At 65.7% G+C, this 57,671-nt stretch carries 51 protein-coding genes and 2 tRNA genes (2 of these 53 only partly in view); 26 read left to right on the plus strand and 27 right to left on the minus strand.

The window, feature by feature from the left end; genetic code table 11:
• From hflD to F816_RS0101050, 5 genes are all read left to right on the plus strand, one after another.
• Positions 1-554 carry the 3' portion of a high frequency lysogenization protein HflD gene (gene hflD, locus F816_RS0101030; protein WP_019593158.1) on the plus strand. Its footprint begins 76 nt before the window's first position, so only the last 554 of its 630 coding nucleotides appear in the window; its start codon lies beyond the left edge, outside the window; it ends in the stop codon at positions 552-554.
• A 15-nt stretch (positions 555-569) separates the two neighbouring features.
• On the plus strand, positions 570-3,323 hold the full coding sequence (gene acnA / locus F816_RS0101035; RefSeq protein WP_019593159.1) for an aconitate hydratase AcnA: 2,754 nt from the start codon (positions 570-572) through the stop codon (positions 3,321-3,323).
• Between the two features lie 66 nt (positions 3,324-3,389).
• Positions 3,390-3,722, plus strand: a complete 333-nt coding sequence (locus F816_RS0101040; protein ID WP_019593160.1) for a hypothetical protein — start codon at positions 3,390-3,392, stop codon at positions 3,720-3,722.
• On the plus strand, positions 3,722-4,561 hold the full coding sequence (locus F816_RS0101045; protein ID WP_019593161.1) for an HDOD domain-containing protein: 840 nt from the start codon (positions 3,722-3,724) through the stop codon (positions 4,559-4,561). Before F816_RS0101040 ends, F816_RS0101045 begins: the two co-directional genes overlap by 1 nt.
• A 30-nt stretch (positions 4,562-4,591) precedes the next feature.
• Positions 4,592-6,544, plus strand: a complete 1,953-nt coding sequence (locus F816_RS0101050; RefSeq protein WP_019593162.1) for a bifunctional diguanylate cyclase/phosphodiesterase — start codon at positions 4,592-4,594, stop codon at positions 6,542-6,544.
• A 43-nt stretch (positions 6,545-6,587) separates the two neighbouring features.
• Here F816_RS0101050 and F816_RS0101055 read toward each other — a convergent pair whose 3' ends face one another.
• Entirely contained in the window at positions 6,588-7,970 is a 1,383-nt protein-coding gene (locus F816_RS0101055; RefSeq protein ID WP_019593163.1) for a lyase family protein, read from the minus strand.
• A gap of 96 nt (positions 7,971-8,066) precedes the next feature.
• Here F816_RS0101055 and purB point away from each other — a divergent pair, with 96 nt between their 5' ends.
• Both purB and F816_RS0101065 read left to right on the plus strand, forming a co-directional pair.
• Positions 8,067-9,434, plus strand: coding sequence for an adenylosuccinate lyase (purB, locus tag F816_RS0101060; RefSeq protein ID WP_019593164.1), 1,368 nt, complete (start codon positions 8,067-8,069; stop codon positions 9,432-9,434).
• 13 nt (positions 9,435-9,447) lie between these two features.
• Positions 9,448-10,620, plus strand: coding sequence for a cupin domain-containing protein (locus F816_RS0101065; protein ID WP_019593165.1), 1,173 nt, complete (start codon positions 9,448-9,450; stop codon positions 10,618-10,620).
• Positions 10,621-10,644: 24 nt separating this feature from the next.
• On the opposite strand, the gene dusA is transcribed toward F816_RS0101065, so the two are convergent.
• Positions 10,645-11,634, minus strand: coding sequence for a tRNA dihydrouridine(20/20a) synthase DusA (gene dusA, locus F816_RS0101070; RefSeq protein WP_019593166.1), 990 nt, complete (start codon positions 11,632-11,634; stop codon positions 10,645-10,647).
• Positions 11,635-11,690: 56 nt separating this feature from the next.
• Here dusA and F816_RS0101075 point away from each other — a divergent pair, with 56 nt between their 5' ends.
• Entirely contained in the window at positions 11,691-13,118 is a 1,428-nt protein-coding gene (locus F816_RS0101075) for a Glu/Leu/Phe/Val dehydrogenase (RefSeq protein ID WP_019593167.1), read from the plus strand.
• Between the two features lie 36 nt (positions 13,119-13,154).
• Here the strand turns inward: F816_RS0101075 and F816_RS0101080 are convergent, their stop codons facing one another.
• Positions 13,155-14,540: a M17 family metallopeptidase gene (locus tag F816_RS0101080; RefSeq protein WP_019593168.1), complete on the minus strand. Its 1,386-nt coding sequence runs from the start codon at positions 14,538-14,540 to the stop codon at positions 13,155-13,157.
• Positions 14,541-14,632: 92 nt separating this feature from the next.
• Here F816_RS0101080 and F816_RS0101085 point away from each other — a divergent pair, with 92 nt between their 5' ends.
• Both F816_RS0101085 and F816_RS0101090 read left to right on the plus strand, forming a co-directional pair.
• Complete coding sequence (locus tag F816_RS0101085) at positions 14,633-15,610, plus strand: ABC transporter ATP-binding protein (protein ID WP_018937562.1); 978 nt, start codon at positions 14,633-14,635, stop codon at positions 15,608-15,610.
• Positions 15,607-16,389: an ABC transporter permease gene (locus F816_RS0101090; RefSeq protein WP_019593169.1), complete on the plus strand. Its 783-nt coding sequence runs from the start codon at positions 15,607-15,609 to the stop codon at positions 16,387-16,389. The genes F816_RS0101085 and F816_RS0101090 overlap by 4 nt, the downstream gene beginning before the upstream one ends.
• A gap of 45 nt (positions 16,390-16,434) precedes the next feature.
• Here F816_RS0101090 and F816_RS15030 read toward each other — a convergent pair whose 3' ends face one another.
• A complete protein-coding gene (locus tag F816_RS15030) occupies positions 16,435-16,656 on the minus strand; it encodes a hypothetical protein (protein WP_231363378.1) in 222 nt (73 codons plus the stop codon).
• Here F816_RS15030 and F816_RS0101095 point away from each other — a divergent pair.
• Both F816_RS0101095 and mnmD read left to right on the plus strand, forming a co-directional pair.
• A complete protein-coding gene (locus F816_RS0101095) occupies positions 16,552-18,009 on the plus strand; it encodes a peptidoglycan DD-metalloendopeptidase family protein (RefSeq protein ID WP_231363373.1) in 1,458 nt (485 codons plus the stop codon). The genes F816_RS15030 and F816_RS0101095 overlap by 105 nt on opposite strands.
• A gap of 85 nt (positions 18,010-18,094) precedes the next feature.
• On the plus strand, positions 18,095-19,939 hold the full coding sequence (gene mnmD / locus F816_RS0101100; RefSeq protein WP_019593171.1) for a tRNA (5-methylaminomethyl-2-thiouridine)(34)-methyltransferase MnmD: 1,845 nt from the start codon (positions 18,095-18,097) through the stop codon (positions 19,937-19,939).
• Here mnmD and F816_RS0101105 read toward each other — a convergent pair.
• The 5 genes from F816_RS0101105 to F816_RS0101125 all read right to left on the minus strand — a co-directional run bounded on the left by F816_RS0101105 (position 19,900) and on the right by F816_RS0101125 (position 25,293).
• The gene (locus tag F816_RS0101105; RefSeq protein WP_019593172.1) at positions 19,900-22,155 is read right to left on the minus strand and encodes a diguanylate cyclase domain-containing protein; all 2,256 of its coding nucleotides are present in this window, start codon (positions 22,153-22,155) and stop codon (positions 19,900-19,902) included. The genes mnmD and F816_RS0101105 overlap by 40 nt on opposite strands.
• A 93-nt stretch (positions 22,156-22,248) precedes the next feature.
• Positions 22,249-22,557, minus strand: coding sequence for a GIY-YIG nuclease family protein (locus F816_RS0101110; protein WP_019593173.1), 309 nt, complete (start codon positions 22,555-22,557; stop codon positions 22,249-22,251).
• A 19-nt stretch (positions 22,558-22,576) separates the two neighbouring features.
• A tRNA-Leu gene (locus F816_RS0101115) sits at positions 22,577-22,663 on the minus strand.
• 58 nt (positions 22,664-22,721) lie between these two features.
• Positions 22,722-24,689 (minus strand): M48 family metallopeptidase, encoded by a 1,968-nt coding sequence (locus F816_RS0101120; protein WP_019593174.1) that lies wholly within the window; start codon positions 24,687-24,689, stop codon positions 22,722-22,724.
• A 13-nt stretch (positions 24,690-24,702) separates the two neighbouring features.
• The gene (locus F816_RS0101125; RefSeq protein WP_018145650.1) at positions 24,703-25,293 is read right to left on the minus strand and encodes a LemA family protein; all 591 of its coding nucleotides are present in this window, start codon (positions 25,291-25,293) and stop codon (positions 24,703-24,705) included.
• Positions 25,294-25,414: 121 nt separating this feature from the next.
• Between F816_RS0101125 and F816_RS0101130 the strand changes: the two genes are divergently transcribed.
• From F816_RS0101130 to F816_RS0101150, 5 genes are all read left to right on the plus strand, one after another.
• Positions 25,415-26,254, plus strand: a complete 840-nt coding sequence (locus F816_RS0101130; protein ID WP_019593175.1) for a motility protein A — start codon at positions 25,415-25,417, stop codon at positions 26,252-26,254.
• A gap of 4 nt (positions 26,255-26,258) precedes the next feature.
• Positions 26,259-27,092, plus strand: coding sequence for a flagellar motor protein MotB (locus F816_RS0101135; protein WP_019593176.1), 834 nt, complete (start codon positions 26,259-26,261; stop codon positions 27,090-27,092).
• Between the two features lie 128 nt (positions 27,093-27,220).
• Positions 27,221-28,138 (plus strand): HPP family protein, encoded by a 918-nt coding sequence (locus F816_RS0101140; protein ID WP_026333076.1) that lies wholly within the window; start codon positions 27,221-27,223, stop codon positions 28,136-28,138.
• Positions 28,139-28,497: 359 nt separating this feature from the next.
• Positions 28,498-28,574, plus strand: a tRNA-Arg gene (locus F816_RS0101145).
• A gap of 65 nt (positions 28,575-28,639) precedes the next feature.
• On the plus strand, positions 28,640-28,966 hold the full coding sequence (locus F816_RS0101150; protein ID WP_019593178.1) for a hypothetical protein: 327 nt from the start codon (positions 28,640-28,642) through the stop codon (positions 28,964-28,966).
• Positions 28,967-28,970: 4 nt separating this feature from the next.
• Here the strand turns inward: F816_RS0101150 and F816_RS0101155 are convergent, their stop codons facing one another.
• On the minus strand, positions 28,971-29,657 hold the full coding sequence (locus F816_RS0101155) for an arylesterase (protein WP_019593179.1): 687 nt from the start codon (positions 29,655-29,657) through the stop codon (positions 28,971-28,973).
• On the opposite strand from F816_RS0101155, the gene F816_RS0101160 reads away from it, so the two are divergent.
• On the plus strand, positions 29,656-30,366 hold the full coding sequence (locus F816_RS0101160) for an ABC transporter ATP-binding protein (protein ID WP_019593180.1): 711 nt from the start codon (positions 29,656-29,658) through the stop codon (positions 30,364-30,366). The genes F816_RS0101155 and F816_RS0101160 overlap by 2 nt on opposite strands.
• Positions 30,363-32,885 carry an ABC transporter permease gene (locus F816_RS0101165; protein WP_019593181.1) on the plus strand — a complete coding sequence of 841 codons (2,523 nt, stop codon included), beginning with the start codon at positions 30,363-30,365 and terminating at the stop codon, positions 32,883-32,885. Before F816_RS0101160 ends, F816_RS0101165 begins: the two co-directional genes overlap by 4 nt.
• 183 nt (positions 32,886-33,068) lie before the next feature.
• Here the strand turns inward: F816_RS0101165 and F816_RS0101170 are convergent, their stop codons facing one another.
• The gene (locus tag F816_RS0101170; RefSeq protein ID WP_019593182.1) at positions 33,069-33,947 is read right to left on the minus strand and encodes an undecaprenyl-diphosphate phosphatase; all 879 of its coding nucleotides are present in this window, start codon (positions 33,945-33,947) and stop codon (positions 33,069-33,071) included.
• A 96-nt stretch (positions 33,948-34,043) separates the two neighbouring features.
• On the minus strand, positions 34,044-35,348 hold the full coding sequence (locus tag F816_RS0101175) for a methyl-accepting chemotaxis protein (protein ID WP_019593183.1): 1,305 nt from the start codon (positions 35,346-35,348) through the stop codon (positions 34,044-34,046).
• Positions 35,349-35,554: 206 nt separating this feature from the next.
• Here F816_RS0101175 and F816_RS0101180 point away from each other — a divergent pair, with 206 nt between their 5' ends.
• Both F816_RS0101180 and F816_RS0101185 read left to right on the plus strand, forming a co-directional pair.
• Positions 35,555-35,992, plus strand: coding sequence for an Rrf2 family transcriptional regulator (locus tag F816_RS0101180; RefSeq protein WP_018145638.1), 438 nt, complete (start codon positions 35,555-35,557; stop codon positions 35,990-35,992).
• Positions 35,993-36,008: 16 nt separating this feature from the next.
• Complete coding sequence (locus tag F816_RS0101185) at positions 36,009-37,709, plus strand: ExeM/NucH family extracellular endonuclease (protein ID WP_019593184.1); 1,701 nt, start codon at positions 36,009-36,011, stop codon at positions 37,707-37,709.
• Positions 37,710-37,748: 39 nt separating this feature from the next.
• Here F816_RS0101185 and F816_RS0101190 read toward each other — a convergent pair whose 3' ends face one another.
• The 4 genes from F816_RS0101190 to F816_RS0101205 form a co-directional block, all read right to left on the minus strand.
• Complete coding sequence (locus F816_RS0101190; protein WP_019593185.1) at positions 37,749-38,627, minus strand: mechanosensitive ion channel family protein; 879 nt, start codon at positions 38,625-38,627, stop codon at positions 37,749-37,751.
• 15 nt (positions 38,628-38,642) lie between these two features.
• Positions 38,643-39,452 carry a hypothetical protein gene (locus F816_RS0101195; protein ID WP_026333077.1) on the minus strand — a complete coding sequence of 270 codons (810 nt, stop codon included), beginning with the start codon at positions 39,450-39,452 and terminating at the stop codon, positions 38,643-38,645.
• Positions 39,453-39,558: 106 nt separating this feature from the next.
• On the minus strand, positions 39,559-40,647 hold the full coding sequence (locus tag F816_RS0101200) for a PA0069 family radical SAM protein (protein ID WP_019593187.1): 1,089 nt from the start codon (positions 40,645-40,647) through the stop codon (positions 39,559-39,561).
• Positions 40,644-41,018, minus strand: coding sequence for a DUF1992 domain-containing protein (locus F816_RS0101205; RefSeq protein ID WP_019593188.1), 375 nt, complete (start codon positions 41,016-41,018; stop codon positions 40,644-40,646). Before F816_RS0101205 ends, F816_RS0101200 begins: the two co-directional genes overlap by 4 nt.
• Positions 41,019-41,119: 101 nt before the next feature.
• On the opposite strand from F816_RS0101205, the gene F816_RS0101210 reads away from it, so the two are divergent.
• Positions 41,120-43,090, plus strand: coding sequence for a bifunctional diguanylate cyclase/phosphodiesterase (locus F816_RS0101210; protein ID WP_026333078.1), 1,971 nt, complete (start codon positions 41,120-41,122; stop codon positions 43,088-43,090).
• A gap of 10 nt (positions 43,091-43,100) precedes the next feature.
• Here the strand turns inward: F816_RS0101210 and F816_RS0101215 are convergent, their stop codons facing one another.
• From F816_RS0101215 to F816_RS0101240, 6 genes are all read right to left on the minus strand, one after another.
• On the minus strand, positions 43,101-43,580 hold the full coding sequence (locus F816_RS0101215; RefSeq protein ID WP_018169820.1) for a hypothetical protein: 480 nt from the start codon (positions 43,578-43,580) through the stop codon (positions 43,101-43,103).
• Positions 43,581-43,658: 78 nt separating this feature from the next.
• Positions 43,659-44,693, minus strand: a complete 1,035-nt coding sequence (gene pyrC / locus F816_RS0101220) for a dihydroorotase (protein WP_019593190.1) — start codon at positions 44,691-44,693, stop codon at positions 43,659-43,661.
• 57 nt (positions 44,694-44,750) lie between these two features.
• Positions 44,751-45,008, minus strand: coding sequence for a DUF167 domain-containing protein (locus F816_RS0101225; RefSeq protein ID WP_019593191.1), 258 nt, complete (start codon positions 45,006-45,008; stop codon positions 44,751-44,753).
• Positions 45,009-45,016: 8 nt separating this feature from the next.
• The gene (locus F816_RS0101230) at positions 45,017-45,763 is read right to left on the minus strand and encodes a class I SAM-dependent methyltransferase (protein ID WP_019593192.1); all 747 of its coding nucleotides are present in this window, start codon (positions 45,761-45,763) and stop codon (positions 45,017-45,019) included.
• 71 nt (positions 45,764-45,834) lie between these two features.
• Complete coding sequence (locus F816_RS0101235; protein ID WP_019593193.1) at positions 45,835-46,863, minus strand: hypothetical protein; 1,029 nt, start codon at positions 46,861-46,863, stop codon at positions 45,835-45,837.
• Between the two features lie 116 nt (positions 46,864-46,979).
• Positions 46,980-47,813, minus strand: coding sequence for an alpha/beta hydrolase (locus tag F816_RS0101240; RefSeq protein ID WP_019593194.1), 834 nt, complete (start codon positions 47,811-47,813; stop codon positions 46,980-46,982).
• Positions 47,814-47,912: 99 nt separating this feature from the next.
• Between F816_RS0101240 and F816_RS0101245 the strand changes: the two genes are divergently transcribed.
• The gene (locus F816_RS0101245; RefSeq protein WP_019593195.1) at positions 47,913-50,105 is read left to right on the plus strand and encodes a bifunctional (p)ppGpp synthetase/guanosine-3',5'-bis(diphosphate) 3'-pyrophosphohydrolase; all 2,193 of its coding nucleotides are present in this window, start codon (positions 47,913-47,915) and stop codon (positions 50,103-50,105) included.
• A 632-nt stretch (positions 50,106-50,737) separates the two neighbouring features.
• Entirely contained in the window at positions 50,738-51,028 is a 291-nt protein-coding gene (locus F816_RS0101250) for a GIY-YIG nuclease family protein (RefSeq protein ID WP_019593196.1), read from the plus strand.
• Between the two features lie 317 nt (positions 51,029-51,345).
• Here the strand turns inward: F816_RS0101250 and fliT are convergent, their stop codons facing one another.
• The 5 genes from fliT to F816_RS0101275 form a co-directional block, all read right to left on the minus strand.
• Entirely contained in the window at positions 51,346-51,732 is a 387-nt protein-coding gene (gene fliT, locus F816_RS0101255) for a flagellar protein FliT (protein ID WP_019593197.1), read from the minus strand.
• 50 nt (positions 51,733-51,782) lie between these two features.
• Positions 51,783-52,196 carry a flagellar export chaperone FliS gene (gene fliS / locus F816_RS0101260; RefSeq protein ID WP_019593198.1) on the minus strand — a complete coding sequence of 138 codons (414 nt, stop codon included), beginning with the start codon at positions 52,194-52,196 and terminating at the stop codon, positions 51,783-51,785.
• 39 nt (positions 52,197-52,235) lie between these two features.
• Positions 52,236-53,603: a flagellar filament capping protein FliD gene (fliD, locus tag F816_RS0101265; protein ID WP_019593199.1), complete on the minus strand. Its 1,368-nt coding sequence runs from the start codon at positions 53,601-53,603 to the stop codon at positions 52,236-52,238.
• A 755-nt stretch (positions 53,604-54,358) separates the two neighbouring features.
• A complete protein-coding gene (locus F816_RS15095) occupies positions 54,359-54,784 on the minus strand; it encodes a flagellar protein FlaG (RefSeq protein WP_255349499.1) in 426 nt (141 codons plus the stop codon).
• A gap of 73 nt (positions 54,785-54,857) precedes the next feature.
• Positions 54,858-56,294, minus strand: a complete 1,437-nt coding sequence (locus tag F816_RS0101275) for a flagellin (RefSeq protein ID WP_019593200.1) — start codon at positions 56,292-56,294, stop codon at positions 54,858-54,860.
• A 666-nt stretch (positions 56,295-56,960) separates the two neighbouring features.
• Here F816_RS0101275 and F816_RS0101280 point away from each other — a divergent pair.
• Together F816_RS0101280 and F816_RS0101285 are read left to right on the plus strand one after the other, a co-directional pair.
• A complete protein-coding gene (locus F816_RS0101280) occupies positions 56,961-57,260 on the plus strand; it encodes a nucleotidyltransferase domain-containing protein (protein ID WP_019593201.1) in 300 nt (99 codons plus the stop codon).
• A protein-coding gene (locus tag F816_RS0101285; RefSeq protein WP_019593202.1) for a hypothetical protein crosses the window boundary here: on the plus strand, positions 57,257-57,671 show its 5' portion. Its footprint extends 83 nt past the window's final position; the window shows 415 of its 498 coding nt (coding positions 1-415); it begins with the start codon at positions 57,257-57,259; the stop codon falls past the right edge of the window. The genes F816_RS0101280 and F816_RS0101285 overlap by 4 nt, the downstream gene beginning before the upstream one ends.

The raw sequence follows: 57,671 nt of genomic DNA on the forward strand, positions 1-57,671 counted from the left end.
CCTGGCGTGGGAGCTGCGACGACTACGAATTCGAGGTCCTGGTCGGGAGCCTGTTCGCCTTCGACGCGGACACCCCGGAAGCGGTCTATCGCGAGGCGGTCAGCCTGCGCAGTGGCCTGGAGCGCATCGAGAGCCAGCTGCAAAACGGCAGCAAGCCGCCGGACATGGAGATCACCCGCTACGCCATCGGGCTGATCTTCCTCGAGCGCAAGCTGCAAAAGCGCGACGACATGCTGCAGAAGCTGACCGACGGCCTGCAGGGCGCGCAGCGCCAGATCGACTACTTCCACATCGCCCACGAAAGCGTGATTGCCCGGCTGGCCGAGATCTACAAGGAGACCATCTCCGAGCTCGGCCCGCGCATCATCGTGCAGGGCGAACAGAACAACCTCTCCAATCCCGACACCGCCGCGCGCATCCGTGCGTTGCTGCTGGCCGGGATCCGCGCGGCGGTCCTCTGGCGCCAGGCCGGTGGATCGCGCTGGAAATTGCTTTTCGGCCGCAAGCGGCTGATTCGCGAAGCGCATGACATCCTCAATCGACTCAATACCTGAACGCGGAAGACGCACATGAGCCACGCTGACCCCAAGAACACCCGGACCCTCACCGCTGGCGGCCGCGAATGCCGCTACGTGCCGATCACCGACGACGCCCGGGCGACCGACCTGCCGTTTGCGCTGAAGGTGCTGCTGGAAAACCTGCTGCGCTTCGAGGACGAACGCACGGTGCGCCGTGCCGACATCGAGGCCTTGCTGGACTGGGATCCGAAGGCCGAACCGACCCAGGAGATCGCGTTCCGTCCGGCGCGCGTGCTGCTGCAGGACTTCACCGGCGTGCCGGCGGTCGTCGACCTCGCCGCGATGCGCGATGCGATGGAGGCGCTGGGGGGCGATCCGAAGAAGATTACCCCGTTGCAGCCGGCCGAGCTGGTCATCGACCACTCGGTGCAGGTGGATGCCCACGGCAACGCCAACGCGATGAACCTGAACGCGGAGCTCGAATACTCGCGTAACCGCGAGCGCTACAGCTTCCTCAAGTGGGGCCAGCAGGCGTTCGATACCTTCAAGGTGGTGCCGCCGGATACCGGCATCGTCCACCAGGTGAACCTCGAATACCTGGCGCGCACGGTGTTCGTGGACGACCAGGCCGAGGGCGGCTGCATGGCCTACCCGGACACCCTGGTCGGGACCGACTCCCACACCACCATGATCAACGGCCTGGGCGTGCTCGGCTGGGGCGTGGGCGGCATCGAGGCCGAGGCCGCGATGCTCGGCCAGCCGATCTCCATGCTGATCCCGCAGGTCGTGGGCTTCCGCCTGACCGGCAAGCTGGCCGAGGGCGCGACCGCGACCGACCTGGTGCTGGTGATTGTCGAGACGCTGCGCAAGAAGGGCGTGGTCGGCAAGTTCGTCGAGTTCTTCGGCGACGGCCTAGCCGACCTGCCACTGGCCGATCGCGCCACCATCGCCAACATGGCCCCGGAATACGGCGCCACCTGCGGCATCTTCCCTATCGATGACGAGACCCTGACCTACCTGCGCCTGACCGGGCGCGACGCCCAGCACATCGAGTTCATCGAGGCCTACGCGAAGGCCCAGGGCCTGTGGCGTAACGACAACGCCCCGATCGCGCGGTACACGGATATGCTGGAGCTGGACCTGTCTACGGTCGAGCCAAGCCTGGCCGGCCCCAAGCGCCCGCAGGACCGCATCCCGCTGAGCCAGGCCGGCGCCACCATCAGCCGCCACCTCGACACCATGCTGAAAGAGCGCGAGAGTGGCGCTGATGAACCGGACGACGCCGAGCGTTTCGCGGCCGAGGGCGGGCATACCGCCGTGGGTGTGGAGCATCAGGCGGAAGAGCCCCACCACACCGCCATCGAGATGGACGGCGAGACCTTCACCCTGGATCACGGCGACATCGTGATCGCGGCAATCACCTCCTGCACCAACACCTCCAACCCCTCGGTGATGCTGGGTGCCGGCCTGGTAGCCCGCAAGGCACGCGAGGCCGGACTGCAGGTGAAGCCCTGGGTGAAGACATCGCTGGCTCCAGGCTCCCGCGTGGTGACCGATTACCTCGAGAAATCCGGCCTGTTGCCGGACCTCGAGGCCCTCGGTTTCCACGTGGTGGGCTATGGCTGCACCACCTGCATCGGCAACTCCGGTCCGCTGCCGGAACCGATCTCCGAGGCCATCATCAAGGACGACCTGATCGTCAGCTCGGTGCTCTCTGGCAACCGCAACTTCGAGGGGCGGATCCACTCCGAGGTGCAGATGAACTTCCTGGCCTCACCGCCGCTGGTGGTCGCCTACGCCCTAGCCGGACGCAGCAACATCGACCTGTACAGCGACCCGATCGGGGAGAATCAACAGGGCGAGCCGGTCTACCTGAAGGATATCTGGCCGACCACGCAAGAAGTGCGCGAGGCGGTGGCCAGCCACGTCGGCGCCAGCAGCTTTACCAGCGCCTATGGTGACCTCTATTCCGGCGAGGAACGCTGGCGCAACCTGGAGGCTCCACGGGGTCAGCGCTTCGACTGGCAGGAGGATTCCACCTATGTGCGCAACCCGCCCTACTTCGAGGGCATGAGCATGACGCCTACGCCCTGGAACGATGTCCAGGGCGCGCGCGTCCTCGCGCTGCTGGGTGATTCGGTGACCACGGACCACATCTCCCCGGCCGGCTCTATCGCCAAGGACAGCCCGGCGGGTCGCTACCTGGAATCCAAGGGCGTAAAGCCGGCCGACTTCAACTCCTATGGCTCCCGCCGCGGCAACCATGAAGTGATGATGCGCGGGACCTTCGCCAACGTGCGCCTGCGCAATCTGCTGGCGCCCGGGACCCAGGGGGGCGTGACCCAGCACCTGCCGGATGGCGAACAGATGTCCATTTATGACGCGGCCATGCAGTACCAGGCAGAGGACACCCCGCTGATCGTCATCGCCGGACAGGAATATGGCACCGGCTCTTCGCGCGACTGGGCCGCCAAGGGCACCCTGCTGCTGGGCGTCAAGGCGGTCATCGTAGAGACCTTCGAGCGTATCCACCGCTCCAACCTGGTGGGTATGGGCATACTACCGCTGCAGTTCTTGCCCGGTGAGAACGCGGCCAGCCACGAACTGACCGGGCGCGAGACCTACAGCATTACCGGCGTGGAGAACGGCGAGTCGCGCGAGGCCACGGTCACGGCCGTGGCCGATGATGGCCACCGCAAGACCTTTGCCGTGCGTGTGCGGCTGGATACCCCGCAGGAGGTGGATTACTTCCGCCACGGCGGCATCCTGCCCTACGTGTTGCGCCAGCTCGCCGCTTCCGCATAAGGTTTGGCCATGGGACGGCGGGTATCCACGGAGGTGATTCAGTCCGGTCAGACGCTGGCAACAGCCGTGCATGACCGTTCCGGCCGTCTCCTGATCCCCGCCGGCATGGTGCTCCAGGACAAGCAGATCCGCGTGCTCCTGTCCTGGGGCATCAGCACTGTCGAGATCGTCGAGGACGAACATGCCGCGGCCAACGATTCCCGGGACGACGCGGTCCCGGACCTGCCCGCGGACGCCCGGCCCACCCCGGAGATGGAGGAACAGGCCGATGCCATCCTGGCCGAGCGCTTCCGTCACTGTGACTTGACCGGCCATCCCATGGACGGCATCTACTCCTTCGCGCGGGCCCAGCTGATCGACGAGCTCATGCGCCGCGGCCACAAGGCCCGGAGCGCATGATGACCGTTGCCGAGTTCCTCGAGCAGGATGACTCGTTGTGCAGCTTTTCCGGGAGTTACAACACGATCTTCACGCGCCTTAGCGACCCGACCGCGAACGTGGCCGGGATTACCGAGGCGGTGGAACTGGACCCGGCCATTGCGGCGAAGACGCTGCGCATGGCGAACTCTTCGCTGTACGGTTTCCCCGAACCGATCGACACCCTGCACCGGGCAGTCTCCATTATCGGCCTGCAGCAGATGCGGCAGATCGTGCTGTCCACCATCGTGATCGAGCACTTCCGCGGCCTGCCGGTCATCGGCGTCGACATGGAATCGTTCTGGCGCCACAGCATTGCCGTCGGCGTGCTCAGCCGCTCGATCGCCCGCTTTCGGCGCGAAGCGAACATCGAGCGCCTGTACCTCTATGGGATCATGCACGACCTCGGGCGGCTGCTGCTGTTTCTCCGGCTCGGCAGCCGCACCGAGGAACTGATCAACATCCGCGAGCGCGAGCAGTGCCTGTTGTACGAGGCGGAACGCGAGCTGCTGGGTTTTGACCACGCCGCCATCGGGTCCGCCCTGCTCGAGGAATGGGGGATGGCCCCGGCCCAGGTGGAAGCCACGCGCTACCACCATGCCCCGGAAGAGGCCCGCGCGTTTCCCGTGGAGACGGCCATCGTGCACGTCGCCGACAGCATCGCCAATTCCTTGCGGCTGGGATCCTCCGGGGAACGTTTCGTGCCCCCGGTTGCCCCGGAGACTTTCGACCGCATTGGCCTGGAGATGGCGGTCTACGAGGACATCATCGGCCACGCGCGGAAGCATCTGGACCAGATGCAGACGATCCTCCTCGACTGAGGCCTGTATGCAAGCAAAGGACGCTGTTGCATGAGCCCATCGTACCGCACGCCCGAGGAGGTCAATGCCCTCCATGAGCGCATCCGCTTCCTCGAGGAAGCGCTGGAAGCCAACGCCTATGCGATGGATGTGCTCGCCTCGACGACGGCGATCTTTGGTGACACCGACCGGAACCGCAGTCCCCAACTGATCATCCAGAACACCATCGAGTCCATCCGGCGCCTGCTGCCGACGCAGGACATGGCGGTGTACGTCCTGGACCACGACTGCTCGTTCAACCTCGACTATCAGGAACGCCCCGGGGAGCTGACGCCGGACCTGTCGGAGACCGTCGAACAACTGATCCAGGACGGCCAGTTCTCTTGGGCGTTGCACCAGAACCATCCGGTCTGCCTGCCCTCCCCGGTCGAGGGCGAGAGTGTGATGCTGCACGTGATCTCGACGCGCACCCGGATTCGCGGGATGTTCGTCGCCCGCTTCCGGCAGGCGGAGCTGCAACGCTACGAGATGATCCTGTCGACACTGACCATGGTGCTGTTCAACACGGCCTATGCCTTGGAGAGTGCCGACCTGTTCCAGATGATGGACCGGCGCCAGAAGGCGCTGCAGCGCATCACCGAGCGCCAGTCACGCGAGCTGCTGCACCACATGTCCCACGACTCGCTGACCAACCTGCCCAACCGCATGCTGTTCAGCGACCGGCTGTCACAGGCGATGGAGCGCCACGCGGGTGCCGCGGCGGGTCATGTGGCCTTGATCCTGCTGGATCTGGACAACTTCAAGCGCACCAACGATTCGCTGGGTCACCGCGCCGGCGACGAGCTGATCCGCAAGGTCGCCCAGGACCTGTCCGCTCTGCTGGACCATGCCCGGGAACGCTCGGGACGCCACCTGCGAACCACCCTGTCGCGCCTTGGCGGCGACGAATTCGGCATCCTCGTCGAGGACACCCATGGCCTGGAGGGCGTGGTCCGGCTGGTCACCGATGTCGTGCGCAAAACGGCGACCGAGCGGCAGATCTTCGATCAGCCCGTGGTCAGCAGTGTCTCCTGCGGGATTGCCGTCTACCCCTATGACGGCGAGGATGCGGACACCCTGCTCGGCAATGCCGATGCGGCGATGTACGAGGCCAAGCAGCGCGGTCGTAACGGGTTCCGGTTCTACACCCAGGATCTCAACGCCCGCACCTTCCGCCACTTCGAGCTGGAGAACGAACTGGGGCAGGCAATTGCCAATGCCCAGCTGAGACTGCATTACCAGCCCAAGATCGACCTGGACAGCGGCCGAATCATCGGCGCGGAGGCGTTGATTCGCTGGCAGCATCCCACGCTCGGTCTGCTGCCTCCCAGCCACTTCATCGAACTGGCCGAGGACATGACCCTGATCGAGGAGATCGGGGAATGGGTGTTGCGCCAGGTCTGTCGGGACTTGCAATCCCTGCGACTGGGCGAAGACGAGCTCCCGCGCATTGCCATCAATGTCTCCGCGCGCCAACTGCGCCAGCCGGATCTTGCGGGGAACTTCCACCGCATTATCCGCGAGAGCGGTGTTCCGCCCCGCTGTATCGAGCTGGAACTCACCGAGACCGCGATCATGGACGACCCCCAAGGGGCGGCGCGGGTCTTCCAGCGACTGCGTCACGCCGGCATGTCCCTGGCGGTCGATGATTTCGGAACCGGTCATGCGTCCCTCGTGCAGCTCAAGCAGATACCGGCCGACACCCTGAAGATCGACCGCTCCTTCGTGAAGGATCTCGACCAGGGCGAGGAACATTCGCAGATCGTCCGCGCGATCATTCTGATGGCCCATACCCTGGGGCTGGACGTGATTGCGGAGGGCGTGGAGACCAAACGCCAGGCGGAGATCCTGCAACAGCTGGATTGCCATACGGCCCAGGGCTTCTACTTCTCGCACCCGGTGGCGTTCGACGCGCTGCAGGGCCTGCTCCGCGACCGGGTCCAGCTCCCAGCCGCGACCGCCTGACCCCGTTCGTCACCCCGAACCCATGGGCCCGGGCGGCCTCGGCCTAGTCCGTCTGGGGCTCGGTCAGGGTCGCTGGGTTCAGCAAGGCCTGCAGGCGTTCACGCGGGATGTCCGTATGTTCCGCCGCGACATCAACGATCGGCCGGCCACTAGCGTACGCCTCCTTGGCAATCCGGGCGCCGGCCTCGTAGCCGATCTCTGCATTCAGCGCCGTCACCAGGATCGGGTTGCGGTCCAGGGCCGCGCGCAAGACCTCCTCGTTGACAGTAAAGCCGGCGATGGCCCGATCGGCAAGATGTTCAGCCGCGCGCGCCAGCAGGCCCATCTGGTTGAGCAAGTTGTCGGCGATCAGCGGCAGGCCGACGTTGAGCTGGAAATTGCCCCCCTGTCCCGCGGCGGCGACCGCGGCGTCCAGGCCCACTACCTGCTGCGCGGCCATGATCACCGCCTCGGGGATCACCGGATTGACCTTGCCCGGCATAATCGAACTGCCCGGTTGCAAAGCCGGCAGGGCGATCTCACCCAGTCCGGCCAGCGGGCCCGAATTCATCCAGCGCAGGTCGTTGGCGATCTTGATCAGGCTGGTGGCCGTGGTACGTAGCTGGCCGGAGAGCTCCACTGCGGTGTCCTGGCTGGCCAGCCCCGCAAAGCCGTTGGGTTCGCGCTCGAAGGCGATCCCGGTGCGCTCCGCCAGGCGGTGGGTGACCCGATCCCCGAATTGGGCCGGGGCATTGATGCCGGTGCCCACCGCCGTGCCACCAATCGCCAGTCGGTTGACCCGTGCGCGCGTGTCGCGAAGGCGTTCGACGTCCAGTTCCAGTTGCCGGCGCCAGCCGGACAGCTCCTGACTCATCCGCACCGGCATCGCGTCCATCAGATGGGTGCGTCCGGTCTTCACGATTGCGGTCAGTTCGCCCTCCCGCCGGGCGATGGTCGCGATGAGATGACGCAAGGCCGGCATCAGCTGCTTTTCCATCTGAACGGACGCAGCCACATGCAGGGCGGTGGGTATCACGTCATTGGAGCTTTGGGAACGGTTTACGTGATCGTTCGGATGGACCGTCAAGGCATCACTCGAGGCCAGTGTTGCGATCACCTCGTTCATGTTCATGTTGCTGCTGGTCCCTGAACCCGTCTGATAGACATCCACCGGGAAGGCATCGGCATGCTCGCCGCTGGCGATGGTCTCGGCGGCCGCGACGATCGCACCGGCCACCTCGTCCGGGAGCTGGTCGAGCCCCTGGTTGGCCTCGGCGCAGGCGGCCTTCGTCTGGGCCAGGGCGCGAATGAAGGCCTGCGGCAGCGGCCGCCCGCTGATGTGGAAGTTGTCCACAGCGCGCTGGGTCTGGGCGCCCCACAGGGCTTGCTCCGGGACCTCCACCGTCCCGAGACTGTCCTGTTCCTGACGCATTGCGGGCTTCGACATGCCTTCCTCCTGGTTTGCGCGTGGCGCGATGCTGTATTGCAGTTGAGCACCTTAGTATACTGCGCCGCCTGTCCCGAACCCGACCCCGGAATCCCCATGTCCCTGAGCCCGTTGTCCGCGATCAGCCCCGTCGATGGCCGCTATGCCCGGCACACCCGCGACCTGGCCCCCTACTTCTCCGAACAAGGTCTGATGCAGGCCCGCGTGCGGGTGGAGATCGCCTGGCTCAAGGCCCTGGCCGCCGAGCCCGCGATCCCCGAGGTCCCGGCGCTGACCGATACGGCCGGCGCCTTCCTCGACGAGATCGCGTTCAGCTTCGACGAAGTGGCCGGGGCGCGCGTGAAGGAGATCGAGGCCACGACGAATCACGACGTGAAGGCGATCGAGTACTACATCAAGGAACAAATGGCGGACCGCTCCGACCTGCAGAGCCAGATCGAGTTTGTCCACTTTGCCTGCACCTCCGAGGACATCAACAACCTGGCCTATGGCGTGATGGTCCGCGAGGCGCGCGACATGGTGATGCTCCCGGCCCTGGACGCCGTGCTCGCGCCGCTGCGCGAACTGTCCGGCCGCTTCGCCGAACAGCCGATGCTCGCACGGACCCACGGCCAGCCCGCCTCCCCCACCACTATGGGCAAGGAACTGGCCAACGTGGTCGCGCGACTGGAGCGGCAACGCGCCGAGATCGCCGGGGTGGCCTGCCTCGGCAAGATCAATGGCGCGGTGGGCAACTTCAACGCCCATTCCGTGGCCTACCCCGAGGTCGACTGGCCGTCCCTGTCGCGCCGGATGATCGAGAGCCTGGGTCTGGAGCCGAATACCCACACCACCCAAATCGAACCGCACGACTTCCTGGCGGAGTTGTTCCACGCCTTCATGCGCGCGAACACGATCCTGCTGGATGCGTCACGCGACATCTGGGGCTACATCTCGCTGGGCTACTTCAAGCAGAAGGTGGTCGCCGGCGAAGTCGGCTCCTCGACGATGCCGCACAAGGTCAACCCGATCGACTTCGAGAACGCCGAGGGCAACCTGGGTCTGGCCAACGCCCTGTTCGACCACCTGGCGAGCAAGCTGCCCGTTTCGCGTTTCCAGCGCGACCTGACCGACTCGACCGTGCTGCGCAACATCGGCCTGGCATTCGCCTGGTCGCTGATCGCCTACAAGGCGTTCGGCCGCGGCCTGGGCAAGCTGGAGATCGAACCGGGACGCCTGGCAGAGGACCTGGACCAGAACTGGGAGGTCCTCGGCGAGGCCGTGCAGACCGTGATGCGCCGCTACGGCATCGAGTCGCCCTACGAGAAGCTCAAGGAATTGACCCGGGGGCAGCGCATCACCCCCGAGGGCCTGGCGGCGTTCATCGACGGCCTCGACATCCCGGAAGAGGCCCGTGCCCGCCTGCGCGAGCTGACGCCGGGCCGCTACACCGGGATCGCCGACCGACTCGCGCGCGAACTCTGATCCCGCGCGCGGCATGGGTGCCCCGGACCCGAACCAACCGCTCGCGCTACTCGGCGGCCTGACGCCCGCCGAATTCCTGCGCGACTACTGGCAACAGCGCCCGCTACTGGTGCGCGACGCGATGGCGGGTTTCGAGAATCCGATCGAGCCCGATGACCTCGCCGGCCTGGCCACCGATCCGGACGCGGCGAGCCGGATCGTCAGCGGGCATGTCGACCGCCAGGACTGGGATGTCGAATACGGCCCCTTCGATGCCGAGCGGCTGGGCCAGCTTCCCGAACGCGACTGGACCCTGCTGGTCACTGACGTGGAACGCTTCTGGCCCGGTGGCCGGGATTTCCTGTCGCGCTTTGATTTCATCCCGCGCTGGCGCCGGGACGACCTGATGATCTCCTACGCCCCACCCGGTGGTTCGGTCGGGCCGCATGTGGATCAGTACGACGTCTTCCTGTTCCAGGCCGCGGGGCGGCGCCGCTGGCAGATCCAGGACCCGCCGGGATCGCTGGATTGCCACGACGATCTGCCACTCGCCATCCTGCGGGCATTCGATCCCACCGAGACCTGGGAGCTGGGTCCCGGCGACCTGCTCTACCTGCCCCCCAACCTGCCGCATTACGGACTGTCGCTGGACGACCAGTGCATGACCTGGTCGGTGGGATTTCGCGCCCCGACCATCCTCGATGTCCTGACTGGTTTCCTCGAGGAACGCGCCAACGTGATCGGCGATCAGGCGCGCTTCGAGGACCCGGGCCGGCATCCAGCCTCGCATGCCGCCGAGATCCCGGCGGCAGACCGTGACGAACTGCGCGCGGCCCTGCGAGCCCTGCTGGCGGCGGAAGACTACGACCTGGACGCCTATCTGGGGCGTTTCCTGACCCGCCCCGCCGGCAATGTCGAGCTCGCCCCGGGAGACCCGCGGCTGGCGGCCACTGCCGGCCCGGCCGATCGCTTTGCGATTCACCCCGGCGTCCGGCGGGCGTGGTTCCAGGGCCCCGATGGCCCGATCCTGTGCATCGCCGGAAACGACTATCCCGCACAGGCGGTCGCGACGGACGTTCTCGAAGCCTTCTGTAGCGCGGAGACGCTCAGCATCGCGGAATGGGAGGAGGCAATCCCCATGATCCGGCAGATCCTCGAGGATGGGCTCGAGGCCGGCTGGCTGGCACCGGACGACCCGGGCGAATAGCAACGCTGGAACGACTTCGGGCGCTCAGGCTGCCCGGGGGAGACAGGCCTGCGCGGCGCGCTCGATCAGTGCCGGCCCGGCATCTGGGTGGTGGGCCCCTTCGGTCAGGATCCGCCGCCACTGGCGCGCGCCCGGCGCGCCGTGGAACAGGCCCAGGATATGCCGGGTCAGCCGCGCCAGCGGCACGCCATCACGGTGCATCCCCTCCGCGATCGTCAGGATGCCGTCCAGGACCTCTTCGCGCGTCGGATCGTCCCCACCCCCGAAATACAGACGGTCCACCACCGACAGGCTCCAGGGCTGGTGGTAGGCCAGCCGACCGAACATCACCCCGTCCACATGCTCCAAGTGCGCGCGCGCGGCGCCGACGTCGTCCAATCCGCCGTTCAGGACAATCGTCAGGTCGGGAAACTCGGCCTTTAGCCGATAGACGCGTTGATAGTCCAGCGGCGGAACGTCGCGATTGTCCTTGGGACTGAGGCCCTGGAGCCAGGCCTTGCGCGCGTGCACCACGAAGTGGCGGCACCCGGCGGTGGCCACGCGTTCGACAAAGGCGTGCAGGTCCGCCTCCGAGTCCTGGTCGTCAATGCCAATGCGGTGCTTGACGGTGACGGGGACGCCAACGGACTGCTGCATGGCTGCGACGCACTCGGCCACCACTCCCGGTTGTGCCATCAGGCATGCGCCGAACGCGCCCGACTGCACACGGTCGGAGGGGCAACCCACGTTCAGGTTGATCTCGTCGTAGCCGCGATCCGCCGCGATGCGGGCGGCCTGCGCCAGGGTGGCCGGATCGGAGCCGCCCAGCTGCAGCGCGATCGGGTGTTCCACCGGGGAGAACCCCAGCAGCCGGTCGCGATCCCCATGGATGACCGCGTTGGCATGCACCATCTCGGTGTACAACAATGCCCGTCGTGTCAGCAGCCGATGGAACCGGCGACACCAGGTGTCCGTCCAGTCCATCATCGGCGCAACCGAAAACCGCGGGTCGGGAGCGTGGCCCGCGTTACCCATTCACCGAATCTCCATGCCGCGCAGGCGGCGCCCAAAAATCAGAAAGGATTGCCATCATGTCGGAAAGCGAAGTGCCTGAAACCTTTCGCGATAGTGTCTCACACATGGTCGACCGGGCCATGGGCTACCTCGATCTTCCCGAGGGGGCCCGGGAGGCCGTCAAGACCTGCGACTCGGTCATTCAGGTGAGCTTTCCGATCCGCTTTCGCGACCGCATCGAGGTGTTCAAGGGCTGGCGCGCGGTGCATTCCGCCCACCGCCTGCCGGCCAAGGGCGGCCTGCGGTTCTCCCCGACCATGGACCAGGACCACGCCGAGGCCCTGGCGGCCCTGATGACCTACAAATGCGCCATCGTGGATATCCCCTTCGGAGGGTCCAAGGGCGGTCTGCGCATCGATCCGCAGAAGTACAACGAATGGGAGATGGAGCGCATTACCCGGCGGTTCGCCCACGAACTGATTCAACGCGACTACATCAGCCCGGCCCAGAATGTCCCGGCACCGGATGTGGGGACGTCCCAGCGCGAGATGGCCTGGATCATGGAGACCTATCGCGATCGCCACCCGGAGGATCTCGACCATGCCGCATCGGTGACCGGCAAGCCGGTCGAGCTGGGCGGCATACGCGGGCGCCTGGAGGCCACCGGTCGCGGTGTCCAGTACGCGTTGCAGTCCTTCTTCCGCGAAGGCTCGGCGGCCCGCGAGGCCGGGTTCGAGGGCGGTCTGGGCGACCAGCGCATCATCATCCAGGGCTTCGGCAACGTGGGCTATTACGCCGCGCGCTTCCTGCAGGAGGACGATCACGCGAAGATTGTCGGTGTCATCAAGAGCGATGGCGGGGTGTATTCCGAGGACGGGATCGATATCGAGGCCCTGCACGACTACGTTCGCCGCAGCGGCACCATGGAGGGCTTCGCAGGGGTCGAGTTCGTGCGCGATGGCAACCGCATCATGGAACGCGAGTGCGACATCCTGATTCCGGCCGCCCTGGAAGGCGCGATCCATCGGGACAACGTCGACCAAATCCAGGCGCGCCTAATCGCCGAGGCGGCCAACGGTCCCTGCACCTGGGAGGCCGACCAGGCCCTGCGTGATCGCGGGGTCACGATCCTTCCGGATGTGTACGTCAACGCCGGCGGCGTCATCGTCTCCTACTTCGAGTGGGTGCGGAATCTGTCGCACATGCGCTTCGGGCGCCTGGAGCGCCGCTACGACCAGGCCCAGGGCCAGCACATCGTTAGTGCCATCGAGATGATGACCAACGAGAGCGTCCCCGAATGGATTCGCGATGCCGTGGTGCGCGGGGCCGATGAGATCGACCTGGTCCGCTCCGGCCTGGACGACGCCATGCGCGAGGCCTTCCGCGAGATGCACGAGGTCCGCGAGATGGAAAGCAATGGCGAGGTGCTCGACTACCGCACCGCCGCCTATCTGATCGCGCTGCGCAAGATCATTCGTGCACGCAGCGACCTGAAACTGATCTGATGCCGCCGCGCCGCGTCCGGGACGGGGGTATCCAGCCTATCCCGGCTTCCGGTAGCGCGATTCGAGCGCCGCAAACAGGGCCCGCAGACCCATCGCCTCGCCGCCCTTGGGCCGCCCGGGGCGCGCGCGGTTGTTGAAGGCCATGATGTCGAAATGCATCCAGGTCGTGTTCTCCGGGACAAATTCCTTGAGAAACAGACCGGCCGTAATCGCACCGCCGTGCCCCCCGGGGGTGCTGTTCACGATGTCCGCCACGTCACTGTCCAGCATGTACCGATAAGGCGTGTGCAGGGGGAGCTGGCAGACCGGATCGTCCCATTCGCGCGCCGGCTCGACCAGTGCTCGCGCCCAGCCCTCGTCCTGGGTGAAACAGGCGCTGATCTCGGTCCCCACGGCCACGCGCGCCGCCCCGGTGAGCGTCGCAAAGTCCACCAGCAGGTCCGGATGGAACGACCCCGCTCGATCCAGCAGATCCGCCAGCACGAGGCGCCCCTCGGCGTCCGTGTTGTCGATCTCGATCCGCTTGCCGTTGCGTGCGGTCAGCACATCGCCCGGGCGGAAGGCCCCGGCGCCGATGGCATTCTCCACGGCCCCGATCAGCACCGTCAGCCGCACAGGGAGCGCTTGCGCCATGATCAGACGCGCCAGCCCCAGCACGATCGCCGCTCCGCCCATGTCCTTCTTCATCTGGCGCATGGAATTGCCGGGCTTCAGGTTCAGACCACCGGAATCGAAGCACACGCCCTTGCCCACCAGCACCAACGACGGCGCGTCGGGCGCCCCCCAGGTCAGTTCGATCACCCGGGCCCCGTGGTCGCTGGCAGCCCCCACGGCGTGGATACAGGGGAAATCCTGCTCCAGCTTGTCGCTGTCGCTGACCAGATGCAGGCTGCTGCCGAATTCCTCGGCCAGCTCCCGAGCCTTCAACGCCAGATTGGCCGGCATCATGTCGGCGGCCGGGGTGTTGATCAGGTCGCGGGTCAGCCCGATGGACTCCACAAACGCGAGCACCCGCGCCTGATCCGCGTCTTCCGGCCACACCAGCCGCGGCGAGCGATCCTGGACCTCGCGGTAACGCTCGAAACGATAACGGCCCAGGCCCCAGCCTATGGCCGCCAGGTTCTGGATCTCGGGGTTCAGGAAATCGGTTTCCAGACGGTAATCCCCCGTTCCCAGGGTCTCGGCCGCTGCGGCCACCATCCAGATCGGAGTTTCCGCATCAAAACCGGCCAGCACCGCCGCCAGCTCACCCTCGGTATCCGGGATGCGCAGGGTTGCGCCCGGCTCCGCCTCGAACCCAGAGGCTTCCACCCATTTGCGCCAGCTCTCCGGCGCACTCTCCAGGCGGACCGGCAGCGACTCGCGGCTGACCGGGATCAGGGGAACGGCGGTGTCGGACGACGCAACAAAAACAGAATCCACGCGGCTTTCCTCGAAAATGATTCAAAGCCTTCATAATACCTGCCTTGTCGACCCTCCGGGGTCGTATCCCCCTAGCCTTACAGGATGTGACGATGACGCCAGCGCTGGAGATTCGCGGGCTTAAGAAGACCTACAAGAACGGATTCGAGGCCCTCAAGGGCATCGACCTCGAGGTGGCCCCGGGCAGCTTCTTCGCCCTGCTGGGCCCCAACGGGGCCGGCAAGTCGACGACCATCGGGATCATTACCTCGCTGATCAACAAGACCGCCGGCACGGTCAAGGTCTTCGGCCATGACGTGGATACCGACCTGCAGGCAGTGAAGCGCTCCATCGGGCTGGTCCCGCAGGAGTTCAACTTCAACAATTTCGAGCCAATTGGCGAGATCGTGGTCAATCAGGCCGGGTACTACGGCATCCCCCGGCGCGAGGCCTGGAAGCGCTGCGAGCACTACCTGAAGGAGCTGGGGCTCTGGGAAAAGCGCAAGGACATGGCGCGCACGCTCTCCGGCGGCATGAAACGCCGCCTGATGATCGCCCGCGCCCTGGTCCACGAACCGCGCCTGCTAATTCTCGACGAACCGACCGCCGGGGTCGATATCGAGCTGCGGCGTTCGATGTGGGACTTTCTTACCCGTATCAACACCGACGGGCGCAGCATCATCCTGACCACGCACTACCTGGAAGAGGCGGAGACGTTGTGCCGCAACATCGCGATCATCGATGACGGTGCGATCATCGAGAACACCACGATGAAGCAGCTGCTGGCCAAGCTCGAGACCGAGACCATGGTGCTGGATCTAAGCGAGCCGCCACCCGGCATCCCGCTGGATTCCCCGATTGCCCTGCGCCAGGTGGACGAGATGACGCTGGAGGCGGATATCCGCAGCGGTCAGCACCTGAACGACCTGTTCCGGGTGCTGGATCAGGCCGGCATTCGGGTACAGAGCATGCGCAACAAGGCCAATCGGCTGGAGGAACTCTTCATCCGCATGACCCGCCCCGGCCAGGACCCCAGCCATCTGACCCCCGGCGCCAGCGGGACCACCGAGCAGCCGGAGAATCAGGCATGAGCGACTCCCATCTGCGCGATTACTGGACCGCCTTCCGGACCATCGTCAGCAAGGAAGTGCTGCGCTTTGCCCGGATCTGGGTGCAGACGGTCCTGCCCCCGGTCATTACCACGGCGCTGTACTTCATCATCTTCGGGGGGCTGATCGGCGAGCGCATCGGTGACATGGAAGGCTACCGTTACATGGACTTCATCGTCCCGGGGCTGATCATGCTGGCGGTGATCACCAACAGCTATTCCAATGTGGTGTCCTCGTTCTTCGGCTCCAAGTTCCAGCGCCACATCGAGGAACTGCTGGTCTCGCCCATCCCCAACAGCGTGATCATCCTCGGGTTCGTCTTTGGCGGCGTGGCGCGGGGCCTGGCGGTCGGCGTGGCCGTCCTGCTGGTCTCGCTGTTCTTCAGCCCGCTCAGTATCCACAACCCCGGCGTGATGCTGATCATCGTGCTGATGACGTCCATCCTGTTTGCCCTCGCCGGGCTGATCAACGGTGTCTTCGCGCGCACCTTCGACGACATCGCCATCGTCCCAACCTTCATCCTGACGCCGCTGACCTATCTGGGCGGCGTGTTCTACTCAATCAGCCTGTTGCCGGAGTTCTGGCAGGGCGTGTCCATGCTGAACCCGATCCTCTACATGGTCGACGCCTTCCGTTACGGCAGCCTGGGCCATAGTGACTTCCCGATCGCCATGTCCTTTGCCATCATTGCCGGCTTCATTGCAGTCATGTACGGGGTTGCGTTGGTCCTGCTCAATCGGGGCGTAGGGATTCGATCCTGAGACACGCAAGCCGCGAAACTCCGGGAGACCGCCTTCCGACGCTGTTTATTGCCCGAAAAAACGTGGTATAAAGCGGAAACTCTGCAGGGCAACAGCCATATGGGTAACAACAGAAAGACTTTGCATTTCTTTCTGGCGGGCACCGCCGGACTCACCATTCTGGTGGGCACCAGCCTGCTTCTTGCCTCCCAGCCCTCCGAGACGTCCCAACCGCTGCAAATCGGCGCCGGCAACCCGCTCCCCGCATCCCAGCTCGCGCTCGCGCATACGGACCATCCGGCTGGCGGCGCGTCGATACGGACGGCGCATAGTGCCGCATTCGAGGGTGGCGCCCAGACTGTGGCTTTTGCCTCCGACCTGCCGGGCGAGCCCGCCGCGGATTACGACGACGCCGCAATCGACCCGGACGCCGAGGCCCCGACCTCCTACGAGACCTTCGATCTCGACGGCGATTCCGATGCCGTCGCTGACTCTGACGTGGACGCCGAAGCCACGGACACCGATTGGTACACCCACACCCTGCAGAAAGGCGAGCGCCTGACGGGTCTCTGGGAACGCGAATGGGAACTCCCCCTGGCGACCCTCTACCGCCTTCTGGAAGACGACGACAACGCCTCGATCCTGAACCGTGTGCGCCCCGGTCAGGAGATCGAATGGCAGGTCGACGATGAGGGCTACCTGACTCGCCTGCGCCTGTGGACCGACCGGGCCCGCGGGCATGAGTGGGTCCGCGAGGCCGATGGCTGGGAGTTCGAACTCGGCGAAGTCGAGAACGGCCGCGAAGTCAGCCACCTGATCATTACGGCCGAAATCGACGGCAACATCGCCAGCGCCTTGACCGAACGGGCGGATATCTCCGCGCGTGCGGCCAACGCCCTGGCCGTACTGCTGGACCGCTACCTGCCGGTGCGCACCCACGCCCGTACCGGCGATCAGTTCACCCTGCTGGTCGAGCAGGAGACCCTGGTAGGCGACGACACCCCGCTCAACCTGCGTCTGCTGGCATTCGACTACGAAGGCGAGCGCATCGAGATCCGAGCGGCGCGCAACGTCAACGGGCGCTTCTACACCCCGGATGGCGAAAGCCTGCTGCCCCCATTCGATCGCCGCCCGTTCTCCGGCAACTATCGCATCAGCTCCAGCTTCAACCCGAACCGTCGTCACCCGGTGACCGGGCGCGTGGCCCCGCACCAGGGGACGGACTTCGCCATGCCAATCGGGACTCCGATCCAGGCACCCGCCGACGGTCGCGTAACCCGCGTCGAAAACCACCCGTATGCCGGTCGCTTCATCGTGATCGAGCACGGTCAAGGCTACTCCACCCGCTACCTGCATCTGGACCGCCAGCTGGTACGCCCGGGGCAGACCGTCGAGCGGGGCGACCGCATCGCATTGTCCGGCAATACCGGTCGCAGTACCGGGCCGCATCTTCACTACGAGATCCACGTGAACAGCCGACCCCAGAACCCGATGCGCGTGGAACTGCCGGAAAGCGACGCCCTGGAAGGCGAAGAGCTCGACCGCTTCAAGTCCATCAGCCAAACCCTGCTGGCCCAGCTGGATAACGGACAGCGCAACCAGCAGGTGGCGTTCACCCCGTTCGAACAATTGGCCCGCTAACCTCCCATTACGGCCCGTCTCGCGCAATCGCGCCGGGCGGGCTGTTACGGTCCGGTCCTTGGCGACACCCTTGCTCTCCCCCCCCTTGCTCGACTGGGCACGCCTCGAATGGCGTGACGGACAGCCTTTCGCCGCCGACTACGGAGACGGCTACTTCGGCTCCCGCGATCCGCATGCCGAGGTACGCGAGGTCTTCATTGAGGCCAACGACCTCGCCCGGCGCTTCCGCCAGTGTCAGCGCTTCGTGCTTGCCGAGACCGGCTTCGGGAGCGGGCTCAACCTCTTGCTGGCGCTGCAGGAGTGGCGACGCCACGCGCCCCCCGGCGCCTTCCTGTCCCTGTTGAGCCTCGAGGCCCACCCGCTCGCACCCGCCGACCTTGCGGCCCTGCACCAACGTCTGGGCCTCGACAATGCCGACGCCCGCCAACTACGGGCTCAATATCCACCACCGGTTCCCGGACTCCACCGAATCCAGTTCCCCGAGGCCGGGGCCGCGTTGACCCTGGGCCTGGGTGACGCCGCTCCACTTCTTGCGCAGATCCGCGGCACCGTGGACGCCTGGTTCTTTGACGGGTTCGCGCCGCGCAGCAATCCCGCTCTGTGGAACACCGGGGTGTTCCGGCAAGTGGCGCGGCTTTCCGCGCCGGGTACTACATTCGGCACCTACACCGCAGCCGGTCAGGTTCGACGCGACCTGGAGAGCACGGGGTTCAAGGTGGGCCGGGTGCCGGGGCATGGCCCGAAACGGGAGCGTCTCGTGGGGACCCTTCGGGAGCCCCAGTCGCCCACGAAGTCAGCACCCTGCGCGGTACCGCAACGTGTCGCCATCGTGGGGGCCGGCATTGCCGGGCTCAGCGCCGCCCATGCCCTTCAGGCGCGAGGCGTGGAGGTCAGGGTCTTCGACCCGAACGGTGCCGGCGGTGGTGCCTCCGGCAACCCAGCCGCCGTCCTGCTACCGAACCTGCACCCCCGGGACGGGGAGCTGAATACCCTGGCACTCGCGGGGATGCGCCGTACCGGTTTCCTTGCCGACCAGCTCGACCCGACCGGCGCATACGGCATCCGGCTGGCAACGGGCGTGTCCTTCCATGGCATCAGCGCCCACGGACGCAAGCGCGTGGAACGTCTGCTGAAAGCGGGTCCCGAACATGCGGCCCTTCTGTTCGACCCTGGCGGGCCCGGTTGCACCACGGACCCTCACATCTACTACCCAGACGGTCTGGCGATCGACATGCGGGCCCTTTGCCAGGCCGTGGCCCACGGCCTGCCGCCCCTGCGCATGGAATCCGTACAGGCGCTGAAGCCGTCGTCCAACGCCGGTACCGTGCAGGTTGAGAGCGATACCGGGTCTGAAGACTTCGACGCGGTCGTAGTGGCGACGGCCGCCGGCGATGGCACCACCTTGTGCCCGGAACAAGCGGGTATCTCCACGGTAACCGGTCAGATGACCCGGGTCCGTGCGGCCTTCCCCGATTGGGGTGGCTATGTCGCAACCGGTCAGGGCTACTGCATCCCGGGAGACGACGGCACCGCCTGGATCGGCGCGACCTATCGCCGCACGGAGGCCCCAGGGGCCGAAAATGAACGGTCCCCTCAGGCCGAGGATGATCAGACCAATCTGCGGCATCTGGCCTGGGTGCCAGGGCTACAGGATGCTCAGGCAGTCGAGATCCTCGCGCAATGGACCGGGGAACGCGCTGTGGTCCGCGATCGCCTGCCGCTGGTCGGGCGCAGCCGGCTGGATCCCGGTGGCCGGGTGCTGTTGAGCCTGGCGCATGGCTCGCGCGGTCTGCTCTACGGCCCGCTGGCCGGCGAATGGCTGGCCGATCATCTGCTGGGTCTGATCGAGCCCCTCGAGGCGCATACCGCGGCACGGTTCGCCCCGGCGCGTCACTCCGTGCCCGATTCCGGCGCCGCCTCCGACACGTAGGCCACGTCGTTGCGTCCGGCGGCCTTGACGCGGTACATCGCGTGGTCCGCGGCCATCATCAGGTCCGCCAGGCGCTGACCATCTCGGGGGTAGAAGGCGACCCCGATACTGCACGAGAGGCTCTCCTCCACCGGTTCCATATGGCCCGGGTGCAACTCGAATGGCTGGCGGAAAGCCGCCTGCAACCGTTCAATCAGCCTCCCGGCCTCCTCGCGTCGATTCAACGGCGCACTCAGTACGATGAACTCGTCCCCGCCCAGGCGCACCAGCAGGTCATCCGAACGCAGACTGGCCGCAAGCCGTTGCGCCAGCTGGCGCAGGAGTTCGTCCCCTACGGCATGGCCGTACCGATCATTCACCGGCTTGAAACGGTCCAGGTCAATGAACAGCAGCGCCAGTTGTCCCTCCTTGCGATCCGCTCGCGCCGCAAGCCGCGGAAATGCCCGATCCAGCGCCGCACGATTCGCGGTTCCGGTCAACGGATCCTCCCAGGCCAGGGCCTGCATGCGCTCTTCCAGCTGCTTGCGCTCGGTTACGTCCAGGGCGTGCCACACCACGGCCGACGAGCCTTCGAACGGTGCGTCGATTGGGCGTACCCGCGCCTCGTACCAGCGGGTTTCCTCCGATGATGTACGCGTCTCGCCTCCGTGGAACACGTTCGCCTGCAGGCGGTACTGAATCTCCTGCAATTCGCCTTCGCGCAAGGCGCGGCGCACGACGCCGGAAAAGCGCTGCGAGATCTCATCCGGCAGCAGTTCCGCCAGTGTGTGCCCGGCTGCCGTGTGCTGGGGTGCCTGGCCACGCCGCGCTTCGCCAAAGACCGCGCGAACGAGGCCGGTGTCGTCGATCACCAGGGCATCGCCGGGCATGGCCTCGAACAGCGCGTCCTGAAGATCACGGGCCTCGCTCAACGCGTTGAACAGCATTCGGTTGTCGTGTACATCCACAAAGCTCAACAGGAAGGCCCGCTGCCCTTCCCAGTCAATCGGCACCCAGCGCAGCAAATGAAACCGCTGAGCTCCGTCCGCCGTGTGGACGCGAATCTCGCGCCCGCGCGGATCCTCCAATGCCATGGAAAAATCGAGCTCCGGGGGAAGGCGCCGGCGATCGTCGGCCTGAATCACCCCCAGCGCCGACAGGGTCTGGCCAGGATCCGGCGACAGGCCGGTCATGCGGGTAAAGGCCGGGTTGGCCCAAAGGACCCGGCGCCCGGCGACCACCAGAGTGGCGTCCGCAAGACGATTCACAAGTCCCTGATAGCGTGTGAGGGCCTCCCGCCGCTGCCGGATACCCTCCCCCACGCGGAAGGTGTAGCCACTGACCGCAAGCAGCCCGACCACGCCCATCACCCACCAGGCGGCCGGCCGCTCCGTGGCCGATGGGTTGGGGACGGGGTGTGCAAGCATCTGCCACTGGCCCCCGGCAAACGTCACGTCGAGCGCGAGCGGCGCGCTGGCCACGTCGATCTGTTCAGGGTTGTAGAAGACCTCACCGTCGGCGCCGGTCCCGTCGCGGCCGCGCAGTGCCAGTTGCAGGTCGGGAGGGCGCGGTGCCAGACCCGCTTCGCTGAGGACCGTGTCGAAATCCAGCGCAATACTCGACAGTGTCCACGGATTGACGAGTTCCGGGGAACCTTCCGGATCAGTCAGGACTGGCGCGCGCACCAGAAGGCCCCGCCCGCCCTGTGCCAACGTCCAGGGACCCGCGACAACGGTTTGCCGCCTCTCCAGCACTTCTCGATAAGAAGCACCCTGCTCGGGATGTTCCGCCAGGTTAAGGCCGATTGCGCCCTCGTTGCCGTCGCGCGGGTAGACCAGCGCAAGGGTCTCGCCGCGCGCCAGCGTCAGGGAGCGAATCAGATCCGGCTGGCTGCGATAAAGACGGTTCGCTGCCCGATCGAAGTCGTCCTCGGTCAGGTCCGGGTGGACATAGGCATAGGCGGCAAGCCCGATCGTCGCATGGACCGTGCTATTCAGCACGCTTTCCAGTTGGGTCCGAAGGCTGCTCGCCTCCGAGACCACGGCTTGCTGATAGCGGTCGGCCATCTGCTGTTTCCAGCCCTGGTCGATGGCCACGAACAGCAGGGCAAACAGCAACCCGGCAATCAGTGCCGCCACCACCGGACCGCTGATATGCGGTTCGGTGGTACGGGCGTCGGTCGGCTGGGCCGCTGGCCGCGTTTCGGATCCTTCGATTGTGTCCGTGGACTGGGGCATGCCGGGCCTTTTCACAGGGACGCTCAGAACCCTACTATGCGCCTTTCCCGGGCCTGGCTGAACCGTTGCATGGACGCAACACGGACCTTCGCCTCACGCCTCGTGATCGAGCGTGCCCTCGGGCCCATCGTTCTGCCTCGTCCAGGTAGCCGCGAGACGTCGCTTCTCGGCGGGCGGCAGGCGTTTGATACGTTGTTCCTCGCGCAGTGCCTCGCCATGGCCGGGAAACACCTTCGCCCCCAGGAGCTGCTCCGGCGGGTACATGCGGGTGAAACGCGCCCCACGCCCCGCACGATGGGCGGCCAGGCGCGCCTCCAGCCGCGGTGTGACCCCGGTATAGACCCGGGCCCCGCGGCACTCCAGGAGATAGACGTACCAGGGTTGGGGGCTGGCCACGATCACACACCCGGCTAGAAATGATTGGTGGGGACGGCCGGAATCGAACCGGCACGGGCTTGCGCCCAGCGGATTTTAAGTCCGATGCGTCTACCAGTTCCGCCACGCCCCCGGAGCGGCCGCATCATACCGCGCGGCCCCGATCGCCGCACCCGCGGGAGCGGGCCGCACTATTCCGCGTCGGCGGCGGGAAGCTCCGCGACGGGTAACGGCACGTGCAGCGAGGCCGCGATCGCCCGCAACAGCTCCACCTCCGCGACCACTGTCTGGCCGCCATGCGTGATCGTGGCAAGCATCGCCGTGATCAGGGTCTGCTTGTCCGCCGGGCGCAGGGCATCCAGGGCCTCCAGCGCCCTATCCAGCCCCTCGGCCCAGGCGGCCTCATCGGCAGTCCGCTCCAGAGCTGCGGCAATGTCCTCGTCGGTGGGATCCTCGATCGCCAGGGCCAGAAGGCCCGCGCGCAGGGCTTCCCGCGCCTTGTCGGGGGCATCCGGATGGCCGTGGTGGGCGAGCACGGCCAGCGTGTCCTGCGCGTGGGTCGCGTGGCGAGCCAACCGGCCGCCTCCGCCCGCGCGCGCACGTTCGGGCTGCTCCAAGTCGCGCAACTGGCGCCGCAACAGACGGCCGGTCGCGTATTCGAACGCCGACACCCGGCCGTCGGCGCGGATCAGTTCGTCGATGAGGCCTTCCAGTTGCCGACGCTCCTCGCGTGGGCGATGGCGCAATACCGGAAAGCTCATCTCCAGCAGCGGAATGCGCAGGTCCGGACGCAGCTCGGGTTCGGCCTCCAGCAGGGTGCGGACGTGGGACTCGCTCTCCGCCCCCCGCGTGCCGGCAATCCGCAGGAGCTGGTGATCGCGTACTTCCGGATCATGACTGATCAGCAGGTACAACAAGACATCGACACCCCAGGCATCGGAATGCGCCGCGCGCTCCAGCGGCCCCGGCATCGCCGCCACCAGCAGCCCCGCCCCGAGGATCTGCGAAAGCCCCGGATCGCCGATGTTTTCCATTAGCCGCTCCGGGTTCAGGAGCAGGCCACCCGGGCGTTCCGTCGAACCGCGGTCGCGTTCCTCCGCCTCGGCCTGGGCCTCCTTTTCGACGCGACGCGCCTGGGCATCTTGTTGCATCTGCTCGCGGATGGTCTCCAGTTCCTCCGGCTTGAACCCCGGCTCGATCGCCTGGATACGCTGGACCAGCGGCGGATGGGTCGAAAACATCTGACTGACGGCCCCGGAGGCGAACAGCATGTGCCCGACCTCCTCGGTGTCCGCCCCAAGCTCGGTATGAGCGGCGCCGATCTTCTTGAGCGCTCCGGAAATACCCTCCGGCTGCCGGGTGAACTGCACCGCCGAGGCATCCGCCAGATATTCCCGCTGACGCGAAACGGATGCGCGGATCCAGCGTCCGAAGAACAGCCCGATATAGCCCACCACGATCAGCGCCACGCCCGCGGCGACGATGCCCCCGGCGTTGCGGTTATTGCGCGACAGGCTCATGGCAAGCAGCACACGCTGGCCAATCAGGGCCATCACCAGGATCCCGAACAGCATGCCCATCAGGCGGATGTTCAGGCGCATGTCGCCGTTGAGTACGTGCCCGAACTCGTGCGCCACCACGCCCTGCAACTCATCGCGGTCCAGTTGTTCCAAGGCCCCACGGGTCACGGCGATGGCCGCGTCGTCCGGCGAGTAACCCGCGGCAAAGGCGTTGATACCGGCCTCTTGTTCGAGCACGTAAACCTCGGGCACCGGCACGCCGGAGGCGATGGCGATCTCCTCCACTACGTTCATCAGGCGACGCCGCAGCGGGTCACGGGTATCGCCATCCACCCGCGTCCCGCCGAGTTCGCGGGCCACCGCCCCGCCGCCATCGCGCAGACCGAGCGTGCGGTAGAGACTGCCCAGGCCAATCAAGCCAACCGTCAGCACGGTCGTCCAGACCATCACGGCGACATTGCTGGCAAGAAACTCACGTGTCAGCCAGGGTTCGCCCGCAGCGACAGGCTCTGCCTGACCGAACACGACCAGCACGATGGCATTCATCACCAACACGATGGCGAGTACCGCCAGGCCGAACAGAAACAATAGCCAGCGCGTCCGGCGCTGCGCCCGGTCCTGATGCTCGAAAAAATTCATGACGCCCCAGGTATCAGGAGAAGTTCACTTGCACGGGCTCGCGCTTCTGCGGGTCCTCGATCTCCAGCAGCTGCCCCGGGCGGAACCCCAGGTTGTTGGCAATCAGGCTGTTGGGGAACATCTCGCGCAGGATGTTGTACTGCATGACGGCATCGTTGAAGGCCTGACGGGCATAAGCCACGCGGTTTTCGGTACTGGTCAGTTCTTCGGACAGCTGCATCATGTTCTCGTTGGCCTTCAGGTCGGGATAGCTCTCGGACAGTGCGAACAACCGCCCCAAGGCCCCCGACAGCCCCTGTTCCGAGCTCGAGAGCTTGCGCACGGCCTCGGTGTTGGTTGGATCACCGCCGACCTCCTGCAGGCTTTCCTTCGCATTGTTACGGGCCTGGATGACCGCCTCCAGGGTGTCGCGCTCATGACTCATGTAGCGTTCCGCAACCTTGACCAGGTTGGGGATCAGGTCATAGCGGCGGGTCAACTGCACGTCGATCTGGGCAAAGGCGTTCTTGTACCGGTTGCGCGAGGTCACCAGGCGGTTGTACGTCCACACCCCCCAGATCACCAACAGAACCAGGATCCCCAGTACCACCCAAGTCATATCCATCCCGCCACACTCCTTGATCGTCGACGAGCCGAGTGTACGCCGGAATGCGGGTAGCACGACAAGGCAGACGTTCACGATGGCGGTGTTTTATGCTGACCCCGGTCTCCTTCCGGAAGCACGCATGAATCTCTCCACCCTCCTCGGCATCCTTGGAAGTCTGCTGGTGTTCGGCAGCGTCATCGCGTTTTCCTCGCAGAATATCGACGCCTTCCTGAACCTGCCGGGCCTCGGCATCGTGGTAGGCGGCACCATCGCGGCCACGCTGATGAGCTACCCCTTCCACGAGGTGATGCGCGTGTTTCGCGCCGGCGCCAATGCGATTCGCGAGGAACGCTACGACGTCACCCAGGATCTCGAGGAGATCGTCCAGGTCTCGCGCTACTGGTTCTCCCAGAATCTGCGCCGCATCCAGGATCGCCTGGACCAGATCCGCAACCCGTTCCTGCGCACCGGCATCCAGCTGGTTATCGACGACACGCCGATGGACGATGTCTCCGATCTGCTGAACTGGCGCATGGCGCGACTGCGTGCTCGCGAACAGGCCGATGCGCAGATGTTCCGAACCATGGCCACCTATGCCCCGGCGTTCGGGATGCTCGGCACGCTCATTGGCCTGATCAACCTGCTGCTGACCACCGAAAACGACGATTTCACCGTCATCGCGGTGAACCTTGGCATCGCGCTGATCACCACGTTCTACGGCATCCTGCTCGCGAACCTGGTCTTCCGGCCCATCGCCATCAAGCTGGAGCGCCGGACCGAGGAGCGCGTGGTGCTGATGACCATGGTGCTGGAGGGCATCATGCTGATGCGCAAGGGACGCTCACCCGGCTACATCCGCGAGACCCTGCGCTCGTTCATGGAGAATCACAGCGACGAGATCCGCCAGGCGGCCCCGAATGGCGAAGAAGAGGCGGATACGGACGAACGCGCCAGCGGCGAATCCACGGAACGGCGCTGAAAACATGCCCGGAGCCAGCCCCTCCACCGCCGAACGCGCCGCGCTGCAGGCAGAGATGGATGCCCACGCCGCCACACGCCCGGAGCAGGCCTTTCTCGGTTCCTACCCGGGCGAACGCCAGCGCGACGACGAGCACGCCTGGATCCTGACCTATCTGGACGTTCTGACCCTGGTTATTGTGGTGTTCGTCATCATGCTCACCTTCATGGACCCGCGTGACGATGATCCAAGGGCGGTCTCGGCCAGCCCGATCGCACTGGCTCACCCGGACCGCAGCGCCCTCATCCAGCCACTGGTTCATCCCTCGCTTGTGAGCCTGCCCGACCTCGACGAGGGGGCGATCGATGCCCCCTCGGGCCCGGAGGCGGTCACGGAGCCGCCGCCGGAGCGGGAGACCGAAGGCGAGGCCGAGGCCGAGGCCGAGCACCTTCGCGCGCGCGCCCCCGAGGGTGTGGACGTCGTCGAGCAACCTGGACGGATGGAGCTGCGCATCCGCGACGACATCCTGTTCGGGACCGCCGAGGCAGACCTGCGCCCGGATGGCCAGTCACTGCTCCAGGACCTGCTCCCCATCCTGGAAGATCACCCGGGCACCATCACCGTGGAGGGCCATACCGACAACATCCCCATCGCGACCGAGCGCTTCCCGTCCAACTGGGAGTTGTCCTCCGCGCGCGCCAGCGGGGTCGTACGCTACCTGGTAACCCGCGGGCTGGTACCGGATCAGCTGCGCGCCGTGGGGCGTGCCGACACCGTGCCCATAGCCGCCAACGACCATCCCCAGGGCCGCGCGGAAAACCGCCGGGTCTCCCTGATTCTCGAGACCGATAGCCCCTGACGCCTTCGGAACGCGCCCGGCACCCGGTCCTGCTGTTTGTCCCGAGCCCGCGCCCAAGCGCCGGCATTTGACGCCGAGGCGCCTACCCTAGAAGCTATACCTCGTTTTCAACTTACGAGGAGGCCCGCTTGCGCTCTGGACGAGGATCCCTGTTGGGGGATTGGCTCGATACTACCGACCACAAGGACAAGCTGATTGCCCTGATTGGCGGCGTGATCGGCCTCTACCTCTCGTTGGAAGTCGCAGCATCGGTCACTGACAACGGGATCAACGGCCTGATCCTCGCGTCTCTGGGTGCCACGGCCGTGCTGCTCTTCGCTGCGCCCCACGCGGCGATGTCACAGCCCAGGAACGTGCTCGGTGGTCATGCCGTCGCCGCCATCGTGGGGGTGCTGGTGCGCGACGTTCTGCCCCACCCGTTGCTGGCTGCAGCGGTCGCCGTCGGGCTCGCCATCTGGCTGATGCACTACCTGCGCTGCCTGCATCCCCCCGGCGGCGCCACCGCGCTCTATGCGGTTCTGGGCGGTGAGTCGGTGCAGGCCCTGGGCCCCTGGTTCCTCCTGCATCCCGTGTTGACCAGCGTGGGGGTCATGCTGGTTGTCGCGGTAATCATCAACTACCCGTTCCCCTGGCGGCGCTACCCGGCCAGCCTGACGCCGACGCCCGAAGCCCCAAAGCAAGGTCCGATGGCTGCCTTGGAGCGAGCAGGACTGGGCCAGGACGACCTCGAATACGCCATGCGCGAAATGAACCTGTATCTCGACCTCACGGAAGATGACCTCGCACGCCTGTACCTGTTGGCCCGGCGCCATCACCAGCACCCCGACCCCATCACGCCGGACGCGATCCAGCCGGATCACTGTTTCAGCAATGGCGAGAGCGATGCCAACTGGGCCGTGCGGCGCGTATTACGCATCGACGAGGGTCAAGTGACCTACCGTAACCTTGCGGGGCCGGCCACCCCTGGCGAGGACCGCGCCACGCTGGAGGAATTCTCCGCCTGGGCCCATCACCAGCTCGACCCGAAATCCGCCCCGGGTGACTGAAGCGTTTGGGGCTACCCCTGCCCGGCGCTTATACTCTCGCGCTAGGGAAACACTGATCAATGTACACGCTCGCGTTGGCACCCCAGGTTTTTCGAGACAAGGCGCGTCGTGCAGCGGGTAGGGGTTCTACCCGCCCGTTGTTGATGGATTCGGGGCGCAACGCAGGATCGGGGAACCTGGGGTGCCAACCCCACAAACCATTCAATGCAGGGGCTCGGCCGGCCGTTGTTATCAAAAACGGGCGCGCGCACGGCGTTGCGGTTCCCTTGTGCAGAATGACTGCACGGCAGTCACCGCGCCTTGTTCGCACGCAAAAGCGACTCGAGCGCGAACATGTACATTGATCAGTGTTTCCCTAGGTCTCCGTAGCTCAGCTGGATAGAGCAGCCCCCTCCTAAGGGGCAGGTCGCAGGTTCGAATCCTGCCGGGGACACCACATTCATGAGGCCGCTGCCGATTTTCGATCTGGCGCCGTGCCCGCATCGGTCGTAAGGTAGGCGGATGGCCATGCTGACGACCGAACAGTCCACCCGCATGATCGATCTCCTCGCCCCGCTGATCGGCATTCAGGGCGAGGTGGACGGCTGTATGGTGGAACTGGTCGAGGTTCTGGACGAGGGGCCTCGGGGTTTGCCCGGGGTCGCCTTGATGAGCATGGGCGCCGAGCGCAGCATCCAGGCCAATCAGTACGGCAACCCCCTCTGTCGCCATTCGGAAATTCGCACCCTCGCGTTGCTGTCAGAGGTTGAACGTGACCTGCACCCGGTCCTGCGGCAGCTGCTCCCGGAATCCGTCGTGGCCGAACTGCGGGGTTTGCTGACGGAGTGAGGGTCTACCCGGCTCCGTTGCATGGGCGCGATCGGGCTTCGGCCTCCTCCACCATGGGCTCCAGCCGCGACCACACCGCGTCCAGCAGATGGGGTTGAGCGGCCTCGCTGGGGTGGATGCCGTCATCCATCAACATGCCGTCTTCCAGCAGGATGTCCTCGAGGAAGAATGGCTCGAATGCCAGGCCCCGCTCCTCGGAAAGATCGGCGAAGACCGCCTCGAAACGCTCGGTATAGCGGCGGCCGTAGTTCGGCGGGATGCGTATGCCCAGCAACAGGGTATTGGCATCGACGGCCTCGATGGCATCGACCATGGCCTCCAGGTTTTCGCGCATGGCCTGCGGCGGCAGGCCGCGCAGGCCATCGTTGCCGCCCAGGGCCAGGATGACGACTTCGAACGTTGCGCGTTCCAGTACGTCGGGCAAGCGGCTCCGTCCACCGGCAGTGGTGTCACCGCTGATGGATACGTTGACCACTTTCCAGTCCTTCTCTCGCTCGGCCAGCCGTTCGCCCAGCAGGGCCGGCCAGCCGGCGGAATCCGGCATGCCGTACGCGGCACTCAGCGAGTCGCCGAATACCAGGACCCGGAGCGGCTCGACCGAACGATTTTCGTCCGGTAGGGAATTTGCAGCCGCAACAGGACTCCATAGCAACGCGATCAAGCCCATCACGACCAATGGAATACGCAACATGGATGCATCCTCGTCATTTGTACTGGAGGCCCGGGACCTCGAGCAGCGGATCAACGGACCCAGTGGACCGCTGGACATCCTGCGCGGCATTTCACTGGCGGTCCAGGCGGGCGAGACGGTGGCCATTCTCGGCGCCTCGGGTTCCGGCAAGTCCACCCTTCTCGGGTTGCTTGCAGGTCTGGACGCCCCGAGTGTGGGAGAAGTTCGGCTGCTGGGGCAAACCATCAGCGAACTGGACGAGGATGGCCGGGCCGCCCTGCGCGCCGGCCGGGTCGGGTTTGTGTTCCAGTCCTTCCAACTCCTGCCGGCATTGACGGCGATGGAGAACACCCTGCTCCCGCTGGAGCTCAACCCGGCCCATGCGCAAGAGAGTCAGGAAACCCTGAATCACTGGGCCTCACAGGCCCTGGAACGCGTGGGTCTGGGCGAACGTTCCGCACACTACCCCCATCAACTCTCCGGTGGCGAGCAACAACGCGTGGCGATTGCCCGCGCCATTGTGGATCACCCGGCGGTGCTGTTCGCCGACGAACCCACCGGGAACCTCGACGGACGGACTGGGCACCGCATCATCGAGCTGCTGTTCAGCCTCGCGCGCCACCCCGACAGTGAAGGGCCGGCAACGGCCCTGGTGCTGGTTACCCACGACCCCGAGCTGGCCGGACAATGTGATCGCATCATCTCGATCCAGGATGGTGTGCTCGAATGATCGCCACCCGGGGAACCGACCGCAGCCATCTACGCGCCCTGCTGCGTGGCACCTGGCGTGAATGGCGCTCGGCCGAGCTGCGCGTCCTCGCCGCCGCCCTGGTCGTCGCCGTCGCAGCCGTCGCGGCGGTGGGCTTCTTCACCGATCGGGTGGACCGGGGCATGGCCCAGCAGGCGACCGCGCTGCTGGGGGGTGACCTGGCAGTCGTCAGCGACAATCCGCTGCCGGAAGGCTGGCCTGCCGAAGCGGCGAGCCACGGACTGGAAACGGCGCGTACGGCCTCCCTCCCCAGCGTCGTCTTTACTGCGGATGACGAATCGCGACTGGCCGCCCTGCGCGCGGTCGAGGCGGACTGGCCACTGAAAGGCGAGGCGCGTATCCGTCCTGGCCGCGAGGCGGACGAGCGGGTCCGCGACCGCGGTCCGGAACCGGGTACGGCCTGGCTGGAGCCGGCGCTGCTCGAGGCCCTGCGACTGGAGGTCGGGGACCGGGTGGAGGTCGGCGACCTCGATCTGGAAGTGACCGGGGTCATCACGCACGAGCCCGATCGCGGCAGCAACCTGCTGGATATTGCCCCGCGACTGATGCTGGCCTTCGATGACCTGGAGGCCAGTGGCCTGATCGGCCCCGGGAGCCGCGTACGCTACGAGTTCTTTGCCGCGGGACCCAGCGCCGGGGTCGCGGAGTTCCGTGACTGGCTGGAGGATGACCTGGAGTCCGGCCAGCGCCTGCTGGGTCTGGAAGACGCCAACCCGGAACTGCGCACAGCGATCGAGCGTGCGGAGCGCTTCCTCGGGCTCGCCTCCTTGATGGCGGTGCTGCTGGCCGGGGCCGCCATCGCCGTCGCGGCCCATCACTTCGCCCAGCGCCGTGCCGACCCGGCGGCGGTGATGCGCGCGCTGGGAGCCAGCGGACGCCAGGTCCTGCTCACCTACTTCGGCCGAGTTGTGCTGGTCGCCCTGCTGGCCAGCGGGGTTGGGCTCGCGATCGGCTTCGCGGCCCAGTTTGTCCTGGCGGCCCTGCTGGGCGACTGGCTCGCCGGGGACCTGCCTCCGCCCGGTTCACGCCCGGTCATCGCCGGCCTTGGGGTGGGGCTGATCACGGCCGTGGGCTTTGCCCTGCCCGCGCTGTTGCGGATCGGCCAGGTCTCGCCGCTGCGCGTCCTCCGGCGCGATCTGGGTCTGCCGCCCACCTCGGTCTGGCTGTCCGGCGCACTGGCACTGCTGGCGTTCGGCGGCCTGTTGTACTGGCAGGCCGCCGATCCCCAACTGGCCGCCTGGGTGCTGGTAGGCACGGCCGTTGCGATCGCGTTGCTGGCCGCACTCGGGATGGCGCTGGTACTGGCCCTGCGGCCCCTGCGCAACCGCGGCGGCATGGCATTGCGCTTCGGCCTGGCCAACCTGTCCCGCCGGGGCGGCCTGAGTGCCGTGCAGCTCGTGGCCTTCAGTGTGGGCATCCTCGCGCTGCTGCTGCTTGCGATTGTCCGGGTGGATCTGCTGGAGGCCTGGGATGCCAGCATCCCCGAGGATGCCCCGAACCAGTTCTTCATCAACATCCAGCCGGGACAGGAGCAGGCCTTTGCCGACCGCGTCGAGGCGGCCGGTCTCGAGCGTCCGCAACTGGACCCGATGATCCGCGGCCGACTGATCGAGATCAACGACGAGCGCGTGCGTCCGGATGATTTCGACGATGATCGCGACCGCCGGCTGGTGGATCGCGAGTTCAACCTGTCCTACGCCGAGTCGCCCCCGGACCATAACCCCATCGTCGGGGGCGACTGGTTTGGCGAGGAGGGGCAGGACCCCGATACCGGGTGGTCGGTCGAGGCCGGGCTGATGGAACGCTTCAACCTGGCACTCGGGGACCACCTGACCTTCCGTGTCGGCGGTCAGGCTATTCGGAGCCCGATCACCAGTGTCCGCGAGGTCAACTGGGACAGCTTCCAGGTGAACTTCTTCGTGATCGGCCCGCCGCCACTGCTGGACGAGCAGCCCAGGACCTTCATCACGGCCATGCACGTACCCGAGGCGCAGCGCTCCGCCCAGAACCAGTGGTTGCGGGAATTTCCCGCGGTCTCGGCAATTGACGTCAGCGCGATCCTCGCGCAGGTGCGCGACGTCATGGATCAGGCCACCCGGGCGGTGGAGTACGTCTTCCTGTTCACGCTGATTGCGGGCCTGACTGTGCTCTATGCGGCAGTGCAGGCGACGCGCGATGTACGCCGGCGCGAGGCCGCGCTGCTGCGTACCCTGGGTGCACGCCGCGACCAGATCCGCAACGGCTTGCTGGCCGAATTTGGCGCCCTGGGGCTACTGGCCGGGCTGCTGGCGTCCGTCATCGCTACGGCGGTCGGCGCCCTGCTCGCCTGGCAGGTCTTCGAGTTCGACTACAGCGTGAACCCGCTGACCTTCGTCTACGGCATCGGTGGCGGTACGCTGGGGATTGCCCTGGCGGGCTGGCTGGGCACCCGACGGGTGCTGGATCAGGCGCCCCTGGCGGTCCTGCGCGGACCGGAGTAAGCCGAGAAATCCAGGGAGCGGCTGATTCATTCACCCGTCCGCGTTGGTACCCCACTTTTTTCGAGACAAGGCGGGGTCCGCGGCGCCCTGATCACTCTCCGGTCCCGCGTCGATCATTGGGCCGCGGCGCAGGATCGGAGCAAATGGGGACCCCCTCGTGAGACTCCACACCCGGGGATCCGGTCATTTCCCGTACATGATGTCCACGTCGAGGAACCCGAACAGGACCAGTAGCGCCAGCGCCCAGAGGTAGAACGAGAAGACCTTGAGGTTGGCGCGGTACAGGAAGAACAGGACCATCTTCAACGAGACGATCCCGACCAGAGCGGACACCACGAAGCCCACCGCGAGCGCCGTCCAGTTCAGATTCCCCAGCCCGTCGCCATTGAGCACGTCCAGTGACTGCACGGCGGTGGCAGCGAGGATGGTCGGGATCGCGAGGAAGAAGCTGTACTCCGCCGCCCAGCGCCGCTTGAGCCCGGTGAACAGGGCGAAGGTGATGGTCATGCCGCTGCGCGAGAGCCCCGGGATCAGTGCAAAACCCTGGGCCACGCCGATGATGGTGGCGATCTTCGGACTCAGCTGGCGCAGCCCCAACGGGCGCCGTTGCAGCCGGTCCGTCCACCACAGCAATACCCCGGTCAGGCTCAGCGTGCCCGCGATCAGGGTCGGGTGGGCGAACACCTGCTCGAAGCCCGCCTTCAGGGTGAATCCGACCACCGCAGTCGCGAACACCGAAAGCACCACCAGCAGGCCCAGACGCAGGAACAGCATCTCGCGCCCCGCCGACCCGCGGGCCGATGCCCACTGCAGGCTTTCGCGGGCAATGCCACCGGTCAGCCGCGTCAGGCTCTTGCGGAAGACGAAGACGATCGAGACCAGGGTGCCAACGTGCACTACCAGGTCGAACAGGATCATCTCGGGGCTCTCGGGCGCCGGCAGTGGTTCGCCCTGACGGATCAGCCAGTGCTGGGTCAGGACCAGGTGCGCGGTCGAACTGACTGGCAGAAACATAAAGATGCCCTGAACGACCCCGAGCAGGGCAGCGACCCAAACTGTCATTGCAGATACCGCTCCATGAACCCGAGGCGGGCCGCAGTATACGGAAAACGCCGGGGAGACGCCGGGACCCCGTTCGCACGCCCAGGCAGGCGCGGATCAGACCCGGAACTGGGTAGTCAGTCCCCGCAGCCGCTCGATCCGCCCTACCAGGGCATCCGTCTCGCTGGCCGTGGCTTCGGCATTCCCGGCGGTGATCTGGGCCCCCTGGCTAACCTCCGTGAGCGTGCCATCCACCTCGCGCGCGACCTCCGCCTGTTGCGATACCGCACCGGAGATCTCGTTGTTGAGATCACGGATGCGTTCGACCGCTGAACGGATCGCCTGCAGGGCGTCGCCCGCACCAGCGGCCTGGTCCACTCCGGCCTCGCCCCTCTCGCGGCTGCGCTCCATCGCGCTGGCCGCCGCCCGGGCACCGGCCTGCAGGCGTTCGATCATGGCCTGGATCTCGGTGGTGGAGTCCTGTGTACGCGTGGCGAGGGTCCGCACCTCGTCCGCTACGACAGCGAATCCCCTTCCCTGTTCCCCCGCCCGCGCGGCCTCAATGGCCGCATTGAGCGCCAGCAGATTGGTCTGCTCGGCAATGCCACGGATCACGTCAAGCACCGAACCGATGCTGTCCGACTCGGACTGCAGGCGCGCCACCTGCTCGTTTGCAGTGCCAATCTCGCTCGCCAGTTCACGCATCGTGCGCACCGAGGCGTCCACCACATCGGACCCGGTACGCGTCTCGCTCTCGGCCTGATCGGCGGCTTCCGACGCGGTTTGGGCATTGCGCGCGATCTCCTCGGCCGAGGCCGTCATCTGATTCATCGCGGTAGCCACCTGGCCGATCCGGGCTTGTTGCTGTTGCACCTCCTGGTTGGTCTCTTCTGCAACGCGGTGAAGGGTGCCGACGGACTCCCCCAGTTCACGCGCGTGTTCCACCATTTCCGAAACCATCCCCTGCAAGCGCTCGATAAATGCGTTGAACAGACGCGCCAGGCGATCAATCCCGTCATTGCGCGGGGCCTCGATCCGCTGGCTCAGATCGCCCTCGCCCTCCGATACCACGCGAAACTGCGAGGCCAGTTGCGCCAGGCGCCGCCGAATCATCAACACGAACAGGAAATACACCACGACGACCACGCCGATCGCGACACCCAGCATCATCGCGTTGACCTGCCAGGCCGCAAGATCCAGCAAACGGTCGATCTCCAGCGCCACCTCGGCCTCCAGTGCCGGGGTCGTCTCGTGGCCCTGCATGACACCCGTCAACGTCGCCTCCATACCCCCCTTGAGCGTTGCGGTGTGCCAGAACACCGCGGCAGCGGCAATCAGAAAGAACACTCCCACAATCACGCTCAGCGCCAGCGAAAACCGTCCGGCGAGTGATAGCCGGCCCAACCCCTTGATCGACTCCATCGAGTTTCCCTGTATTTCGGCTTCAGAAGCCTTGTTATGGTTGGCATATAACGGCCGGGCTGTGCGGTTTCTGAACCCCGAGCACGCCCCGGCCTTCACTCAGTGGCAACGACCGAACTTGTGACGGATGTCCGGAGCGATTAAGGTTCCGGGACATATGCGCGCATGCATATCCTTCAAAACCGCGAACCGACGAATCCTTCCCTATGCAGCTCACTCGCTATACTGATTTCTCCCTTCGGGTCCTGATGTACCTCACCGTGCAGCCGCGCGACCAGCGCGTGACCGTGAGCGATATCTCCGAGCAGTTCACGATCCCGCGCAACCACCTGGTAAAGATCGTTCACCAGCTCGGCCAGAAAGGCTACATCATCACCCGGCGTGGCAAGGGGGGCGGGATCTCGCTCGCCTGCGAGCCAAACGAGATCAACGTAGGCAGTGTCATCCGCGACATGGAGCCGAACCTGAACGTGGTGGACTGCGAGAATCCGGTCTGTCCGATTCTCCCCGGTTGCCAGTTGCGTGGGGTCCTGAACGATGCGCGCGATGCCTTCCTGGACGTCCTCGACCGCTACACCATCGCCGATGTCACCCAGGCGCCGGATTATCTCTACGAACTGCTGAACCCCAGCAAGAGCGCCTGATTCTTCTCATGCGGCCATGGATCGGCTGACGCACCCCCGCCGCCACGCCAACCCGACCCCGTGCGTACGCCGCGCGCTGGGGGGCGCACTGGTGGTTCTGCTATTCGCAGCCTCCCCGGTCGATGCCCGGGTGGCCTGCCCCCACCCCGGGGCCGAGGTCGCCCCTCTCGCCGAGCTCCGCGCCGGCGCGGTCGCCGAGGGGGATGCCGTCATCGCGGAGGGCATCGTCACGGGCGTTTTTATGGGGCCCGATCAACTCGGCGGGTTCTATCTGCAGCAGGGCGCCGGGCCCGACTCGGCCGGTATGTTCGTGTATGCCCCGCGTCGGGAGCCGGTCGCGACCGGCGAGCATGTGCAAGTACACGGGGTCTTTAGCCGCCACCGCGGACGGCCGCAGATCGCTCGGCTGGACCGCATCCAGGGCTGCGGGCACGGCGAGCTTCCGGCACCGCTGGAAGTTCGCCTGCCTGACGACGCCAGCCGCCTCGGCGAGTACGCCGACCTCCGTGTTCGCTTTGCACAGACGCTGACGGTGACCGCCAACCACGAGCTCGCCCGCTATGGCAGCCTGACGCTCTCGGCCGGTGGGCGACTCATCCACCCTGGCCAGACCGGGGCCCCGGGAACCGCCCGGGACGAGAAGCGCCGGATCATCCTGGATGATGGCAGCTATCGCGCGAACCCCGACCCGATCCCCTATCGCGACGATCATGGCACGCGCCGGGTGGGCAGCACGCTGGAAGGCCTGACCGGGATCCTGACCCACGCCTTCGGCGACCATCGCATCCACCCCACCGACTCGCTGGACTGGTTCGGCGGCGAGCGCCCCGCTCCGCCGTCGACGCCGGGAGCGGACAACCTGCGCATCGCCACCGCCAATCTGGAGAACGACTTCGTGACGCTGGGCGAGCGCGGCGCACAAAACCGGGCGGAACGCGAGCGCCAGACGGCCAAGCTGGATGCCCTGCTGCAAACGCTGGACGCCGACCTGCTGGGCGCGGTCGAACTGGAAAACGCCGAGGCGGCGCGCCGGCAGCTGGTCGAACGACTGAATGCCGTCCCACCGCCGCGCGGCGACTATGCGGCCATTGCCCACCCGGGTCCGGGCGACGACGCGATCAAGGTGGCCCTGCTCTACCGACCGGACCGATTGCAACTCGTTGGGTCCGCCACCGATCGCAATGCCGTGCATCATCGTCCGCCATTGCTCGGCTGGTTCCAGCAGCCCGGGAGTGGCAAGCGTTTCGGGGCCGTGGTGGTGCACTTCAAGGCGAAAAGCGGCTGCCCCGACGCGGGCGATATCGACCGCGGCCAGGGTTGCTGGAATGAACGGCGCACGGCCCAGGCCGAACGTCTGGTGACATGGATCCGTGAACAGCAACGCAATGAGTTTGCAAATGTTCCCGTACTGATCCTCGGCGACCTGAACGCCTACGCCGCCGAAGACCCGGTGCGAACGCTGGCCGCGGCCGGCAAGCGGGACCTGGTGCATGACGATCCAGCGTCCGCCCATACCTATGTCTTTCGCGGCCGCGCCGGACAGCTGGATTACCTGCTGGGTCCCGATGCCTTGCGCGACGCCGTGCACGACGGGGCGGCCTGGCCGGGCAATGCAGACGAACCCGGCTTCCTCGGCTTTGACGGTCGCGCGCCCGCCACGGGGCCCTGGCGCGCCTCGGATCACGACCCGGTCTGGGCGGATCTCCGCCTGGATTGAGTGACGGCCCAAGCCGAGCCGGCTCCAGCTGCCTGACGGTCAGTCGCGCGGGGACGCTTCCGCCTCGGCCTCGGCCTCCGGCACGTTGTCGACGATGCGCACGGGTAACGGGCTGCCACCCAGGCCACCCAGCGTGCGCTGCGGGAACGGGATATCGATCCCCGCCTCGTCCAGCGCCGCCTTCACGCCCTCGTGCATGGAATTGCGCAGGTCCAGGAATTTCTCCCGCCGTGCCCACACCGAGAGCTGAATCTTCAGCGCGGAATCCCCGTACTCGAGGAAGATAAACAGCGGCTTGGGCTCCTCCAGACAGACCGGATTGCGCTCGGCCACGCCCATGAGCACATCACGCAACTCCTTCAGATCGGTCCGATAGCCCACCCCGATTTGCATGTCCAGACGACGGATGGGGAAGCGGCTGAGATTGGTCAGTTGCGTCTTTACCAGGGTCTCGTTGGGCACGCGCACCATCAGGTTGTCGAAGGTGCGCAGCTTGACCGACAGCGGGTCGATCGACAGCACCTCGCCCGTGGCATCCCCGACCTTGATGACATCCCCCACGGAGAACGGCCGTTCGCCAATCAGGAAGAGCCCCGAGATCAGGTTCGAGGCCGAGGTCTGCGATGCAAAGCCAAGCGCGACCGTCAGAATGCCGGCTGCGCCCAATAGCACGGTGAGATCGAAGCCCAGCTCGCGCAGCGCCGAGGCCAGCACCAGCAGAACGATCAAGTAAAAGCTGATGCGGCGGGTGAGCATGACCTGCTGCGCGTCGAGCTTGTCCTCCAGCGCGCGCGCCAGACCGCGCGACAGCAGGCGCGCCAGCAACAGGCCCACCAGCAGATAGACGGCGGCGCGGATGGCGGCGAGAAAGGCCTCGCTGGTCACAAAGGTCTGAGCGGTTTGCAGCCATTCATTCATCGCGCCGGGAGCTCCCTACTGAAACAGGGCGGTGAACGCCCTGACCATCAAATGCCGCCCCCCGGCCTGGCGGGGTTCGGCGATGCGCCGGGCCCCGCCGGCCACGCCGGGAGGACCGGAGTCGATCTTCATGTCCGCCATGTCGCGATCTTCCTCGCGCTCCATACGCACCGCCGGGGTCCACAACCGGTGGTGCTCGTCGGCGAATACCGGAAGGCGCGGCACCGGCAGGTTCACGCGTTCCAGGAACAGGGCATCCGAAGCCTTGTTCTCGATGGTCAGCGGAGTGATGACGCGGTGCGGGCGCACGGGCACGTCGGCCAGGTCCAGGCGAGCCTGGGTGCGGGTGGCATAACAAAGCTCCCCGTTCACGGTGTTCGGGCCGAACCAGGTATCGGACGGCGTATAGACCGGAAACTCCTGCACCATGGCCTCGCCAAGATGCAGCTGTACCCAGGCCGGGGAACTCAAATAAAGCGTGACCTGACCATGGGCCGGCACATAGAAGGGGTTCTGTGGCCGGCTGACCATCGGCCGATCCGCCAGGGCCACCCGCAGCTCCGGTACCGAATCCGCCGGGGATCCGGCAAAACGCAGCAGGTCGTTCGCGTCGGCAGGGAACCCATCGGCGCAGGGAACATCGATCGCCAGTGTGGCATCGGCGGGGTCGCGCGGGCGTTCCAGGACCATCTGCCATTCCTGCTCGCCGTGCAGCAGCCAGAGGTCCAGGGGGCCGATGGACCAGCGTCCATGTTGCCCGGATGCAAGTGCCCGGCGCCCCCACCAGGCCGCATCGTCGGTACTCATGGTTGGATTCTGCGGCATCGTCCGCCCTGTCTTGATGTTGGGCTCACTGTAAACCAGAACGCCCCGTCCGCGGGAGAAGCATCCTCAGGACAATGCCGTCAGCCGGGACCGCATTCGCCGGGCGTCAGAAGAGGTCGAGCTGCCCTTCGGACCGCGTCTTCTGCGGGCGCGCGGGCGGGACAAACTGGTTGCAGTCCAGCTCCACGAGACGTCCGGCCAGCCCCGCCCGGCGCCGCGCCAGCCGGAAGCGTTGCCGCAACAGCTCCGCGTACGGCCCGGCCCCGCGCATACGGTGACCGAAGGTGGAATCGTAGAGCTTGCCCCCATGCGCCTCGCGCAGGCGCTGTAGTATGTGCTCCGCCTTGAGCGGGTGATGGGTGTGTAACCAGTCCTCGAACAGTGGGGCGACCTCACGCGGGAGCCGGAGCAGCACATAGCCGGCGGCCACTGCGCCAGCCGCCGCACCGGCATCCAGCAAGCCCTCCAGCTCCCCGTCCGTGAGCACGGGGATCAACGGCGCCACCAGCAAGCTGACGGGGACGCCCGCCGCCGTGAGCCGCTCCACGGTCTGCAAGCGCCGTTGCGGGGCCGCCGCGCGCGGCTCCAGATGTCGCGAAAGCCCGCGCTCCAGGGTCGTCACCGAGATCGCCACCTGCACCAGGCCGCGCTCCGCCATCGGACCCAGCAAATCCAGGTCGCGCTCGACCAGTGCGGACTTGGTCACAATGGATACGGGGTGCCCGGTCTCGGCCAGCACCTCCAGCAGCTCGCGCGTGATCCGCCATTCACGTTCGATCGGCTGGTACGCATCGGTGTTGATCCCGAGCGCCAACGGGACCACCCGGTGGGACGGTCGCGCCAGTTCGCGCCGCAGGCAGTCGGCCGCGCCGAGCTTCGCGAATAGCCGACTCTCGAAGTCGAGCCCCGGCGAAAGGCCCACATAGGCATGTGCCGGCCGCGCAAAGCAGTAGCCACAGCCGTGCTCGCAGCCCCGATAAGGGTTCAGGGACAGCTCGAATGGCACATCCGGGGACTGATTCCAGGACAGGACGCTGCGCGGGTGCTCGACCGTCACTTCGGTGCGCAGCGGCGCCGGTGCCTCGCCATCACCGACCCACCCGTCGTCGAACGGTTCGTGCCGGGTCGACTCGAAGCGGGCATGGGGATCGATGGTCGCGCCCCGGCCCTTGGTCGGTCCATGGACTGGCTTCATTGGCTGGGTCCATCCATGCGCTCGCACAGCTGTCGGAAATAGCCGGACTCGGAGAGCATGCCCCGACCCGCATCGCTGCGGTTCAGCCGGTCGAGCAGCAAGCGCAGCCGCTTGGCCGCCTGCTGGCGCGCCGCCTCGTCGTCCGCCGCCTGGAGCAGCGCCTCCGTGGAGGCGATCTCGCCTCGCAGCTGCACGGCCTCGGGGACATAGCCGGCGTTCTTCATTACCCGGAAGGCCATGCGCAGCTCTTGCGGCACCGCGCTGTCGTCATCCAGTTTCAGGGGTCGACCCGCCCCCGGGAGGTCATCCAACTCCCCGCGGCGGGCCGCTTCGGCCAGCCGGGCCTCGATCTGTAACTCGGTCAGCAACATCCCGTAGTCCGTTGTTCATGCGCCGGGCCGCGCTTGTTGAGCCCCCGCCCGATTTACCGTAACGTCCAGCCATTCCACAAACCATCTCCGTCTGGACCCCGATGGCACTCACCCCGCGAGACAATTCACCGGCTTCCAGCGTACGCGCGCTTGTTCCGGCTCGCGAGGCATTGCGGGCCGAACCCCAGTTCGACACCTATCTGACGCGCCAGATCCCGGTGCTGGTGGCACTATCCCTCGTCCCCGGCCTGGGCTACATCCTGCTGGGTGCGCTGCACGGGGCCTTCACCGCGGCTGCAGCCTGGTACAGCGTGATGTTTGCCGCATCGCTCTGGGGCCTGCAGCTGTACTGGCGTTATCACCGCTCGCCCTTGTCACCGGAGCAGCGGCTCCGCTGGCGGCTGCATCTCACCCTCTTCCTGTATCTCTACTTGGCGCTGTGGACCGCGATCTTTCTGATCTTTGTGCGCCTGGACTCGCACAATCTCCACTACATCGCCATTTTCACGCAGATCGGCGCCACCACGGTGGTTGCGGCGCTGCTCTATCCGGCCCCCTGGGTCTTCCGGCCACTGATCCCCGCCATGATGGCGCCGCTGGCCGGATACTTCCTGCTGATCGGGGACTGGTACAGCTATGTCCTGGCGGCGTTCTCGGCCACCCTTGCCCTGGTCCTGTTCTACGCGGCCAACAGCAGCTTCGGGTTGCTCCGCAACAGTTTCCATCAGGCCTCCCACGATGCCCTGACCGGACTGAACAATCGCGCCGCCTTCATCGAGCATCTCGAACAAAGCCTCGAGGTCCTGCAGCATCACGGGCAGCACTCGTACCTGCTGCTGATCGATCTGGACCATTTCAAGACGGTCAACGACCTGCTGGGGCACGACATCGGCGACGAATTGCTGAAGTCCGTGACGCGGGACTTCGCCAACGCCCTGCCCCCGGGCCACCACCTCGCCCGCCTGGGCGGCGACGAGTTCGTCATCGTGGCCCCCGGCAAGGAAGACCGCCAGACCTGCGAGCGCGCCGCCCGCCGCCTGGCGCATTCGCTGCTCCAGGTGGTCAAGACGCCCTACATTATCCGCAACCATCACCTGCACGTGAGCGCGAGCATCGGCATCCGCCTGATCGAGCCCGCGCAGCCGGTCGACTCGCATCAGCTCGTGCGCGAGGCCGATATCGCCATGTACGAAGTGAAGGATCGCGGGCGCGACGGCGTGGTGGTCTTCAGCGACGAACTGTCGCGGGCGGTGGAGCGGCATCTGCAGATCGAGCGCTGCCTGCACTTTGCGTTGCACAATCGCGAGATCGAGGTCCTGTTCCAGCCCCAGGTGGACACCAATGGGCGCATACGCAGCGCCGAGACCCTGATTCGCTGGCACAGCGCCGAGCTGGGCGCCGTGTCACCCGCGGAGTTCATCCCCATCGCCGAACAGACCGGGTATATCAGCGAACTGGGCGACGCGGTGATCGCGCGGGCGTTCCAGGCCTTGCGCGACTGGGATCGCGCCGGGTTCCCCCTGGAGCAGCTCGCAATCAACATCAGCCCGCGCCAACTGGTGCACCTGAACTTCGTCCACCGCATGCAAGACCTGATCACCCGCTATCTGGGCCGCGAACACGCCCACCGCATCACGCTGGAGATCACCGAGCACGTGGTGGCGGAGGATACCGACCGGGTGATCCACATCATGCAGGCCCTGCGGCAAATGGGCCTGCGCTTCTCCATGGACGACTTCGGGACCGGTTTTTCCTCGCTCAGCTACCTGAAGCGTCTCCCGTTCGACGAACTCAAGATCGACCGGAGCTTTGTCCGCCAGGTCGACCACGACACGGACGACCAGGCCATGGTGCGCACCATCTGCGACATCGCACGCCAATTCGGTCTCGCGGTGGTGGCCGAAGGGGTCGAGACCGAGGCCCAGTACCGCTGGCTGACCACTCACGGTGACCTGCTCTTTCAGGGCTTCCTGTTCGCCCGGCCCATGGATGCCAATGCCTTTTTCGATCACTGCCGCCGTGCGCCGGCGCTGAAGCCGGACACCAGTCGAGCGGCGCCGGCAGCCGGATAGGAATCCGGCCTCAGGCCCCGCCAGTCGCGGCCGGCAGCACCCAGAGCGTCAGCGACAGCAGGATCGCCGTCAGGCTGACCCCGATCAGCGGCAACATCATCACGCCGGCCAGGGCCTCGCGCCGGAACAGGCGCACGGCCATGCCACCCAGGGTCAGCGCCCAGCCCAACGCGACGAAAAACGCCAGCGCGTTCAATTCGGCACGCCACAGCAGGATCAGGGCCACCGGGAGTCCAAGGTTGAGGATCACCACCCCCATCTCCTGGCTGCCCGCGGCACGTCCGGCGGACAGCGCATAGGCATACGCGGCCCAGACCATCAGCAGACCGAAGCCCAGGGCACCGGCGGCCGGCGAGCTAAGCGGCGCGCGCAGGATCGGCGCGCCGGCCGGCTCCAGCCCGACCCCAAGCGCCACGATCAGCAACGCCACCCCCAGGCTGATGGCCATCCAGAACAACAGGGTCCCGCGTTGCACATTGGGTTCGGTCATGTCTCCATCCTCGTCATGTCCTGTATCTCTACCTAGCTGACCGCCCGCGCGTCACAGCGTTCGCCGTGGCGGCCGTGTTCACCGCGCCAGTTGCCAGGCGACGGTCTCGCCCGCGCGCAGCGGCACCCCGGGATCATGCCCGAACAGCACCGCCTCCGGCACAGTCCACGGGGACCGCTCCAGCGTCAGGGTGTCGGTGTTGCGCGGCAGCTGGTAGAAATCGGCGCCAAAATGACTGGCAAAGCCCTCCAGCCGGTCCAGTGCATCCGCCGCGGCAAAGGCCTCCGCGTACAGCTCGATGGCCGCGTGCGCGGAATAGATACCCGCACAGCCACACGCCGACTCCTTCGCGTGGCGGGGATGCGGAGCGCTATCGGTCCCCAGGAAGAAGCGCGGGTGGCCACTGGTGGCCGCCTCGAGCAACGCCTTGCGGTGGCGTTCGCGCTTCAGGATCGGCAGGCAGAAGTGATGCGGCCGCATGCCGCCCGCGAACAGCGCATTGCGGTTATACAGCAGATGCTGAGGCGTGATCGTGGAGCCGACATTGGCCGGCCCGTCCTGGATGAACTGCACGGCCGACTCGGTGGTGATGTGTTCCAGCACCACCCGCAGCTCCGGAAAATCGCGGATCAGCGGCTCCAGGTGGCGCTCGATAAACACCGCCTCGCGATCGAAGATGTCCACGTCCGGATCGGTCACCTCGCCGTGAATCAGCAACGGCAGGTCCACCCGCTGCATCGCCTCGAACACCGGATAGCAGCGGCGGATATCGGTCACGCCACTGGCCGCATTGGTGGTGGCACCCGCGGGATAGAGCTTGACCCCGTGCACGAACCCGGAGGCCTTCGCCGCGTCGATCATGCCCGGTGTCGTGCCCTCGGTCAGGTACAGCGTCATCAGGGGCTCGAAGTCCGCCTCTTCCGGCAGCGCCGCCAGGATGCGGTCGCGGTACTCGGCGGCGGCCTCCACCGTCGTCACCGGCGGTTTCAGGTTGGGCATGATGATGGCGCGGCGGAAGCGGCGCGCCGTGTCCGGCAGTACCGTCGCCAGCACATCGCCATCGCGCAGGTGCAGGTGCCAGTCATCCGGTCGAGTCAGGGTCAGGCGGTTCATCCGTAGGTCCCTTATTGGGGGGGCGTCCGGAACGGGCCCCGTCACAGTCATGAGCAATCAGGATAACGCGCGGCGCAAGCCCGTCTCGGACCAGCCCTCTACCGCCACGGTATTGCGCCGCGAGTGCGCGCCGGCAACGACCCGAACAGCCGTCTTTGGACACCCCAATTCCGCCGCCAAAAGCACGATCACGGCGTCGTTTGCGCGTCCCTTTTCGGGCGGGGCCTGTACCGCCAACTTCAGGGTATCCCCCATCCAGGCGCCGACGGCGGTCCGCTTGCTGCCGGGCGCAACCTTCACCTTCAACAGGCCCAACACGCGTGTCAGTCAGCCGGGCGCGTCGCCATGTAGGCGCTGAAGACGCCGAGCTGGACATTCCGCTGCACGTCTTCGAAACCGACGGATCGCAGGGTTTCCATGATGTCGTCCGGGGGGACGCACTGATCGATGGTGTCCCAGAAATAGCGCATCAGCAGTTGCCCGTCCGGGTCGCGGGTGAGCACCTTGCCCACGAACGGCACGAAATCGCGGAAATAGAAGCGCGCCAGGCCAAACTGGAACTTCGTACGTGGCCGCGAGACCTCGAGGATGGTGCAGCGCCCGCCCGGCTTCAGCACGCGGAAGTACTCGCTGAACAACTCGTGCAGGTCGCGCACATGGCGAAGCCCATACCCCATGTACAGACGGTCGTACTGCTGGTCGCGCAAGGGCATCTGTTCGCCCAGGCTCTGCACGAACGTGGCATCCATCTTGGTTCGGGCCACATCCATCATGCCGCGGCTCGGGTCCACGCAGGTCAGGTGGTCATCGCCCACCACCTTGCGGATCTCCTCTGCAACCGGGCCGGTGCCGGTGGCCACGTCCAGCACCTCCATCCCGGCCTCGAGACCGGATTGTTTCAGGACAAACCGGCGATACGACTGCCCGGTGCCGAAGAAGCCGACCCGCAGGATTCGGTCGTAATACGGGGCAGTCCGGTCGAACAGGTCGTCGACGTAGGCGCGCCGGCTGGCTTCATCCCCGTAGTAGTCCTTCAGGACCGGGTGTGGCTTCTTGGTGGTTGGCTGCATTGCGTGTACTCCCCAGGCAAGGGACCGGCGCCACCGCAATTCGGCGGCCTGACCGGCCCGGCATCAATCCTTCATGGTGTCGCGAACGTCGCGGTCAGACGCTCCGAATAAAGTCCCTCGATCTCCACCAACAATTCCTCGCGGCAGATATCCCCGTGCAGCAACAGGTACGGCACATCGTGACCGAGGCGCGAGCGCAAATGACGTTCGACGGCCGATGCATCGGCGGCATGGCGCAGGTACACCTTGAGCAGCGACAGGTCGCGCGGCCTCTCCACCCGAACCGGGTGATCCGTGGCGGCCTGTTCCAGCAGGACACCGATATTGCGCAGGCTTTCGTCGATCTGCGCCTCGAGATCGCCAACATGCCGGCTTTCATGGCCGACAATACTGGCGGTGCCCGAGATGAACAGCTCGGCCGATTCCGGCCCCGACTGCCACAGACTGGCGCGGGCAAACGAAGGACTGCGCGGCCCGTACTGAAGCGGGTAGTGATACGCGCTGACCTGGCGCGGATTCTCGATACGCGCGGCCGCCTCGCGAGTGGCAATGAAATAGATCAGCAAGCCGTCGGAATGGGTGCCAATCGCCGTCGCCGCCGGCAGGATGTGTTCGTACTCCGGCAATGCCTCGAACACCCGCGCCCGCCCGCTACAGAAGCCACGATAGCGCTCCTGGCCGGCGACCGGGTCATTGATCGCGGGAAGGTAGTTCCACACCCGCACCAGGTGCTCGAAACCCAGCGAACGGCAGCCAGCCAGGATCTCGCGGTACGCGCGCTCGGTCAGCGGATCCGGGTCACCTGCGGCATCCAGCGGCTGAATCCAGCAACCGATCAGGCAATCCTTGTGGCGAAGGTAGCTCAGCGAGCCCTCCACCCCGGTCTCGCCCTCGGCGCCGTCCGGCAGCGACCAGCATTCCGCCCAGTCCGACTCGCCGCCCAGGGGCTCCAGCCCCACGCGGATCTCCAGACGCTCGGGCTTGCATTCCACAGCGCTCGCGCCGCCAAAGCGGATCACCACCGGCGCCGACGCGCATTCCGGCTGATCATCACGACAGTAGGTAACCGTCAGGGGGGCTTTTGCGGCAGATTCGCTCATTCCGGACGCCAGGGAGATCCATTCCAGCCAAAACAGCCGCGGAGTCTACCAATCTCCCACGATAGAAACACGGGTTCTCCCAACGACCTGCCCCATCCAGTCCCTTTGTCCGTTCCTCATTGAGGGCCGTCGACCGCCACGCCCGCATCGTGGAGGAACGCCCGAAGGCCCTCCGTGTAGTCGTCCCCCGTGGTCAGGAAGGCGTCGTTGTGGCCACCCTTCATCTCCAGCACTCGCGCATTCGTAGCGGCCGCCCGCAGGCGTTGGGCATGCTCGAATGGCACGATCTCGTCTTCGGCACTATGGGCCAGCAGGATCGGCGCGGAGATCGTGCCCACCCGACCCAGGGTGTCGTATTGGTGCCGCAGCAGCGCCCGCACCGGGAGCCAGGGGTAATGGCGCGCCCCCAGATCGCCAGCCGAGGTAAAGGCGGACTCCAGGATCACCGCAGCCGGCTCCACGCCCGTTGCCAGTTCCGCCGCAACCGCCGCCCCCAGCGAGCGGCCAAACAGCACGATCTCCTCTGGCGAAACCGAACGGTCCTCAATCAGGTAGTGCCAGGCGGCGCGGGCATCCGCATAGGTGCCGGCCTCGTCCGGGCGCCCTGCACTCCGCCCGTAGCCGCGGTAATCGATAATCAGCACGGCCAGTCCCAGTTCGTGGAACTGGCGTAGGGAATGCAACCGGTGGCCGATGTTTCCGGCATTGCCATGCAGGAAGAGCAACACGGGCGTGTCGCCCTCCGGGCCCGGCAGGAACCAGCCATGAATCCGCACCCCATCCTCGGTGACCAGCTCGACATCCTCGTAGTCCAGCCCGATGCGCTCCGGCGTGCTGCTCACCGTGCTGGACGGGAGATAGATCAGACGATCCTGAGTCACGAAGATCAGCGCGGTTACCAGGATATAGCCCAGCCCCACGAGCAGCAGGATCTTGAACAAGTTGGCCATATCCCGATCCTGATCCCGGTCACCCCCGTTCGCAAGCCTCTCGTCACCTTCTGCGCTCCCGTACAATAGGGCTCTCGCTCTGTTTCGACGATTGCCTTCATGCGCCATTCGCTGCTGACCAATACCGATCTGCAGGGGCTCGACCGCGACGCGTTGCTGCGCCATTTCGCGGGCAGCCAGCCCCTGGACGACGCCACCGGCCTGCAGCTGGCCGAGGCACTGGATCAAGCACTGGAGGCCGTCGATACCGCCGGGCTCGAATCCCACCCACTGGACGTGGCGGAGATCCTGCGCCATCTCAACGTCGACCGGCAGACGCTGATCGCGACCCTGCTGGTACCCGTGTATCTGGCGGACCTGCTCAAGCCGGCCGAGCTCGAGCAGCGCTTCGGTGCCGCGGTGGCCCGGCTCACCACCAACGTCGCGGCGCTGGTCCGCCGCCGCTTCGAGGCCCCGGCCGGGCGTCCGGAACAGGCCGAACGCCTGCGCCGCATGCTGATGGCCATGGTGGACGACGTGCGCGCCGTGCTGATCAAGCTGGCGTTCCGCGTCCAGCACCTGCGCCTGCTGGTCCGCGAGCCCGACGAGGGCGCCCGCATCCTCGCCCAGGAGACCCTCGACGTCATCGCACCGCTGGCCAACCGCCTCGGGGTGGGCCAGCTCAAATGGGAAATGGAAGACCTCGCCCTGCGCATTCTGGAACCGGAAACCTACCGCGACATCGCCGTCGGCCTCGAAGAAAACCGCACTGAAAGAGAAGCATACGTCGAGGAGTTCGCCCGCACACTGAAGACGCGCCTTCAAGCGGACGGCATCGAGGCCCGGGTCTTCGGCCGGCCGAAGCACATCTACAGCATCTGGAAGAAGATGCAGCGCAAGCGCACCTCGCTGTCCGAACTGTACGATCTGCGCGCCACCCGCGTGATCGTCGACCAGCTGGCCACCTGCTACACCGTGCTCGGCATCGTGCACAACGACTGGCGCCACCTGCCCAGCGAATTCGACGACTACATCGCTAACCCCAAGGACAACGGCTACCAGTCCTTGCACACGGCCGTGGTCGGACCGGAGGGCAAGGTCGTGGAGGTGCAGATCCGCACCCGCGAGATGGACGACTTCGCCGAGCTCGGGGTGGCCGCGCACTGGCGCTACAAGGAAGGCGGGCGCGAGGATCAGGCACTCAACCGTGCCATCAACAGCCTGCGGCAGCTACTGGAGGCCGCCGACAACAACGACCAGAACCTGCTCGACGAGATCCAGAGCGAACCGCTGCACCAGCGCGTGTTCGTGCTCACACCCCAGGGCGAAGTGCTGGACCTGTCCCAGGGCGCGACCCCGCTGGACTTCGCCTACGCCGTCCACACCGAGGTCGGCCACCGCTGCCGCGGCGCCAAGGTAGACGGCCATATCGTCCCGCTCACCTACAAGCTGAAGTCCGGCGAGCGGGTGGAGATCCTGACCACCCGCGAAGGCGGACCCAGCCGCGACTGGCTGAGCCCCGCGCTGGGCTATCTCAACACCGCCCGCGCGCGCTCCAAGGTCCGCACCTGGTTCCGTCAGCAGCACCAGGACGAACACCTGGCGACGGGCAAGCACCTGTTTGATCGCGAATGCCAGCGCCTCGGCTGCGGCCACAACCTCGACCGCAGCGCGCTGGCCGAGGCAATGAAGTACCCGACCTTCGACGAACTCCTGATTGCCCTGGGCGCGGGGGATGTCACCACCGCCCAGATCGCCGGACGCATTTCGCACCAGCTGCGCGACGCCCGACCTGGGGAAGAACCGGCCACCACCCCTGCGCCCCAGCGGCCGCGCCGCCACGAGGGCGAAGCCAAACCGGACGACATCCGAATCCGCGGCGTCGGCGGGCTGCTGACCACGCGCGCCCAGTGCTGCAATCCGCAGACCGGTGATCCGATCATCGGCTTCATTACCCGCGGCGCCGGCGTCTCCGTGCACCGCAGCGACTGCGTAAACATCCTGCACATGCCGGAAGACAAGCGCGGCCGCCTGATCCCCGTCTCCTGGGGCGAAGAGCCCGAACGCGAGGCGATCACCCTGGAGGTGGATGCCCACGACCGCCCCGGCCTGCTGGGCGAAGTCGGCAACGCCTTCTCCGAATGCGGCATCAACCTGCTGCGCGTAAACACCGAAACCAACCGCGAAGACCGCAGCGTGCGCATGGAACTGGAAGCCGAATTCAGCGACCTCGGCGAACTCAGCCACCTCTTCGACCGCCTCCAATCCCTCAGCAGCGTCCAAACCGTCCGCCGCCTACCCCAATCCACCTGACCCGTCCGACCGCCCCCCTGTCTGCCAGACCGCCCCGATCCCGGCAGCCCCCTCCCCGTCCCCGCCATCGTCCACACGAGCCCTACCCACCACCGTCATCCCGGCCGTAGCGAAGCGAAGAGCCGGGACCTCCACGGGCACCGCGAACGCACTCCGTGCCACCCCCCGTCATCCCGGCCGCAGCGCAGCGAAGCGCCGGGACCTCCACGGGCACCCCGAACGCACTCGGTGCCACCCCCCCGTCATCCCGGCCGTAGCGCAGCGAAGAGCCAGGATCTCCACGGGCACCCCGAACGCACTCGGTGCCACCCCCCCGTCATCCCGGCCGCAGCGCAGCGAAGAGCCGGGATCTCCACGGGCACCCCGAACGCACTCGGTGCCACCCCACCCGTCATCCCGGCCGTAGCGAAGCGAAGAGCCGGGATCTCCACGGGCACCCCCAAAGCACGCCGTGCCATCCCCAGGAGATCCCGGATAACCGCTCTGCGGTTTCCGGGATAACGGCGGGATGGATGTGGTTTACGGGATAACAACGTGAACGTCCGGACTCCGAAGCCGAAGCCGAAGCCGAAGCCGAAGCCGAAGCCGAAACATGGCAAACTTCAACGACTGGACTCGCAAGGACGCGAACCATGGAAAAGCAACCGGCCGTCTACATCTTGACGAACCGCCCCAGCGGTACGCTGTACACCGGCGTCACCAGCGACCTCGCGAAGCGAGTCGCTCAGCATCGCCAGAACCTCGTAGCCGGCTTCACCCGTCGCTACAACCTTCACCACCTGGTCTGGTTCGAACAACATACCGCCATGGACGAAGCCCTCCTCCGCGAGAAGCAGATCAAACGCTGGCGCCGCACCTGGAAGATCCACCTCATCGAAACCGAGAACCCGCACTGGACCGACCTCTACGACACCCTCTTCTGAACCCCAGCCACCGCAGGCCCCTACCGCAGCCTCGGCCGCCTACAAACCCACCTTCCCGAGCAATCTCACCCGCAACCTCGTCATCCCGGCCGCAGCGTAGCGGAGAGCCGGGATCTCCAGGGAGTGGCACGGCGTTGGTGGCTTCGGTTGGAGATCCCGGCTCTCCGCTACGCTACGCTACGGCCGGGATGACGGGGATGTGGATTGTCCGGGGGGGGGGATAACGAGACTGGCGTGCAACGGCCGGAGTGGAGTGGCAAGGCGGAGGGGGATCACCAAGGCGGAGACTGAGGATTCAAGCGCCAGTAGACCAGCAGTCAGTCCTCTGTCTTAGAGGACCCGAAGCCCATGGAGTTGCGCTGCGTCTTCTCGTATGCAGTGGCGCCACGGCGCCCCTCACGGAGCTCGCGTAGCCGGCGCGCGGCATCCGCACGACGCTCAGTCAGATCCTTCACGGTTGAATCGTAGAAGTCCGCCAATTCCTGAAGGGCCTCGCGCAGCGTAGCCCCGGTTTCGTCACGTAACGGCATACCGTGCTCGCCAAAGGCATGCTCGACCAGAGCGCGAGCTTGGCGGTCCAGCTCCTGCAGCTGCTCCCAGTCTTCCTCGGCCGCGGCCAGATCCATCTCCGCCCGGAGCGCCCCAAAGGCATCCTCCAGCGTAATCGCCTGGCCGTCTGCGGACACGGCAGTATGTTCACCCATCCCCACAGCCTCGCCCAACGGACACGCTAGAGTGCGTGAAAACGACCAACCTAGTTGGCCCGCGCAGTGCGCTGTTCCGGCGGGATCTCGTCCCAGCCGCCCTTGATCTCGCGCAGGAGTTTCGCCACTTCGTCGAGCGCTCCCGCATCGTTCTGGGCATTGGCTTCCAGCAGGCGGCGGCTCATGTATTCGTAGAGGGCATCCAGATTCCCGGACAGCTCGGGGCTGTGCTTGTGATCAAGCACGGCACGCAGCGACTCGACGATGTCGATTGCCTTGCCGATCTTTTCGCCCTTCAGGCCCACGTTACCCTGCTGCATCGCACCCTTGGCGACCGCGATGCGCTCCAGCGCACCCTCGAACAGCATCTGGATCAGCCGGTGCGGATCCGCCACCTGGGCCTCGGCCAGCGCGCCCGACTGTCGGTACTGGTTCACCGCTCGATTCATGCCCGGTCCGTACATGCGTTCTTCTCCGTTATCCGCTCGCCCAACCCCGGGCGATTATCGACGAGAGTTGTTTTGTGCCAGAGGCATATTCGCCAACTGCCCCATCAGAAAATCGCCCGTGCTTTGCATCTGCGCCACTGCGGAGTCCATCCGCGAGAATTGAGCGACCAGGCGCGCCTCCATCCGCTCCAGACGCACATCGAGACGCTCGCGTTGATCCTCAATGCGGTCAAGATCATTGCGCAGCCCGTCGGTGCGGGTGTTAATCAGACCTTCCGGCCCAATGAAGCTGTTGGCGACTTCCTGCATGCGCCCACCGATCTCGCGCACGACCTCCGAGACCTGCTCGAAGCCATCCTCCTCCATTGCACGGTCAAAGCGGGCACCGTCGAACGAGAGCGTTCCGTCGCGGTTCGAGACGATGCCAAGCTCGGCCAGTGTCTGCGCATTGGCATCCGGCACCTGGGCCGGGTTCATCAATGCATTACCCAGACGGCTGCGAATACCTCGGACCGTGCTGTCCCCGGTCAACACCGACCCTTCCTCGGAATCGGGATTGAACGAGGTGAGTTCGCGGGTCTGGCCCACCAGCGAGTTGTAGGATTCCACAAAGCCCTGCAAGGCCTCGCGCAACTGGTCCTGGTCCTCGCTGACAGAAACCGTCACCGGCGATTCGGACGTGCCGCGCAGTTCGATGCTCAAACCTTCGATCGTGTCATCGAGCGTATTCGTCGAACTGGTCACCGTCAGACCATTGATCACGGCAACGGCATCCCGAGCCTCCTGGGTCGTTTCCAGGTTGCCGCTGGCCAAACGCCCGAGACCATCATTGGCCGCCGCGGTATCCCCGTTCACGGCCACCGAGATCGTGTTCTCGGCCCCGGTCTCCGTCGCGTTCAGTACCAGACGCGCGCCACTACCATCATTGACGATGGAGGCGGTGACACCACCCCCGGCCTCATTGATCGCGTTGCGCACGTCTCGGAGGGTATCGCCCTCTTCCACGTCGATCGTAATGGCATTGCCACCACCAACGCTGATCTCCAGCTGCCCGGCGCCGACCTCTGCATCCGCATCATCGAACTGCCCGGCCGCCGTCGCAACGCTTTGCGCCTGCGCCAGCTGATCCACCTGAAGCGAGAAGTTCCCATTCGCCGCGGTGCCATCCGACGTCACACTGGCCACGCTGGAGTCCGACACCTCCGCGGACTGCGACAGCTCAAACCCCGCGAGCTGGCCCAGGCTCCCGCCCAACTGCTCAACGCTGTTGGTCAGGTTGCCGAACGCCGAGATCTGCGCCTCAATCCGCCCTTCGCGGCGATCAAAACGCTGCTCTTTCGGCACCCGTTCGGCGTTAATCAAATCGCCAACGATCTGATTCAGATCCAACCCCGAACCGACACCCAGTGAACTAATGGCCATGGTCGTTTTTCTCCTCGGCGTTCGACGTCTCGAACCCCTTGCACGTGCTTATACCCACTACTACGACAGCCTAGCCCAAATCTTGAGCCCAAAGCAGAAACATTTCACATCACACCACTTCGTCTCCACCCCGAAAATACGCTGCTGACCCGCATACCGTATGTTCCCCGCAAACCTTTCCCCCATACCACACCGCCCTCTCGTCCGCGCCGCCCCCCTTCATCATCCCGGCCGCACCACACTCCCTTCGTCATCCCGGCCGTAGCGAAGCGAAGAGCCGGGATCTCCAACCGAAGCCACCGACGCATCGCCATCCCCGGGAGATCCCGGATAACCGCTACGCGGTTTCCGGGATGACGATGGTTGGGGAATACTTCGGGACTTAGAGTGCAGCCATCCAGACCGCCACTCCCGAGGTGACCCAGCCGTCACCCCACCCCCTTACCTCGTCATCCCGGCCGCACAGCTCAGCGAAGCCCCCCAGACTGCCGTCATCCCGGCCGCAGCGAAGCGAAGAGCCGGGATCTCCAACCGAAGCCACCGACGCATCGCCAACCCCAGGAGATCCCGGATAACCGCTGCGCGGTTTCCGGGATGACAACGTTGGAGTAGGGAAGCGCCAAAAGGCGTGCCGATGCACGTCATGCTCGGCTTTCACAAGGGGCCAACGCGAACCTCCATACCCAGAACACAAAAAAAGCCGGACCCGTAACCGGACCCGGCTTCAAAACTACGATACACGAAGGCTCCAGCCGTCAGGCCTTGTCCGCCAGCCCCGTCCCGCCGAGCTCCTGCTCGGTCTGAAACTGCTCCACCAGAGCCAGCACGGCCTCTGGCGGGATCTGGCGGATCACCTCTTCGCGTTCTCCGTCCATCACCGTAATCACCGTGCGGCCGCTGCTGTCGTCCACGCTGAACTCCAACGCCCGCTTCGTGGATTGCAGATAGGAATTAATCGACTCGACCACCTGATTGACCTCGTCCATGTCCATGGCCTCGATCGCCGGTCCGGTGGAACCAGGAGCCGTTGATTCCTGCGTACTGTCGGAACGAGCCACGGCCTCCGGCCGCCCCTCGCCACGAACAAGACCCGCGCCGGGACCGGGAGCCTTAGCCCCCTCGCCCCCGCGCGGGCTCACTGCAACCAGCGGTGATGTGATATTACCGATTCCATCACTCATATCGCTGTCCTCTTCAGAAGGGGTGGACCGCACAGTCGCCGTCCACCCTCAACCAGAGCCCGAGTGATCGAGCTTACTGCAGCAGGGCCAGCACGTTCTGCGGAACGGCGTTAGCCTGCGACAGCACCGAGGTACCCGCCTGCTGCAGTACCTGGGCGCGGGTCAGTTCGGCCGTTTCGGAGGCAAAGTCCGCATCCTGGATCCGCGAACGGGCGGCCGACAGGTTCTCCGAAGAGATCTCAAGGTTCGAGATAGTGTTCTCGAACCGAACCTGAACTGCACCCAGCTCCGCTCGAATACCACTAACTTGTTGTAGCGCAAAGTCTAGCGTCCTCAAGGCTTCCGTCGACGATTCGCGTGTCAGCACATTCACGCCTGCAGCGGTGCGATTTTCTTGCGTGACATCAAAAGCATCATTCCCGTCAACTCCATCGAACGTTCCTGCAATCGAGAAGTCATCATCCTGGATTTCCGACGCGAGGACGATGCCCGCGTAAAAGTCCTGGCCCTCCGCGTCTACGTCCTGACCCGAAAAGAGATCAGACACGTCGGCGCCACCATCGGCCTGACCGACACTGATGGTTTCGCCAGTATTGTTACTCAAAGTCAACGTGGCGTTGTCTCCACCGGCCTCAACACCAGTCTGAGTACTAACTTCGTTGATTGCTTGCCGGAGGTTGGCCGCAGTAGCATCCGCGTCAGCACCGGCCGCATAGGTGATCGTGACGTCATTAAGAGTAAACGAATACTCGTCGTTTTCAGTGCCGGCCGCCACCGTAAGATCACCCGAACTAACCGAGTCGCCGGTAAATGCCTGAATGCTCGTACGACCCTGCTGCGCGTTAATCGCTGCAACCAACTGACTAGCAGTTGCCCCTTCTTCAAGGCCGGCACCATCTTCCCCAAGATCAATCGATCGCCCATTGACAACAAGATCATTTGCTGTAATCAGGCTATCCAAAGAATCTTGGGTAAAAGAGGTTCCCTCGGCTACACGTGCGCCCAATTGGTTCGATCGTGCATCTACCCCATCCACGCTGATTGACTGTCCAGAGTTGGCCCCCACTTGGAAAACCAGATCCTCTAGGCTTCCGTCCAGAATATTCTGACCATTGAATTCGGTGCTCCGGGCCACGCGATTGACTTCCGCCAACAACTGCTGAACTTCGTTGTTAAGTGCCTGACGGTCAGACGCTGAATTGGAATCGTTCGCTGATTGCACTGCAAGTTCACGAACTCGCTGTAGTGCGTCCCCAACGGTACCAAGTGCCCCTTCGGCCGTCTGCGAGAACGAGATACCGTCGTTCGCGTTACGCACGGCCTGGTTCAGACCGCGAATCTGCGTGGTGAAACGTTCGGAAATGGCCAAACCGGCCGCGTCGTCCTTGGCGCTGTTGATACGCAGGCCCGAGGACAGACGTTCCAGGCTCTGGGCCAGCGCGCCCTGCGAGTTGTTCAGGTTGCGCTGCGCGTTCAGGGAAAGAACGTTGGTGTTAATTACTTGGGACATGATCGCTCTCCTGTAAGAGTCTTGCGTCACCGCCTCGGGCGGTTCTGGTGAACGGGTTGATCCCCGCTCTCAGAAGCCTTAACGACCCTCACCCAGGAACCTTTAGCCCTGCATCGAAATTTTTTTCGACCGGCGGCAATTTCTTGCCGCCCCCAGTTCCTCCGGCCGCGAAACCGTAACGCCCCGCACCGATGCCCAGCCATCATCCGGACCGCACTCCGCTCACCATGGCCTTCTCGGTCATCCCGGCCGCAGCCCCTGTCCGTCATCCCGGCCGTAGCGAAGCGAAGAGCCGGGATCTCCCCACGCGCGAACACCCCGACGTCTGCGCCACATTCAGCGGCGGAGACCCCGGATAACCGCTGCGCGGTTTCCAGGATGACTCGGGTGGCAGGATTGTACGGAAACGAGGGCCGCGACCCGGCCGCTCAAGGGTGGCGATTGCATCCCATCATTGCGAGGAGCCGCAGGCGACGTGGCAATCAGCTGGCAGGGCGCAAAGCGTTTTAATCCAGCACTCTGCTTGTCCCGAGCGATTGCTTCGTCGCTGCGCTCCTCGCAATGACAGACGTGGTGGATTCGCGGCTGGTTCGCGGGCTGACGGTGGTGGAGGTCGGAGGTGAGACGGTTCGGGTATATGCTCCAGGGCCTTGATATACTTGAGCGATGCGCCTGACCGACGAACAACAGACGATCATCCGCGAGGAAGTGGCCCGTGCATTCGGGCCGGATGCGCGCGTGAAGCTGTTCGGCTCGCGCGTGGACGATGCCGCGCGTGGTGGTGACATCGACCTCTACATCGAGGCGGACGGCACGCCGGATGAACTACTGGACCAGGAACTCCGCCTGTACGTGGCACTGCAACGCCAACTGGGGGAACGCCGTGTGGATATCGTCGTGCATCCTCGCGGGGCGCCGCACCGCCCCATTGATACGCATGCCGACCGCACGGGCGTCGCCCTGTGACCGCCGCAACGCCACAGCAACGACTCGCCCGGCTCATTGATCTGGTTGATCGCGAGGATGAGCACCTGCTCGCCGTACGCGAACGCCTGCTGGAAGGCGATTGCACGGTGGATTCCAAACGCGTTCAGGGCATCCTTTCTACGGACACAGGGGTTGATCGCCTGGAGTCCTTCGGTGCGAAGTTCGGCCGTATGCAGGAGACCATCATGGACAAGCTCGTCCCCGCGTTTCTTGCCTGCGCCGGGGAAAACACGGGGCCGGCCATCGACAACCTGTCACGTCTGGAGAAGTTCGCCCTCATCCAGGACGCCGACGCCTGGCTGCAAATGCGCCAGCTGCGCAACCGCCTGGTCCATGAATACATGGAGAGGCCCGCCGATCTGGCCCCGGCCCTCCAGCGCGCCTGCCGCT

It is taken from the genome of Thioalkalivibrio sp. ALM2T (genome assembly GCF_000381505.1).
In the GTDB taxonomy this organism is placed as follows: Bacteria; Pseudomonadota; Gammaproteobacteria; order Ectothiorhodospirales; family Ectothiorhodospiraceae; genus Thioalkalivibrio; species Thioalkalivibrio versutus.

Bases quoted from the DNA above. Each gene is read 5' to 3' on its own strand.
- fliS (WP_019593198.1), bottom strand. From the start codon at position 52,196: ATGTACGGACCGGGCATGAATCGAGCGGTGAACCAGTACCGACAGTCG.
- F816_RS0101175 (WP_019593183.1), bottom strand. From the start codon at position 35,348: ATGGAGTCGATCAAGGGGTTGGGCCGGCTATCACTCGCCGGACGGTTT.
- F816_RS15095 (WP_255349499.1), bottom strand. From the start codon at position 54,784: ATGAGTGATGGAATCGGTAATATCACATCACCGCTGGTTGCAGTGAGC.
- purB (WP_019593164.1), top strand. From the start codon at position 8,067: ATGTCCCTGAGCCCGTTGTCCGCGATCAGCCCCGTCGATGGCCGCTAT.
- F816_RS0101075 (WP_019593167.1), top strand. From the start codon at position 11,691: ATGTCGGAAAGCGAAGTGCCTGAAACCTTTCGCGATAGTGTCTCACAC.
- F816_RS0101085 (WP_018937562.1), top strand. From the start codon at position 14,633: ATGACGCCAGCGCTGGAGATTCGCGGGCTTAAGAAGACCTACAAGAAC.
- F816_RS0101130 (WP_019593175.1), top strand. From the start codon at position 25,415: ATGAATCTCTCCACCCTCCTCGGCATCCTTGGAAGTCTGCTGGTGTTC.
- F816_RS0101190 (WP_019593185.1), bottom strand. From the start codon at position 38,627: ATGAATGAATGGCTGCAAACCGCTCAGACCTTTGTGACCAGCGAGGCC.
- F816_RS0101235 (WP_019593193.1), bottom strand. From the start codon at position 46,863: ATGAGCGAATCTGCCGCAAAAGCCCCCCTGACGGTTACCTACTGTCGT.
- fliT (WP_019593197.1), bottom strand. From the start codon at position 51,732: ATGGGTGAACATACTGCCGTGTCCGCAGACGGCCAGGCGATTACGCTG.
- F816_RS0101105 (WP_019593172.1), bottom strand. From the start codon at position 22,155: ATGCCCCAGTCCACGGACACAATCGAAGGATCCGAAACGCGGCCAGCG.
- F816_RS0101150 (WP_019593178.1), top strand. From the start codon at position 28,640: ATGGCCATGCTGACGACCGAACAGTCCACCCGCATGATCGATCTCCTC.
- F816_RS0101120 (WP_019593174.1), bottom strand. From the start codon at position 24,689: ATGAATTTTTTCGAGCATCAGGACCGGGCGCAGCGCCGGACGCGCTGG.
- F816_RS0101160 (WP_019593180.1), top strand. From the start codon at position 29,656: ATGGATGCATCCTCGTCATTTGTACTGGAGGCCCGGGACCTCGAGCAG.
- F816_RS0101195 (WP_026333077.1), bottom strand. From the start codon at position 39,452: ATGCCGCAGAATCCAACCATGAGTACCGACGATGCGGCCTGGTGGGGG.
- F816_RS0101135 (WP_019593176.1), top strand. From the start codon at position 26,259: ATGCCCGGAGCCAGCCCCTCCACCGCCGAACGCGCCGCGCTGCAGGCA.
- F816_RS0101240 (WP_019593194.1), bottom strand. From the start codon at position 47,813: ATGGCCAACTTGTTCAAGATCCTGCTGCTCGTGGGGCTGGGCTATATC.
- F816_RS0101155 (WP_019593179.1), bottom strand. From the start codon at position 29,657: ATGTTGCGTATTCCATTGGTCGTGATGGGCTTGATCGCGTTGCTATGG.
- fliD (WP_019593199.1), bottom strand. From the start codon at position 53,603: ATGGCCATTAGTTCACTGGGTGTCGGTTCGGGGTTGGATCTGAATCAG.
- F816_RS0101090 (WP_019593169.1), top strand. From the start codon at position 15,607: ATGAGCGACTCCCATCTGCGCGATTACTGGACCGCCTTCCGGACCATC.
- F816_RS0101045 (WP_019593161.1), top strand. From the start codon at position 3,722: ATGACCGTTGCCGAGTTCCTCGAGCAGGATGACTCGTTGTGCAGCTTT.
- F816_RS0101250 (WP_019593196.1), top strand. From the start codon at position 50,738: ATGGAAAAGCAACCGGCCGTCTACATCTTGACGAACCGCCCCAGCGGT.
- F816_RS0101215 (WP_018169820.1), bottom strand. From the start codon at position 43,580: ATGACCGAACCCAATGTGCAACGCGGGACCCTGTTGTTCTGGATGGCC.
- acnA (WP_019593159.1), top strand. From the start codon at position 570: ATGAGCCACGCTGACCCCAAGAACACCCGGACCCTCACCGCTGGCGGC.
- F816_RS0101230 (WP_019593192.1), bottom strand. From the start codon at position 45,763: ATGCAGCCAACCACCAAGAAGCCACACCCGGTCCTGAAGGACTACTAC.
- F816_RS0101205 (WP_019593188.1), bottom strand. From the start codon at position 41,018: ATGTTGCTGACCGAGTTACAGATCGAGGCCCGGCTGGCCGAAGCGGCC.
- F816_RS0101280 (WP_019593201.1), top strand. From the start codon at position 56,961: ATGCGCCTGACCGACGAACAACAGACGATCATCCGCGAGGAAGTGGCC.
- pyrC (WP_019593190.1), bottom strand. From the start codon at position 44,693: ATGAACCGCCTGACCCTGACTCGACCGGATGACTGGCACCTGCACCTG.
- dusA (WP_019593166.1), bottom strand. From the start codon at position 11,634: ATGGGTAACGCGGGCCACGCTCCCGACCCGCGGTTTTCGGTTGCGCCG.
- F816_RS0101050 (WP_019593162.1), top strand. From the start codon at position 4,592: ATGAGCCCATCGTACCGCACGCCCGAGGAGGTCAATGCCCTCCATGAG.
- F816_RS0101180 (WP_018145638.1), top strand. From the start codon at position 35,555: ATGCAGCTCACTCGCTATACTGATTTCTCCCTTCGGGTCCTGATGTAC.
- F816_RS0101275 (WP_019593200.1), bottom strand. From the start codon at position 56,294: ATGTCCCAAGTAATTAACACCAACGTTCTTTCCCTGAACGCGCAGCGC.
- F816_RS0101125 (WP_018145650.1), bottom strand. From the start codon at position 25,293: ATGGATATGACTTGGGTGGTACTGGGGATCCTGGTTCTGTTGGTGATC.
- F816_RS0101055 (WP_019593163.1), bottom strand. From the start codon at position 7,970: ATGTCGAAGCCCGCAATGCGTCAGGAACAGGACAGTCTCGGGACGGTG.
- F816_RS0101200 (WP_019593187.1), bottom strand. From the start codon at position 40,647: ATGAAGCCAGTCCATGGACCGACCAAGGGCCGGGGCGCGACCATCGAT.
- F816_RS15030 (WP_231363378.1), bottom strand. From the start codon at position 16,656: ATGCGCGAGCGCGAGCTGGGATGCGGGGAGCGGGTTGCCGGCGCCGAT.
- F816_RS0101165 (WP_019593181.1), top strand. From the start codon at position 30,363: ATGATCGCCACCCGGGGAACCGACCGCAGCCATCTACGCGCCCTGCTG.
- F816_RS0101170 (WP_019593182.1), bottom strand. From the start codon at position 33,947: ATGACAGTTTGGGTCGCTGCCCTGCTCGGGGTCGTTCAGGGCATCTTT.
- F816_RS0101210 (WP_026333078.1), top strand. From the start codon at position 41,120: ATGGCACTCACCCCGCGAGACAATTCACCGGCTTCCAGCGTACGCGCG.
- F816_RS0101245 (WP_019593195.1), top strand. From the start codon at position 47,913: ATGCGCCATTCGCTGCTGACCAATACCGATCTGCAGGGGCTCGACCGC.
- F816_RS0101185 (WP_019593184.1), top strand. From the start codon at position 36,009: ATGGATCGGCTGACGCACCCCCGCCGCCACGCCAACCCGACCCCGTGC.
- F816_RS0101065 (WP_019593165.1), top strand. From the start codon at position 9,448: ATGGGTGCCCCGGACCCGAACCAACCGCTCGCGCTACTCGGCGGCCTG.